Below are 57,671 nucleotides of genomic sequence, written 5' to 3' on the forward strand. Positions count from 1 at the left end.
TCAATCTCATGCTCTTCTAATATGGTATTGGTTAAGTTGAAGTAGTTCTCAATAGCGGATTTCATGCTAGTAACGGATTTATTTAGGTTATCTATTTCTAATATTTTCGTTGGTGATTGCTTGAGCTGAGAAAAATCGAATTTTGATATTAATTGAGCTTGTTCTGTTGCTTGTTTGATAGGTTTGGAAATACGCTGCGATACAAAATAAACACAAGGAATGGAAAGACACAGTACTAAAAAAGACCATAAGATAGCTTGATTGCGAATAACGGATGCACTTGATAAAAGTTCTGATGCTTTTACTGCCACTAATAAATTCAGCGTTCGTTCTTGATTTATAGGAACAGAAAAAATTTTTCCATACCAATCCTCATTGTTATGTTGATATCGTTGTATTTCTTGGTCTAAATGAAGTTGTTTTAATGCCGCAATTGCACTTTGATTGAATATGTCTTTTAACATAACGGCTTGGTTTTTTAGTTTAGTATTAGCACTGTAATTGCTGGCATAAACAATATTTTCTTCATCATAAAGTACTCTTACCGATGAGGTGTGATTTGAGGTGCTTTTTAGGACTTCATCCACCTTGCTCATAAGTAGGTCTGCACTAATAACAACATCATTATCTGCTTTTTGATGAATGGTTAAGCCAAATTGGTTAATAGCGCTGAAGTAACGAGGCTTAGATAAAATAGTTTGGTTTATTGTTGATTTTTTAAACCAATCTTCATTTCTAGGATCATTATTGGGGATCTCAAATACCTGAGAATCAATGAGCTTATTGGTTTTATCATAAAAGTATATGGTACTTGTCGTTTTTGTTTCTAAGAGTGTATTTATAAAGTAATAACGTGCAGCATGAGGGGCATTTAATTCCTTTTTTAAAGAGTGATTCTCAATAATACCGACCCCAAACCAGTCTCCATTAGGGTAAGTGATACGATAGGTTGATACATGGTTATTCAATTTTAAAAGCATTAATAATTCAGAAAAGTAAGCTTTACGCTCTTCTAACGTATTGGTTTTTATTATTTCTTTTTTGGATAACTCTCCAACGGCATTAAAGGCTGGCCGATACTCATCACGCATTGAAAAGCGAGTTTCATTGGCTATTCGGTCAAAAATAGTTGAGTTAGCTTCAAGTAGAATATCATTCATGCTCTTATTGGCTAACAGGATTTGTGCGGTACAGATGATGGCGATCATCAATATAAATAATGTTGATATATGAACGTGTAGTGGGAAGACGAGTTTAGCTCTTATTGTTTTTATTATACGTTTCATAATGCACCATTTATCATTTACCTATAACTAAACGTAGTTGATAAATAGAAAAAGATCCGAGAATATTATTCACGGATCTTTAGGTGGTGCTAAGTATATTAATTATTGTTGAACGGCTGCTTTTGATTCCTCAATTAACTGTTCTTTAGTTAGCGATTTTTCATATTGGCTGTATTTCCACCATGCGAACCCAAGGAAGATTACGATGCCACCAACGTTGTAGAAAATGATAGTCATAATGTCAGCACCTGTTGGGAAGGTTGAAGCAAAGAAACCAACCGTAAAGATACTAATAAGAATCGAAACAATAACAAGGCCAGTAAAACGAGAACCCATTCTGAAATCACGTTCTAAGTGATCCAGTTTTAAACGTAGATTTAAGTAAGCAATCATGATGAACAGTGGTGGAAGCATAGATGCTGCCGCTGTCATGTTGATGATGGTGCTCATTAAGTCTTGTACTGTATCTGAGGCTAATGTTGGGATAAACATCAGTGGAATTACGATTAAGAATTGAATCCATGCTGCACGTTCAGGAACGCCTTGTTTATTTAGAGCTACCGTTTTTTCACCAAAAATGCCTTTTGGAATTTCTGAGAAGAAGATTTTAACTGGTGTTGCTGTCCACATTAATAGTGAGCCAAGCATTGCAGTAAATGAAACGACCCCCACAAAACGGTTCATTAAGATTTCAGATAAACCAAAGTGTCTTGCTAAACCTTCAAATACTTGAACTGAACCACCAGTAAACTTGAGAACTTCACGAGGTACAAACACGTTCGCTAAGATAGAGCCAACAGAGTAAAGTGCACCGATAAAGATACCTGCAATGATGATAACTTTAACGAATGATTTGTGACCACCTTTAATGTCGTTAACGTAAACCGCTACCGATTCAGCACCGCCAGCTGCCATGAAGATCCATGTGATTACACCAAGGAATGCCCAGTTAAATGATGGAGTCATTGCTTCAATGGTAATCGGATCTGCAGGTTCAATACCGCCAATTAATGCTCCACCTGATAATAGAATGTAAGACAGAGTAAGCAGAAGCATTAATGATGAGGTTAAAGAAGTAATTGGACCTAATAATTTTGCACCGTTATTGGATACATGAGTCGCTACAGCAAATAATAAGGTACTTAATACTGCGGTAGTAAATGGTGTAAATATGTATTCAAACCCTAAGAATGCATAAGAGGCATAAGCGATGATTCTTGGTAGAAGTGAGGTGAAGAAAAATAGGTTAACAAACCAATAAGTATAAGCGGTAATGAAAGCCCAACGACCGCCTAATGAACTTTTTACCCAAGCGTATACGCCGGCTTCTGAGTTTTTATTTAAAGATACAAATTCGGCAACAATCAAACAAAAAGGAACGAAATAGAAGAGGGTAGCCAAAAAGAACATGGGTGCAGAAGATAGCCCGATTTCAATATTGTTGTTAATGATATTATTGAAGCTATAAACTGCAGCAAAAGTCATAGACAGTAAGGCGAATTTGCCTATCGTGCCACGAGTTGATGTAGACATAAGGTACTCCGATGAATCACATATTGTAGGGATACCAATCCATTTATTATATAAGTAATGGTATTGGTATGGAGGGATTTGGTCATGCTTATAAACCAATCCCTCCTTATTTTTTGGCTCTGAATGTAGTTTCAGATACCGTTTTATTATTGTTTTATTGCGGTGTTGCTTAGTTTACTTATTCAGGAAATAGCCATCTTCGATTGTGACTTTTAAAACCACTTTACGAACACGATTATCACCGTGGAATTTATAGGCTTTGCTGTTATCAAATACCGCGACTTGACCTTCACAAAATTGGTGTATTTGACCATTACCGTTTAGGTGTTCACGATCCGTTTCATCGGAATATGCTTGCACGCTTTCTAGTTCAGACTTATCTGCGACCTCAACCGTTTCACGGCCTTCTAGGTAGTAATGAATATCAAAGTATCGGCGGTTACCAACAAAGGTTTCTGTATTTTTAGCAATGCCATCTTCAATCATGTAGACCAGAGAATCGCCAATGGAATACATGATCCCATCACGTAGATTGCCAATGTTTTCAATTGCTTCTACACAACGATTCCATTTACGGCCGTCGCGATATACCACTTTAAATTGTTCTAAGTTGTCTAAAATGATCATTACTTTTCTCCGCCTTCAATTGTTGTTTTTGAAGTGAATGCTGTGTTTGAGATGAATGTGTGATTCGCCAATGCTTTAGGTGAACAGCCACCTTGTTGAAATGGAACCAAAGTCAGTGCGTATTGGAATTTATCCATGTAAACACGGTATGAATCTAACACCTCAGAGCCCCAAGAGTTTGAGCCTAATCCCATTAACTTATGGTCAAGGTTTAGGGTGATGTAACCACTCTTCTCAAGTTCAATGGTGTGCTGCGCTTCATGAATGTTTTGGTTAGTGTAGAACCAAGCACTGAAGTTGATTTCTTGCTCAGGTTTAACAAACAGACCACTACCATGACGGTTAGCAAGCGATGCCCAACGAACGTGCTGACGGTTACCGTTGTTTTGTGGGAACGGGTAGTTTTCAAACATATTCGCTACCGTTGTTTGGTATACATCAATCATGTTTGCTTGTTGGCTGTCTTGGTAGTTTTCTTCTGGGCCACGACCATAGTATTGAACTTGGTCAAAGTCATTATTGATACCAAGATCCAAACCAATCACAGGGATCACATGAGGGTAATCACCGTAACGTTCACCAGAGAGTTGAATGTTTAGCTGACCTTCTTTGTTGATTTCATACACGTAAGTACAACGCATGCCAAAATCAAACACAGGTGGGGCAATAATGCTGGTTACTGTGAAAGTCGCTTTACCGTTTGAGGCATCAAGTTCAATAGAGCGGAAATGCTCTTGCATGATTTGAAGATGCGCAGGCTCCCACAGACCTTCATGTTCCTGCTTATGGTTATCCACCATTGGCTTGAAGAAATTCAATTTAGGTGCGCTTGCAATTAACTCATCACCATTCACAACCCATGAGGTTAATTTACCGTTCACTTTCGAGAAAGTAAGTGCGAAGTTCAGCCCTTTTACTACATAATCCAAACGAGACGCTGTGATATCAAGTGCGATTGCATTGCTGTTTGTGAAGACAGGCAGTTGTTCTGTTTTCTCTTTCAATTGAACTTGGTAAACCGCAATATCGTGATTCGCTTCGCTATACAGAGTGCGAGAATCTTTACGTACTGTGAAATTAACGAATGTTTCGCGTCCATCCAGTTCAGGTAGTGTGATTTCAATATCTCGGCTTGAGTTTTCAGTTAAGCCTTCCATTTTGAATGTGGTGCTTTGTAGCGTTTCGCCTTCAGCACGGATCTCAGCGGTAATGGTGTAGTCATCAAGGTTTGAGAACCACAACTTGTTATCGACAGTGAAAACACCGTTTGCTGCATCTTTAGCGCGAATTTTAACTGGTGCGATAACTTGCTTATATTCTTTTAAGCCAGGACCCGGAGTTTGGTCTGAATAAACTAAGCCATCCATACAGAAGTTGTAGTTGTTTGGATAATCGCCGTAATCGCCACCGTATTTTAAGAACTCAGTGCCATTTTCATCTTTAGCAAGAATACCGTGATCACACCATTCCCATACGTAATGACCTTGAATAGAATCATGTTTGTAGAACACGTTTTGGTATTCAGTTAATCCACCAGGACCGTTACCCATTGCGTGTGCGTATTCACAAATGATGCGTGGTTTATTGTGAGGGTGTTCACCAAAGGCATTCATTAGTTGAGCACGAGAGTACATAGTACTGATGATATCAACCACTTCAGCATCACGGTCTTCTTCGTAATGAACCAGACGCGTGTCATCAATTGCTTTTGCTGCATCGTACATTGATTTGATATTACAACCGTAGCCAGATTCGTTACCCAGTGACCACATGATGATAGAAGCGTGGTTTTTCTGAGCATGAATATGACGTTCAATACGCTCTACAAATACGTGCTCCCATGCAGGATCATTGGTAATGCGGCTTAAATCACCTACGTTTGCAAAGCCGTGTGTTTCTACATCGGTTTCACCCATTACAAACAGACCGTATACATCGCACAGTTCATAGAAACGAGGGTCGTTAGGGTAGTGAGCAGTACGTACCGAGTTGATGTTGTGTTGCTTCATTAAAATAATGTCTTTCTCAACACGATCCATACCGACAGCACGACCTTTTAGGTGATCGTTATCGTGACGGTTCACACCATGAAGCATGACGTATTTGTTATTGATGTAGAACAGGCCATCGCGCACTTTAATATCACGGAAGCCAACTCGGTTCGGGATGATTTCTAGTGTTTTTCCGTTTTCATCTTTAAGAGTCAGGATTAATTGGTATAGGTAAGGGTTTTCTGCTGTCCAATGCGTTGGGTTTTCCATATCGATATTGATATCAACGCTATGGTTCGTATCAAAAGAAAGCGAATTGACTGTGCCTTCAGAAACGACAGTCTGACCATCAAACAGTGTGTAACCTAGTGAATAATCAGATACAGAGTTGTTTGTTAGATTTTCTAGCTGGGCTTTACAAGACAATGTTGCACTTTGGTAGTTTTCATCAAAATCAGTGCGGATAGTAATGTCTTGAACGTGTACTTGCTCTTTACCTACTAAGTAAACATCACGGAAGATACCGCCTGTCCACCACATGTCTTGGTCTTCAATGTAAGTGGAGTCAGCCCATTGCATAACACGAACAGAAAGCAGGTTTTCACCTTGTTGTGCAAATTCAGAGATATCAAATTCAGCAGTTAAACGACTGCCTTTACTAAAACCAACGTAATTACCGTTTACGTAGACTTCAAAGTAGGTTTCTACACCATCAAACTTGATGATGGTTTGTTTGTCGTTCCATGTTTCACCCAGAGTGAACGTGCGTTGGTAAGCACCTGTTGGATTATCGCTTGGTACAAATGGAACATCAATTGGGAAAGGAAAGCCTTCATCAGTGTATTGAAGATCGCCATGACCTTCCATTTGCCACATGTTAGGAACCGTAATATTGCCCCAATCGCTCATGTGTTGAGAATAAAACTCTTCAGGAACAAGTAAAGGATTAGTAAAGAAATTGAATGTCCATTGACCACTTAATAATTGGTAATGGCTGCTTAATTCACGTTGGAATGTACGAGCAGCTTGAACTGAGTCATATGAGAAGAAGTAAGCGCGTGGAGCCATGCGATTCTCATTTAAGCGGAAGAAGTTTTCCCAATTGTTCACGTGTAGCCTCCCGGTCAGTGCCGATAGTTCTTATAAATAGGTAAATATAAATCGTAGTAAATAACTCTCTGGTAAAAGATATTAACTAAAGTTTTAGTAAAACAAATCGGTAAATTCTTTTACTTTTAACTTGGTCACATAATGAACTGAGCTTTGTGAGCGTGGTAACGTTAATCAAGTGTATTGATACAATTCATTAACTTAAATGGCTGCTTTTGGATGATATAAGAGCAAAGTGGTGAAGATGTGTTCGAAAAGGGTAGAGGGTGTATAAAGGGGGCTAGTTATTAATATAAAAAAAGCAACGCCATAAACGTTGCTTAATGTTGGTAGTAAATTTATTGGAAAATTTTACTTTTTAGTCGTATCACGTAAGCGTAATTTACTTGGAATATAAACACGTACTGGAATCGCACGTTCATCACGACGGCGCTCAAGTAATAAGTTAATGCCTTGGCTTCCCATTAGTTCAGAGTGAATTCGAACCGTTGATAAAGAAGGGAAAGTAAATTTAGCTGTTGGAATATCATTAACACTGATTAAAGCAATGTCTTCAGGGATACGTAATCCTTTTTCATGGATAGCCCGTAAAACGCCAATAGCAATCGAATCTGAGGCAATAAACCACGCATTTGGGTAATCCGTTTCTAGCATCTCTTTTGCAAGCTTGTAACCCGATGAACTTGAGAAATCACCACGATAGAGATCCGATTCGGATACCACACCTTTTAGTTGACCATATTCAGCGAATACTTCTTCACGAATGTCTGAACAGTTTTCATCATCTTGACCACCAATAAAGCCAATACGTTGATAACCTTGATTCATGAAGTAGTTGATGACTTCTTTACTGATACGAGCAAGATCAATATCAACAGAATCAAAGTTTTGCTCATGATCGGTATAATCAATATAAACAATGTTTTTGCTGATTTTTTGAATTGCTTTTAATTGTTCTTTAGTTTGACGACCGACCAGTAAAATACCATCAACTTTTGAATTCTTAATGTCTAAGCTGCTTTCATAGCTGTTAGTTAATGTGATATCAAACTTATCACATTGGGTTTCAATACCGTGGCGAATAGCAAGGTAATATGGGTCGTTTACTTCGGTTTCTTGCTTGTAATTGTATAAAGCTAGAAAGTGTAGTTGTTCTTTTGCTAATTTTGGCAATGCACTGGCTAACTTACGAGTAGAGCTTGTTTTGTATTCGAGCTTTTCTGCTATTTCAAAAATACGTCGCTTTGTTTCTTCTTTTACGCTTAGCGTCGGGTCTTCATTTAAGACACGAGAAACCGTTGCCAATGAAACTTCAGCTTCGTTGGCTATTTCCTTTAACGTTGCCATTCATCCTCCAGCCTTTAATTTTATAATATTGGCTTTATGTTACTTAATAAATGATGATTTTGATACTTAAATCTGGTTTTTACTAAAGTTTTACTCTAGTTGTTATTGGGATTTTTGATATAGGAAGCCTATTGGGGCAATCGCTTGATTAAATAGACGTTTTTTTTGGGCTAAAAAAAGCTCAGCAGTTGAAATAGCATCGACTAAAGCGTGATGAGCGGGGTAGTCTGGTAACTTGTATTGACGTCTGAGAGAAAATAAACGGAAATCTCTTTGATAACGGTTTTGTTGAATCGTATTTTGTTCAATTCTAAGGGTATCTAACCAAATTATAGGCAAATTTGGCAATTGCAGTGAAAGGAAAAATTGCTCTAAAAACCGCTGCTCAATGGTTGCTCCATGAACAACAAGAATATTGCTGGGTAAATTCGAAAAGAAACACTCCATTGCCTCTTCGAGTGAAATACCCATTTTTTGTTGCTCAGGTAAAATGTGATGCAATGAGCGGGCAGTATGATCTCTTTCTTCACGTTCATTTTCTGCATTTATTGAGATTGGCTCATTAATGATATGGTGCTGGGCACTATTGAGTTTTATTACGCCATTAATAATATGAACCCAACCAATGCTCACGATATGATCGGTTTTCGGATTTAGCCCTGAGGTTTCAAAATCCACTACAGTGAACGCCATATCATTACTGTTTTCTTTAGGACTTGGGTAAGGTGCTTTAAGAAAACGGGCTAAATAATTAGGTAACTCTAAGTTTTGTTCGATTAATGCTTGTCTCTGCTCTTCTAGGCGATGCAATGGATGACGATTAGAGAATAGTTCCATCATATGAGCGATGATATTTTTGTTCGTTAATGATTTATCAGGCATGTGTTAGACACCAAATTTCATTTTCATTAATTCTTGAAAGTTTGAAACGATACGAAACGCATCTTTTAAATGCTGACGTTCAAAACTACCAAACAAATCAGGCTGTAGTTGACTATCAATGGGTGTGTCATTTTGAATTGCTTGTAATTGGTGTTGGAAACGCAAGCGATTTGCATAATGATAAGTTTCATTGAGATCTTGATATGTTGAATCGTTAAGAACACCAACTTGGTGTAAGAACTCCATGCGCTCTGTGGTATTTAATGCAGTACCTTCTTGCAGTAGTGAATAAATACGGATGAAATCAACCATACAAGAAATGGCGGCTTTTTTGATATTTAACACCTTATTGTTATTACCATCTTTCTCTAATACCAAATGCTTAAAGATGCCAAGAGGTGGGCGGGTTCTTAATGCATTACGTACCAGAGCTACGGTTAACTGCATATTATTGCTTACCAGTTCATGGCGGCAGGAATCAACCGATTCAAAGAGTGCTTCATCACCATAAATTGGACGAATTTCTAAAAATACATTGAGATTGAGTAATAACTCGTATTCAGGGTTATTACTCCATTTGCGGTAGTATTCTTGCCAGATCTCTGCTTTTTGGCACCATTTCGGTGTAGCTGCCATAAAGCGACCTTTACACAATGTGTAATCTAATTCTGAGAGCGCTTTACATACGTACATCGAGAAATGATTAAAATAGATTCTGTCTGATTCTGTCGCATCGTCAGCAAGGATAATAGCATTGTCTTGATCTGATGCTAAATGAACTTCATTTCGAGCATGAGAGCCCGCGACGATCCATGTAAATTTACAAGGTGGCTGACCGAATTGTTCAATGGCAAGTTCGATTAATCGATACGTAAATGCATCATAAATCATACTTAATACTTGCCCAATAATACTTGGCGATGAATTGCTCTCCATCATTCCTTGAAACACAGCACTTCGTTGTTTGGATAAATCAATTAACGTCGAGATGGAATCAGCGTGACGGATTTTATCCAGTAAGAAAATAGATTGAACACTGTCATTTTGAATTAAATGTTGTGGGGTGATGAAGCCTGTAACTTGCTTTTGATGATTAAGTACCGGAATATTTTGAATATTATGCTTCATCATCAATTGAACAGCTGACATCACCAAGTCATCTTCATATACGGTATGAATTTCTTGGGTCATGATAGAGGATATAGGATCATGAACATTTTTTGCTTGAGCAACCACACGTTTCGTCATGTCCTTATCGGTGATCATTCCAATTAGATGTTTATTTTCATCGACAATAAAAGCACACGAAACGCCAACGACATTACGCATTTGATGAGCAACTGCTTGAATCGTATCGGTAGGGGATGCGATCGCTATGGTTGAGTCCGCAATATTACTGTTAGGACGAAGGTAGTTTTGATGTGCCTGTTGTTGGCTGTCTTGTTTACTATCCTGTGCACGCAAACGCGTTTTTAAACTTAAAGCAAGAGATGAAGCAACTTGAGGATAAGCCTCTACAGTTGCCATTAATGAGGTGTAATCAAAGCGATAAAGAAGCGTATTCTCTATAGCAAAAATGGAATAGCCAAACTCTGAGTCATTTTGCTGTAGGTTAAAACCAAAGATATCTTCAGAGCCTAGTTTGGCACGCAATGTTCCATCAAGATTATTCTGTTGTACTACACCTGTACGAATAATATAGAGATGGGTGGCGTTATCTTCATGAGAGATGGTTTCTTCAGGACCAAGTAATAAGATATCGACAGTTTGAGCAATATCATTGAGTGCTGTTTGTGGCAGTAAATCAAAAGGAGGTATTGTTTGTAAGAAGGAAACAATATTCGGGAGGAGTTCATTATTCATATTGTTCATACCTTCTTATTACGGTCTATTTTGATTGATAATGAGGTTATGCCTAATAAACATTGCAGGCTATTCATATTAATTGCAACCAACTGATAATTAATATGAATAGCCCCATCATTGGATGAGGCTAGAGAAGATTACCAGAATACTGAGTACAGCACTGCAAGAATAATCACAACAACGTAAGCGGCAATATTAAAATTACGTTCTGTCGCAAACATGGAAGAGTCTAATGCGATAGCTTTAGGATCATCATCATGATCTGAGTAACTTAGACTCGTGAATGCAATCACTGCCATAGTAAACAGAAGTGTGTATAGCATTTGATCCATAAACGGCATGTTTAATGGCATAAATTTTAAGAATAGTGCAAATGGGATTGATACTATTACACCAATAACGGCACCTTTACTGTTGGTTTTTTTCCAGAATAGACCTAGTAAGAATACCGCCAAGATACCTGGGCTTACTAAACCTGTGTATTCTTGAATATATTGGAATGCTTGACCAAGATTACTTAGCATTGGAGCGATTAAACAAGCGACAACTAAAGCCACGATAGCTGAAATACGACCCACATTTACAAGCTTGTGATCGCCTGCTTTTTTACCAACAAATTCTTTGTAGATATCCATTGTGAATATGGTAGCTGTTGAGTTCAGCATTGAAGCTAATGACGACACAATTGCTGCGGCTAATGCGGCAAATACAATACCTTTAAATCCAACGGGTAAGAATTGTGTTAGCCATGGATAAGCTTTATCTGCATGAGCAAGCGTAGGAACGTTGGACGTTGCAATACTTCCAAGTTGCGACATTAGCTCTGGAGAAGTGGTAATTACGTAAGCGGCGATCCCCGGAACGACGACTAGGAATGGCACGAGTAATTTTAAGAAAGCAGCGAAAATAATCCCTTTTTGAGCTTCAGCAATAGATTTAGCCGCTAATGTTCGTTGGATAATGTATTGGTTAAAGCCCCAGTAATATAGGTTTGCAACCCATAGACCACCAATTAGAACGGCAATACCCGGTAAGTTCATATATTGAGGATTACTTTGATCTAAAATCATTTCAAAGTGGCCTGGTGCGGCAGTCGCCATTTTTGATAAACCACTAAACCAACCGTCAGTACCGCCGATGAAATCAACAGCCATGTAAGTGGTTAATAGGCCACCAAGGATCAAGAAGAATACTTGAATTACGTCTGTCCAAACAACCGCTGATAACCCACCGTAAATAGAGTAGGCCAATGCAAATAATGCTAAGCCAATAATAGAATACATGAGTGGAATACCAAGAATCGTTTGCAGTGCAAGGCCGCCTAAGTATAGAACTGAGGTTAGGTTTACAAAGACATACAAGCAAATCCAAAATACCGCCAAAATGGTTTTTAAGTTTTTGTTAAAGCGTTTTTCTACAAATTCTGGAATCGTGTAGATGCCTTTATCGATAAAAATAGGTAAGAAATACTTACCAACAATGATTAAGGTTAGTGCTGCCATCCATTCATAAGAAGCAATCGCTAAACCGATAGAAAAGCCAGAGCCTGACATTCCAATAAATTGTTCCGCTGAAATATTAGCAGCGATTAACGATGAACCAACCGCCCACCAAGGTAGAGATTTTCCTGCTAGGAAATAATCTTCTGTACTTTTTTGAGAGCCTTTTTTATCTCTGGATACCCAGAGGCCAACGCCGATAATGATTGCTACATAGAGAGCAAAAACGATGATGTCGACAATACCTAATCCATTTTCTACATGAGACATTGTATTAACCTACCACTTACTGTTTTGATTTGAGGTTGGATTGTAAACGTTTACAATTTTCACGGTGGTGATAGCTGTCACAAAATGTTACAAATGGTATTATTTTCTTTGTCGTTTTCTTAAGTTGCTGTTTTTACTTGGTTATGTTGTGATTTAAGTATTTTGTTAGTTGTATTTATGTGATTTTTTTTGCTCTTGTGTAAACGTTTACATTTTTTGAAACTGATCACGATATTATTTTAAAGGCACTGGTAAACTTTACTAAAATCTAGCAGGAAGAGTTAATCATGAAAGTATTAGTAACAGGCGGAATGGGTTATATCGGTAGCCACACATGTATTCAAATGATTGAAGCAGGTATTGAACCAATCATTTTAGATAACTTGGAAAACAGCAAAGTCGCAGTGCTTGATCGTATTGAAGCGTTAACTCAAATTCGTCCTGTCTTTTATCAGGGAGACATTCGTGATGAAGCCTTTCTAGATAGTATTTTTGCTGAGCATTCTATTTCATCGGTTATTCACTTTGCGGGATTAAAAGCGGTGGGTGAGTCTGTTGCAAAACCTCTGGAGTATTACGATAACAATGTGAATGGCTCATTGGTTTTAGCTCGCTCAATGCGAAAAGCAAATGTAAAGAGCATCGTATTTAGTTCTTCTGCAACCGTATATGGTGATCCTGCTATTGTTCCTATTACTGAAAACTCACCAACAGGGGCGACAACCAATCCTTATGGTCGCAGTAAATACATGGTTGAAGAGTGTTTCTCTGATCTGTTTGATGCTGAGAACGATTGGAGTATCACTTTACTTCGCTATTTCAATCCAGTCGGTGCACACCCATCAGGCACTATGGGTGAAGATCCTCAAGGTATTCCAAATAATCTAATGCCATTTATTGCTCAAGTTGCGGTAGGCCGTCGTGAATCATTATCTGTATTTGGGAATGATTACCCAACCCCTGATGGCACCGGCGTTCGTGATTACATTCATGTGATGGATTTAGCGGATGGGCACATTGCAGCACTAAAAGCGGTGGGTGAAAAAGCTGGTCTTCATATTTACAACTTAGGTACAGGTAAAGGCTCAAGTGTTTTAGAAATGATTGAGGCATTTGCACAAGCTTCGGGCAAACCCGTTCCTTATACCTTATGTCCTCGTCGTGCTGGTGACATTGCTGAATGCTGGGCAAGTACTGAAAAAGCAGAAAAAGAATTGGGCTGGAAAGCGACTCGTAATGTGATGGAAATGAGCGCTGATACATGGCGTTGGCAGTCGAATAATCCTGAAGGTTATTAAAAGATCTAAGGTTTCAGGGAGAGATTTATAAGATAGCCCTTCCTTGAATTAGCTAATCACTTTTAAAGAGTTGAGTATAAAAATTATGTCAAATGTTGAGTTTAACCCTGTCGATCATCCGCATCGTCGTTATAACCCATTAACGGGTCAGTGGATTTTAGTATCACCACATCGTGCGAAACGTCCATGGAGTGGTCAAGATGAAAAGCCATCAACGGCTGAGTTACCACAATACGACAAAGGCTGTTTCTTGTGCCCAACCAATGATCGTATCTCAGGTGATACTAACCCAGATTATAAAGGCACTTACGTATTTGGTAATGACTTTGCTGCACTGATGACAGATTCACCAGAAGCACCGCAATCGTCTAATCCGCTATTTAAAACACAAGGGGTTCGTGGGTTAAGTCGTGTTATCTGTTTTTCGCCTGATCACAGCAAAACCTTGCCTGAATTACCTGTAGGTCAAATTCGTAATGTGATTGATACATGGAATGATCAAATTGAAGAGCTAGGAAAAGAGTACGTTTGGGTTCAAGCATTTGAGAACAAAGGCGAGGCAATGGGATGTTCTCAACCGCATCCTCACGGTCAAATCTGGGCAAACAGCTTCTTACCTAATGAAATTGAACGTAAAGAAAAACATCTTAAAGAGTATTACCAAGAACACGATTCAAACTTGTTAGTTGATTATGTTGAATCAGAACTAAAAGATGGCGAGCGCACGGTAGTAGAAACGGAACATTGGATTGCAGTTGTTCCTTATTGGGCTGCATGGCCATTTGAAACCATGCTATTGCCAAAAACACACATTCGTCGCATGAATGAACTAACAGACGAGCAACGTGATGATTTGGCGTTAGCCATTAAAAAATTAACCAGTCGTTATGACAATTTGTTTCAATGCTCATTCCCATATTCAATGGGTTGGCATTATGCGCCTTTCTTTGAAGAGGGCACTGACATTGAACATTGGCAATTACACGCACTGTTTTATCCGCCACTGCTTCGCTCAGCATCGGTTCGTAAGTTTATGGTGGGTTACGAAATGTTAGCGGAAAGCCAACGAGATTTAACCGCAGAGCAAGCCGCACAAAAACTGCGCGATGTGAGTGATGTGCATTATAAGGATTAGGGACGAGGACGCTTCGCTAAAGGATTCAGGGGTATTTGTTGTGACTATGGTATCTAACGAAGGTCACCCTGAAACCTGTAAGAGAGCTTGCGACCGACCTAAAACCTAAAAATAGAATTCCCTACAAAATTTTGAGAACAAGACTATGACAAACCTAATTAAAAACGTAAAAGATGCATTCAACTCAGTACTTTCTTATGCTCCAACGCACATCGTTCAAGCGCCGGGTCGTGTAAACTTAATTGGTGAGCACACCGATTATAACGATGGCTTTGTATTACCTTGTGCAATTAACTACCAAACCGTAGTGGCAGCGGCAAAGCGTGATGACAATATGGTTCGTGTGGTGTCGGTTGATTACGGTAATGAAACTGATGAGTTTGATATTACCCAAGAGATCACGTTCCAAGAAAACAAAATGTGGTCGAATTACATTCGTGGCGTGGTGAAATGTTTAATTGGCCGTGGTTATGAGTTTAAAGGTGCCGATATTTCGGTATCGGGTAATGTACCTCAAGGTGCTGGTCTTAGTTCATCGGCGGCGCTAGAAGTGGTTATTGGTCAGACGTTTAAAGAACTGTATAACCTAGACATCAGCCAAGCAGAAATCGCACTCAATGGTCAGCAAGCAGAGAACGAATTTGTTGGTTGTAACTGCGGCATTATGGACCAAATGATCTCAGCAGAAGGCAACGAAAACCACGCAATGTTATTAGATTGCCGTTCATTAGAAACCACAGCGGTATCAATGCCAGAAGATATGTCAGTGGTTATTATTAACTCAAATAAAAAACGTGGATTAGTGGATTCTGAATACAACACTCGCCGTGAACAGTGTGAAGAAGCGGCTCGTATCTTTGGGGTGAAAGCATTGCGTGATGTGACTATCGAAGAATTTAACGCAAAAGCACATGAATTAGATGAAATGGTAGCAAAACGTGCGCGCCACGTGATTACAGAAAATGATCGTACCGAAGAAGCGGCAAAAGTGTTAGCGTCAGGGGACATGAAACGCATGGCGGTTTTAATGGCCGAATCTCATGCCTCAATGCGTGATGATTTTGAAATCACGGTTAGCGAAGTTGACACCTTGGTTGATATCGTTAAAAACGTGATTGGCGCAGAAGGTGGCGTACGCATGACAGGTGGTGGTTTTGGTGGCTGTATTGTTGCCTTAGTTCCACCCATGTTAGTGGATGAAGTGAAAGCCGCCGTTGAAGAATTATATGAAGCGAAAACAGGCTTAAAAGAATCCATTTATGTTTGCCAAGCAACCAATGGTGCCGGTCTGGTTTTATAAGGAATAAAGATGATAGAACAATCAACATTGTTCGAAACCATGACTCAGGAGGCGGCCAGCGATGGTCGCCTTGCTCAGTTATTCGAACTGAAAAATCAACATGGAATGCGTGCCGTATTTATGGATATTGGCGCAACGTGGTTAAGTTGCAAAGTGCCGGTTAAAGGTCAATTACGTGAAGTGTTGTTAGGGCAGTCAACCATGGCTGATTTTTTAGAACAACAAAGTTATATGGGGGTCACTGTCGGCCGCTATGCAAATCGTATCGCAAATGGCCAATTTAAAATTGATGGTATTAAACATCAAGTTGAAACCAATCAAGCAGGAAACACCTTACACGGTGGGCCTGAAGGGTTTAATAAACGTCGTTGGAACGTGGTAGAAGCAACGGAAGGCAGTGTTGAATTTGGTTTGGTATCATCGGATGGAGATCAAGGTTTTCCCGGAGATCTCGATGTGACCGTAAAATATCAACTTACCAATGATAATGAAGTCACCATTAGCTACAAAGCGAAAACGAATAAGACAACGCCGATTAACTTAACTAGTCATGCTTATTTTAATTTACTCGGGGCGGACAGTGAGCATCTAGGGATAGATCATATCTTAAGTGTTAATTCGCAAGAGTTTGTACCCACGACAGAGTTGGGCATTCCTAAAGGGCAATGGAAACGAGTGAAAAATACGAATTTTGATTTCACTTCACCTAAAGTGATTTCGCAAGATTTCATGCTCGATAAAGACCAAGAAAAAGCCAAAGGGTACGATCACTCTTTTGTTCTTGATAAAGCGTGTTCTAAGGGAGAGAGCGCTGCGAGTTTAACCTCTCCAGACAGTTTAGTCACCATGCATGTATTTACCACTAAGCCTGCAATGCAGCTGTATACTGGAAATTGGTTAGCTGGCACACCAAATCGAGTGGGAGGGGAGTATCAGGATTATTCTGGTATTGCATTAGAGACCCAATTCCTACCTGATGCACTAAATCACCCAGAGTGGGATCACCCAAGTGCCATTTTGAAACCAGATGAAACGTATCAACATCAAACTTGCTATCAATTTATTGTTTAATTAGATAGAAAAAAGGAGCGATTATTCGCTCCTTTTGATTTAGTACTTTTGATTACTGGTATTACGCATCAATTGCTTTGATTCTGAAGAACATTGCATAGAACAATGGAATAACGATTAACGTCAGGATTGTTGCAAATAACAAACCAAACATAATGGTTACTGCCATACTCTTGAAGAATGGGTCAATCAGCAATGGTGCAACCCCTAAGATAGTGGTCAATGCGCCAAGTAATACTGGTCGAGCACGACTTAAAGAGGCGTCGATAATGGCATTATATGGCAGCTTACCTTCTCTAATTTCAGCATCGGCTTGGTCTACTAATACAATGGCATTTTTCACCATCATACCAATTAAGCTTAAGAAACCTAATATCGCCATAAACTCAAATGGGGTTTGGAATATGATTAATCCAACCGTAACTCCAATAATAGCAAGTGGTGCTGTTAGCCAAATGACTAATGGCTGACGTAGCGCATTAAACATGAAAATAACCGATAAGATCATTGCAGCAAAACCATAAGGTGCTGAAATCACTAATCCTTCATTCGCATCTTTAGACGCTTTATATTCACCATACCAAATTAACTCATAACCTGATGGCAGCTCGATCGCTTCGATTTTTTGACGAACTTGATTAAATGCATCAGCGGTTAATACGCCAGGAGCGGGGTCCGCTTGCACCAGAATCGTTGGCATTCTATCAATACGGCGCAAAATCGCATCTTCCCAAACCACATCAGTGGATTCAACTAATTGGCTAACAGAAATAAAACCGCCAACAGCATGGCTGTATACTTCTGTGTTTTCAATTGCACGTTGGTGACTTCGTTCTGTTTCTGGTGAACGTGCCACAATCGGGATAAGATCATTACCTTCACGGTAAACACCGACATTACGTCCAGATAAGGTTTGTGCAATGGCCTGATTAATTTCTTGTGTTGTTAAACCAAATTGTTGTGCTTTTTCTTCTGAATAACGAGGACGTAGCACGGGTACTTGTTGACGCCAATCATCTTGAACCGCAATCAATTGTGGATCATTTAGCATGATGGTTTTTGCTTGTTCCGCTAATTGACGAAGCACGGCACTGTCTGGACCTTTAAATCCAGCTTCAATTTTTTTACCGCCCCCACGACCCAGCATGAACTTCCATACTTTGATTGATGCATCTGTGTATTTTTCATCAAGCTCACTTTGTAATTCTCCCAATAATGGCGCAATGTTTTGGTAATCATCAATATCAATTAATAATTGACCGTAACTTGGATTACGCGCCTCTGGTGAATAAGTCAGCATAAAGCGTAGACCACCGCCACCAACAAAACTGGTGATGTTAGTAATGCCTGCTTTTTGTTTTATGTCGTGCTCAATACTGGCAATAGTTTGCTCTGTACGTTTTATGTCTGAGCCTTGAGGTAAATACACATCAACCACAAATTGTGCGCGTTGAGATTCAGGCATAAAACCTGGTGGAATGTATTTTGCCCCATAAATAGAAGTAAATAAGACCATTAATAATAGGCTAAGGCTAATTACCCGGTGTTTGATTACCCAAGTTAATAATTGACGATACCAACGGCTTATACGGCCAACGGGGGCTTGTGTGTCTACCGGTTTTACTTTCAAAAAGTCATAACACAGCATCGGCGTAATGGTAACGGCAAATACCCAGCTTAGTAGCATAGAGTAAAGAATTACCCAAAATAGCGAACCTGCGTATTCACCCATATCAGATGGTGATAAACCAATTGCACTGAATGCACAGATACCTACAACCGTACCGCCAAGTAGAGGCCATTTTGTCGCATTAACCACATCAGATACGATTTCATCTCGACTATCGTTTGGCGTTGTTTGTAAGCGAACTAAAATACCATCAGTTACTACAATGGCGTTATCCACTAACATCCCTAATGCGATGATTAAGGCACCTAATGAAATGCGTTGCATCGCAATGTCTTCAATTAGCATGATGCATAACGTACCAGCAACAGTTAATAGCAATACAAAGCCGATAATGATCCCTGAGCGAACGCCCATAAAGAGAAGAAGAACAATAAATACGATCACAACCGCAGCAATCAAGTTATCAATAAAGTTAGTAACCGAAGCTCGAACCGAATCTGATTGCATTGAAATAACATTTAGCTCAATACCTAAAGGACGCTGGTTTTCTAATTCAGCAATACGTGCTTTTACGGCATCACCCATATCAACCACGTTGCCACCTGCGACATTTGAGATACCAAATCCTACCGCTCGTTGACCATTATAGCGAACCATCATACTTTGCGGTTCTTGATACCCACGAGTTACCGTTGCAATATCACCTAAGCGAAGTACTGCATTGTTATCTCCAAGATTGATTTGCAGATTAATGAGATCATTAAACGAGTTCACATTTGAGCTTGGAATTACAGGGATACGCATTGAATCGGTTTCAATACTTCCTGCAACCGTTACCATGTTCTGCTTTTGCAATACTTGGTACACTTTTTCTGCTGACACGCCAAACTTAGCCATACGCTCGCCAGACATTTCAATAAAAATGGTCTCTTGGCGTTCACCTAACGTGGCTGTTTTTGCTACACCGGGAACCAATACCAGTTCTCGGCGGAGATCATCAACATAATCTTGCAGCTGTTTATCACTAAACCCATCACCAGTCACGGCGAAGAATAGGGCATAAACATCTGAGAAATCATCATTAACGATGGATGAGCCCGCTCCCGGAGGTAACATGCGTTGTGCATCACCCACTTTTCGGCGCAGCTTATCCCATACTTGTTGCAGTGCGGCTTGACTGCCTGCAAATTCAAGTTTGATCTCAACTGTTACTTCAGACATGCCTTGTTTCGATACAGATTTTATTTCTTTCACTTCTTGAAGAGATTGAACCGCACCTTCAATGATGTCAGTGACTTCATCTGAGACTTCTTGTGCTGTTGCACCTGAATAAGGAGTATTAATCACCGCTTGGCGAATAACAAATTCAGGATCTTCAAATCGTCCGAGTTTTAAGTAACTTAAATAGCCACCAAATAAAATTAATGCAATAAGCACCCATACGGAGGTACGCTTAGCAATAGTGTAACGTGCGATATCCATACGTTATTCCTCAACCTGTGAAGAAAGCGCGTCGGTATATGGTCTCACTTCCATGCCTTCTTTTAAGCTAGAAGCTCCTGCAGTAATAATACGTTCACCAGTATGCAAACCATCATTAATAACAATGCGGTTTGATACTAAGGTTCCTGCGTTAATAATACGTTTTTGAACTTTATTCTCTTGAGTCACAACCCATACAAATTGGCCGCCTTGGTTGTCCGGCACAACCGCTGTTAGTGGTACTGTGATAAGTAATGATGCTTGATCTTGTTCATCTGAATAAACAGGCACGACTTTAACTGTCATCCCTGGAAGTACATTGAAACCACGAAGATCTTCAAATGTAAGAACAACAGGATAAGTTTGTGTGATTGGATCCGCTTGTGTTCCATAGGTGCTTAGCACAAGAGGAAAGGTTTCATTACGAAGGGCACTGATTTGAGCTAGTGCTTTCGAGCCTTTTAAATTCCCTAACATTACGCTATCAGGGATATTGATAAGTACTTCTAAATCGTCAACATTATGAACCGTTAATACTGGATTATTCGCTTGAATTTGAACGTGATTATCAATCATTTTTTTGCCGATTATACCGTCAAATGGTGCATGTAGCTGTGTATACTCAAGCTGGCGTTGTGCTTCATCTAAACGGTTTTTAGCTAGTTGATAACGAGTGATTAAGGTATCTAAATCACTTTTTGCTATCGCTTGGCTTTTTTCATATATGGCTTTGCCACGAGTGTATTCAGCTTTGCTGTTTTTGTATTCCACACGAGCAGATTCTAGCGCTGTTTGTGCATCACGAGGATCAAGCTGAGCTAATAGTTGTCCTTTTTTAACTTGTTGACCTTCATCAACCAACACATTGATCACGCGACCGCTCATTCTAAACGCTAAATCTGCGCGTTGTGCAGAGCGAACTACGCCATTAAAACGCAGCTGTGCATTAGCACTAGGAGATATTATCTCAGTCAGTGCTGGTCTAATTGTTGGTTGTGAGATCTCTTTAGCTACTTCATTAGTGTCACAACCAGAAATTACCATGGAGCCAACAGCAAGACTTACTGCGATGGCCGTTTTTTTAATTAACATTAATGTAGAAGTGGTAGAACGCATTTACTCAGTCCTCATGAAAGAGCGATTAATCCAATAAATTGATTGATGGAGTTTTACAAAATAAAAGTAAACTCTGGAGTTTATTTTATACGTAAAAAGCATAAAGTAAACTCAAAAGTATACATTTGTTTTGGGAATGGTTAGACTAGTTCACATAGATTGGAGGGGACATGCAAAAGAAATTGACAAGATCGCAACAAAAACACTTAGATATCATTAATGCAGCAAAAGAAGAATTCATTGAATTCGGCTTTTTAGCCGCGAATATGGATAGGATCACATCGTCTGCCGAAGTGTCTAAAAGAACGCTTTATCGACATTTTGAAAGTAAAGAAGTGTTATTTGAATCAGTGCTTACCATTATTAATGATTCAGTGAATGAAAGTGTATCTTATCATTTTGACTTTAAAAAAAGCATGGAAGAACAGTTAACTGAGATAGCTTACAAAGAAATTGATGTTCTTTATAAAACCTATGGTATTGCTTTAGCCCGTACGATTGTGATGGAGTTTTTACGCCAACCAGAGATGGCGAAGCATCTTATTCAAAATATTTACAGTATTCGTGCTATCACTCAGTGGTTTAGAAGTGCCATTGAGGCGAAAAGACTGAAAGATATCGATCCAAAGCAAATGACGGATGTGTATGTGAGCTTGTTTCAAGGATTGTTTTTTTGGCCTCAAGTGATGCATTTGGATATTGAACCACAAGGGAAAGAGCTAAGACAAAAAATAGAAACACTAACCACAATTTTCTTACAGAGTTATGGGGTTGCTGAGTAGACCATTTGTATAAAGATGTAAATATGGACCATATTCTTTGAATAATTAATGAGGGTAAGATCAAACTTAGCTGAGTTATTTTACGACAAAGTACTTAAGACGATTATAGTTAATAATTATATCTACAAATAAAGTGCTAGGTTTTTTATGAATAATAATATGTCATTAAAGAAAAAGAGCATTCTCGCTTTAGCTTGTTATGTTTGTTTTTTAATTACGGTTATTGGCAGTATTACTTATTATGTTGTTGAACCTCCTATTCGTGAAAATCTTGAAAACAATCTTAATTTACGAACTCAACTTTTAGCTAGGGAAATAGAGGATCCACTTAATCATTCTCTTTCCACATTGCATGCACTTGTTGGGGTGGCGGCAAGCGGTTACTCTATCGATGTTCTTGAAGATATGACTTATTCTGTTTTCAAAGAGAGCGACGATATTATTATTAGTGGTGGTATTTGGCCAGAACCCAATACATTGGTATCATCCAAACAATTAGCTAGCATTTTTTATTCTCGTGATGAACGAGGGAAAACTACCTCTGTTAACGATTACAACATTCCTAGCAACACGCCTTATCAACAAGAGTCATGGTATACATCGGTTTCTCATGAAAATAGTAGCCATAATATTTCATGGTCTGAGGTTTACATTGATCCTTTTACCAAGCAGAAAATGATCACCGCTTCACAACCTTACTTTAAGAATAACCAATTTGTTGGTGTGGCAACCATTGATATTTCATTGAAAGGTTTAATCGGTGTTATTGAATCTCAAGCGGAGAAGCATCAATTAGGGATATCTGTCTACGATGGAAACACCACAATAGCAGAATACAAATTTTCTGTTAATAAAAGCATGTATGTTGTAGAGCACTTTATGGATGATCTTCGCTGGGAGCTCAAGGTGGTCAATTCAGTTCTTACTGTAGCTGATGAGACTTTCGCTCAGGTTGTTGATATTGAATTAGGGATTGTGCCTATTTTATTGGCTTGTGTGATTTTAGCTTATTATTTTATTAATCGTAGTTTAATCAATCCAATAGTCCTGATTTCACAACAAGTAAATGAGAGAGAATCGAGTGAAAAAATCGATATAAATTATGGTTATAAAGATGAAATTGCTGATTTGATCTACTCTTTTAATCAAGAGACAGAATACTTAGAAATTGAAAAGTCAAAAGCAGAAGCATTAGCTAAAGCAAAAAGTTCATTTTTAGCCAACATGTCTCATGAAATTCGAACACCTTTAAATGGCATTATTGGCATGTCAGACATCTTAACTGAAACCGATTTAACTCCGGTTCAATCAGAATATGTTGAAACTATTGATACTTCTTCGCAAACACTGCTTTTATTGATTAACGATATTCTTGATTTATCAAAAATAGAATCTGGGAATTTAGTTATCGTTCCTCAAGAATCGAATGTCGAAGAAGTTGCCTACGATACTCTGACGGTCATTTTGAGCAAAGCGACAGAAAAAGGCTTAGCGCTACAAATTGACCTTGCTAATGATTTACCTGAACTCGTAATGCTTGATGAGCATCGATTGCGCCAAATACTGATGAACTTAATGTCTAATGCCGTTAAATTTACTCAGGATGGTGCGGTCATTTTGTCCATTAATTATCAACAGAAAGAAAATGGAAGAGGGTTATTATTCTTCTCTGTAAAAGATACGGGTATTGGGATCAGTAAAGATAAGTGTGAACAGATTTTTGAACCGTTTACGCAAGAAGATAGCTCAATAACTCGTCAATTTGGTGGGACGGGTCTAGGGCTGGCAATATGTCGTCAATTAGTTGAAATGCTTGGCGGTGAATTGAAAGTGGATTCAGAAAAAGGATTTGGAAGTAAATTTCATTTTATATTAGATGTTGAGGTGGTTGAACCTACACATAAAGGATTAGAGCAATATGCTCAGTCCTCATGTGTCATTGTGAGTAATCATATGCTTTATGCGACCCAGCTTGAGATGGAATGTAAAAAGTTGGGAATTAATAGTCGAATTGTTCAAAATTTTGTGTCTCAGGATGATCTAATCAGTCAAAGTGATGTGGTTATTTATTGTCAAAAATCCTCTTCAGAAGCATTAAATCATGTGAGGCAAATGAATGAATATAAGCATCGACCAGCGATTATCATTTGTAAAAAGCATCAAGATGAAAAGGTGGATTTTGAACGTACAATTGAAGGTGTCATTACTTATCCATTATTTGGTAAACGTTTTTATAAGGTAATGAAACAAGCGTTTATTGCAAGTCAATCGCATCAAGGGATTGTTTCAGAAGTAAAAACAAACGGTGATTCTGAATATGGTGAGATGATAGATTCACCTCATAACCACAAGAATAATCTAGAGATAATAAAAACGGTTCTTGTAGTAGAAGATAACGCGATTAATCAAAAAGTTGCATCGTTGTTGCTTAAAAAAGCCGGTTTTTCTGTTGAAATAGCTAATAATGGACAAGAAGCATTAGATATGGTGATGAGTAAAACGTCACCCTATAGTTTAGTTTTAATGGACTGCATGATGCCGATAATGGATGGATTTGCGGCTACTGAAGCGATTAGGAAATGGGAAGAGAATCAAGAGAAGAAACGCTTACCTATTATTGCGTTAACAGCGAGTGTTTTCGTTGAAGATATTGATAAATGCTACCAATCGGGAATGGATGATTACGTAGCAAAACCATTTAGAAAAGAATTGATTTTAGAGAAATTAGAAGCGTATACATAATTAAATAATACGCTTCATTAATATTTATTGAGTATGTACTGAATTACGTTTGATGAGTGTCGGTGCATACACTTCTTTCTCTATTTCTGGTTTTTCGTCTTTTGCTAAAACTAAGGACAGCAGTGCCGCTTGTGTGGCCATTTCACTAATAGGGTAATCAATGGTCGTTAATTTCGGGTGTACGTATTTAGCAATCAGACCATTATCGAATCCAACAATGGAAACCTGATCTGGTACTGAAATTCCTGCTTTTTCAAGAGAGGCAATAGCTCCGGCAGCCATATAATCGTTATAACAAACAACACCACTGAATGGCTGCTTAGTTTCAATTAACTGTGTCATTGCTTTTTCACCTCCTTCATCAGTAGGCTCACCTTCGCTTATTAAAGAATTATCAATGGGTAATCGATGTTTATTTAAGGCTTGAGTAAATCCCAGTTTTCGATCAAAGCTGTCATCAATCTGTTGGTTTGAATTAATGTAAGCTAGTTGTTGGTGACCATTTTCAATGAGATGCTCTGTTGCAAGTGTTGACCCTAATTGATTATCAAGGGATATACATCGATGTGCAATTTGAGGAACGTGACGGTTAATGATGACTAAGCCGGGAACTTCTTTTGCAAATTGAATGAGTTCGTCATCACTTAACCCCTTCGAATGGATAATTAGGGATTCACAACGGCTATTAATTAATAGTTCAATGGCTTCTTTTTCGACTTGAGCATTATGATAACCATTGCCGATCAATAAGTGTTTATTGTTGGTTCTGGCAACGGCATCTACTGCTTTTATGAGAGATCCGAAAAATGGATCAGAGACATCTGCGACTAATACACCAATCGTATTGGTACTTTTACTCACTAAAGCACGAGCATTGGCATTGGGTCGATAACCAAGCTTGGTCATTGCTGCATTGACTGATTCTATTGCCGCTTTGCTTGCTTTAGGTGATTTATTTACTACACGAGAAACGGTGGCAACAGATACACCAGCTTCTTTTGCTACGTCTTTAATGGTTGCCATAATGATGCCTTAATTATTATTAATTTGATCTGGTTAAAGTTTTAGTAAACTTTTATTTTGTTTTCTATCTTAATGCAATAGGATTGATTTTGTAAACGTTATCATGAATTGATTGTAAGGATAAATTAAAATGGAAACAATAGCATACGGTGATTTTGCTAAATTAGATATTCGTGTAGGAAAGATCACGGAAGTAAAACGTCATGAAAATGCCGATAAATTATATATCGTTCAAATTGATGTAGGCGAGAGAAGTTTACAGACGGTAACGAGCCTTGTTCCTTATTACACAGAAGAAGAGCTTATGAATAAGCAAGTTGTAGTGCTTTGTAATTTAGCAAAAGCAAAAATGCGTGGCGAAATTTCAGAATGCATGTTGTTATGTGCTGAAACGGATGATGAATCTGAAAGCGTGTTACTGACTCCTGAACGCATGATGTCGACGGGAGTAAAAATCGTTTAATACCTTTAAAATTAAGTGCCATTACGAAAACATAATGGCGCTTTAAATAAAATCATCTTTTAATCCTCCTTTACAGCACAAAAATACAGTATTGAAATATGAAGTGAATTTTTCATTTGTTAAATCAATTTATTCTGTTATTTAGTGCTGCATTTCACACTTTTGTTCTATTTAAGCTCTTATTGTTAACCTATTGTTAATTTCCGGTGTATGGTTGGTTGTATTTTATACCAACGCTTACAATTAAAGGGATTTTTATGCAGGGTGTAGTTGATTTTTTAAATGGGATTATTTGGAGTCCATTTCTCATTTATTTATGTTTGGGTGCTGGTCTGTTTTATTCAATTCAGACTCGGTTTGTTCAAGTTCGACATTTTAAAGAAATGTGTCGCTTGTTAGTTTCAAATAAAGAATCAAGTAAAGGGATCAGTTCATTTCAAGCATTAGCGGTATCTCTGTCTGGACGAGTGGGTACAGGTAATATCGCAGGTGTTGCGGCAGCGATTGGCTTTGGTGGCCCCGGTGCAGTATTTTGGATGTGGGTTGTTGCCTTTCTAGGTGCTGCGACAGCTTATGCTGAATCCACTCTTGCTCAAATCTATAAAGAAGAAGATGAAGGGCAGTTCCGTGGTGGTCCTGCTTATTACATAGAGAAAGCAATGGGACAAAAATGGTATGCGTGGATTTTTGCTATCGCAACTATTTTTGCTTGTGGTGTGTTACTCCCGGGAGTTCAATCAAATAGTATTGGTAATGCAGTCGAAACCGCATTTGGCTCTGGTAGCATGATTGATACTGGGCTTGGCGTATTCAGTTTTGCTAAGATTTTCACCGGTGCAGTTATTTCGATCATTCTTGGCTTCATCATTTTTGGTGGAGTGAAACGTATCGCCAACTTCACGCAAATTGTCGTCCCGTTTATGGCTTTGGCTTATATTATCTTAGCGTTTGTCATTATTCTGCTGAACATTAATGAAGTTCCAGCGATTTTTGCAATGATCATTGGTGATGCATTTACACCAATGGCAGGATTTGGTGCAGCCATCGGTTGGGGGGTTAAGCGAGGTGTTTATTCAAACGAAGCGGGTCAAGGTACTGGTCCACATGCTGCTGCGGCGGCAAGTGTTGAGCATCCTGCACAACAAGGGTTAGTTCAGTCATTCTCTATTTACATTGATACATTGCTCGTTTGTTCTGCTACAGCATTTATGATTTTAATTACCGGCGCTTACAATGTACATGGTAGTGGAGAAGGTGTTTTCTTAGTTCAAAATATTTCAGAAACTATTGATGCAAATGGCCCTATGTTCACTCAAATGGCAATTGAAAGCACTTTACCTGGTATCGGTAAAATCTTTATTGCTTTTGCATTATTCTTTTTCGCATTCACGACAATTTTAGCTTATTACTATATTGCCGAAACGAACATTGCTTATATACGTCGAACATTAAAAATTGACGGAATGATGTTTGTTCTTAAAGTGGTGATTATGTCTGCAGTATTCTACGGAACGATTAAAACGGCGAATCTTGCTTGGGCTATGGGTGATGTCGGTGTTGGGGTAATGGCTTGGCTAAATATCATCGGTATTCTGATTATTTTCTTCTTGTCAAAACCTGCATTAAAAGCGCTAAAAGATTATGAAGAACAGCAAAAACAAGGTGTAAAGAGTTTTACGTTTGATCCTGTAAAATTAGGCATTAAAGGTGCAACGTATTGGGAACAAAAGTTAGAAAGAAACAAAAATAAAGCCAGAGAAAAATAAATATTGTTATCTAAACTAAGAAAAATGCCGTTAATGTAACGGCATTTTTTATTGCAATTTGCATGGAGAACAAGATGTCGGGGATTTTTGAATTAGATGAACTGCTTAGAACAATGAAGCCAGAACTATTAACTCAAGAGTATGTGTTTTGTAGTGTGGAAGGGGAGCTGAAAGAATATATTAGCTTAAATCCTATCGGGACTTTTGTTGAGCAAGAAGGATTAACGTTAGTTTTAGAGAAAGACGTTGCTCTTAAGGAAAACATTCCATTTGATGGGGTATTTCGTCAAATAACGTTAACGGTTCATTCAAGTTTAGATGCTGTAAGCCTCACTGCCGCTGTTTCAACTAAATTAGCATCAAAAGGGATAAGTGCGAATGTCGTGGCTGCGTTTTATCATGATCATATTTTTGTTCCATCTAGCAAGGCTGAGTTGGCATTATCAGCGTTAAAAGAGATTGAATAATCACTATACATTTTATATGGCATTGCTAATGCCTATGGTAAAATCAGGGCACATTTGTTTGTTAACCAAGAAGTATAAACATGGATATTCAACGTATTAACCCAAGCGAAAAATGGTCTGATGTAACAGTATTTAATAAAATGGCTCATTTTGTTGAAGTAGCAGAAGATGAAACGGCAGATATGCTAGGACAAACTGAGCAAGTATTCGCTCAAGCTGAAGCGATGCTAGCAAGTGTAAATAGTGATAAGTCTCGTTTGGTATCGGTTACTATTTATGTGACTGATTTTGCTAATTTAGCCGTATTTAATGAAGCATGGATAAAGTGGTTACCAGAAGGGTGTGCTCCAAGCCGTGCGTGTTTAAAAGTAGAGCTTGCTGATCCTAATTACCTAGTTGAAATCGCATTCGTTGCTGCAGTGAAGTAATGATTATGTCGCTAAATAGGAAGACTATTTAGTGGCATAAATACAGATTTATTCAGTTGTTGTTTGCTCCTGTTTATAATGAAATGCTTATTATCAATAAATATGCTTTACAATCTTCGGGCTTTGATTTAGTTTAACAACAATTATTTTATAGAGTGTATAACTTATGTTAACGAACATTAAAAACAATCTGGCTGCTTATCAAGCAGAATCGAGCAAGATTGCTTATACACTTGTCTCTGTCGTCGTTGTCATTCACTGATACTGGCGGCTTTTTTATTCGTCAGTTAGGCTGGCGGATAGAGCACTCCTTTTATATCTTCTAGCCCAACTGATACCAAGTAAACTTATAAGGTATGTTGTGTGAACAGAAGAGATCTCGCTGCTATTGGCTTTATGACCTTCGCCTTGTTTTTAGGTGCTGGCAATCTAATTTATCCACCATTAATGGCTCAACAAGCAGGTGAAAACTGGTTAATTGCTATTGTTGGCTTTCTACTTACTGCCGTTGGTCTACCTGCATTTACACTTGTCGTGTTAGGACGTTTATCTTCTGCTGATAAATTAACAGCGCTATTACCTAAATGGATGGATCGTTCATTTTGGTTTTTAGTTTTAACCACTTTAGGTCCTGCATTTGTATTACCTCGAGCTGTAACTGTTGCTTATGAAATGGGGGTGAAACCTTTCTATTCTGGTAATGGCTTAATGGTTTTTTCTGCTTTATTTTGTGCATTAACGCTGTGGTTAGCATTAAAACCGGGTAAGTTAGTCGATTATATTGGTAAAGTGATGACTCCTGCTTTAATCGCTATGCTAGCGGTATTGGTTATTGCAGCATTAGTAAACCCTTTAGGGGAACCAAGCCAAGCGATTGAAGTATATCAACAAGCTCCTGCTGTGAATGGTTTAATTCAGGGGTACATGACATTAGATGCTATCGCTGCTGTTGCGTTTGGTTGGGTGATTATTCAAACTATTCGTAGTAAAGGGATTGAAGATAAAAAAGCGATTTCTTATTACACTATTCGTATTGCGGTTATTTATTCTGTTTTAATGTCGTTATGCTATTTAGCGATGGGCTACTTGGGTTCTACCTCATCTGAAATTGCACCAAGTGCAACCAATGGTGGTGAGATCTTAACGCGTTATGCAGCAGGTGAATTTGGTATGTTAGGTCAAATTCTATTAGCTGCAATTACATTAATGGCTTGTTTAACGACAACTATCGGCCTAACAAATGCGAATTCAGAGTATTATAAAAATACTTACGGGGTTACATTCAAAGTTAGTGCTACTGTGATCATGGTGCTAACGGCGATCATTTCAAACTTTGGTTTAGAAACGATTATTGAAGTAAGTTTACCTGCTATTTTAATTTTGTGTCCTATTGCTATTTCATTGATTATTGCGATGGTGTTAATTCCTGAAAAATCGGCATCAAATACACCAACGATTTCAATGAGTCATACTGTAGTCGTATGTATTGCAGCATTGTTTGGTACGATTGATGCCTTACATATTTTAGGTAAGTTACCTGAGGGAATTACTGCGTTTTGTGAACAATGGCTACCGTTGTTCTCATCACATACATCTTGGTTATTGCCTGTATTTATAACTATTTTTGTTCATAAGCTGTTTAATAAAACAATGATAAAGAACGTTGCAGTAAATAATTAGTATTATTTTGTGTATTGATAAAGAGCAGCCATAATGGTTGCTCTTTTGGTTTTAGAATAGGAATCTTTTCGTACATGTTGGCGTTAATTTATCATCCGATATATTCTCAGTTGGCTCTGCCTGATGGACATCGATATCCTATCCAAAAATATCAGCGTTTGTATCAAGCCATTCAATCTCATTATTCTGATGAGGTTTATCGATGTTTTGAACCAATACCGTTATCTATTGAAGCACTTAAACAAGTACATGAAGAAAACTATGTAAATGCGTTAATTACAGGAACTTTACCTGCAGCAAAAATGCGACGTATTGGTTTTCCTTGGAGCGAATCATTAATAGAGAGAACACTGCTGTCAGCCTCTGGTACTTGTCTAACCGTTGATAAGGCAATTGAGAGTGGTAGTGCTATACATTTAAGCGGTGGCTACCATCATGCTCATTATGATTTTGGTAGCGGCTTTTGCTTAGTAAATGATTTAGTTATTGCAGCACAGCACGGATTAAAGCAAGACAGCATAGATAAAGTATTAATTATCGATAGTGATGTACATCATGGAGATGGAACCGCGACACTATGTGCTGATAGAAATGACATCATTACGCTTTCTTTTCATTGTGATAAAAACTTTCCTGCGCGAAAACCCATGTCTGATTATGATGTTCCTTTGTCCATTGGCACACAAGATAAGGCATTTTTAGAGGCCTTTAAGCAAGTTGTTGAAATGGCAATTAATCATCATCAACCTGACCTTATTATTTATGATGCAGGTGCAGATATTCATATTGATGACGAATTGGGTTATTTAAGTGTATCAACAGAAGGTCTATACCAACGAGATAGATTTATGAAAAGTATTGCAACACAAAAGGGGATCCCTATTGCTTGTGTTGTTGGTGGTGGTTATCGAAGTAATCATGATGATTTGGTTGAACCACACTTGCAATTGATACGAGCATTTATCAGCTAAGCTTCAATGAACCATGTGACACTGTCACTGTTTTTGTAGGAGATAAGTAGGCTGTTGTTGGTTGAAAAGAAATAAATTATATTATTCGTTAACCTTATGATTTAAATGGTTTATTTTCTTTTTAAGCGTCCGTTTTATCATATGGTTTTTTTCTTTATTTTTGTATTGTTATGGAAAAATAAAAGCGTATACTCCTTTCTTTTTTAAATACCTAAAAATGAAAAAATTAATTTTATTAATTGTTGGGATAATGATTGCTTCTATCGCGACTGTTTTCGTTGTGAATGAAACGCTTCATACACATCAAATTACTGATAAAAGTGTTGATTATAAACAGCAATTAATCGATTACTCTAAATCATGTACTCCTCAAGAGTGCCAAGTTATTACTGAGTTCACTCGTTTTGGTCAAAATGAATATCAACATAATATTGAAGATATAGCTGAGAGTATTCGACCTATTCTTAATTGCTCTAACGGTGCTAAAATTGGTACAGCAATCTTAAATATCGCATTACAAGATGGTGCTTTAAATGAAGACTCCCAATTATTAGTTTTAGATAAAATAGCGACATTACGATATAAAGATAATGATCTTTATGGAATGATCGACCCATCATTAAAATATATAGACATTGCTCATGAAAGTGGAGATGACTTTAAAGTTGCTACTGGGGAATTTAGCTTAGCATTAATTATTACTTATTTTAAAGGTTATGATTTTGCTAATAAAATAATTAACTCTATTCAATATAAAGATACCTCAGATGAGTGGAAAAAATTAAAAACTAGAGCAACATTAAGTTTAGCTGAAAATAAATTAGCAATAAATAAACCTAGAAAAGCATTGAGTCTTCTTGAGAATGTAGATCAATATCAAACTGCATACAACGAAGAAGATTGGCGTGATTATCATGTATATTTGCTATCTCTGAGAGCTGAAGCCTATGATGAGATAGGTTTGATCGAGAAAGCAAATCAGTGTTTAACGCTTGCTCAATCAGAGTTAGAGAAAGATAAAGTTAACTTATTACTAGATAAGCATATTTTAATAAAGGTAATTGAATTTAAATTAGCATTGAAAAATGAAAATTATTCATTGATTGAAAGTAATAAAGAAGAACTATTAAAAATAGCAGATAGAACAAATCAAATAAGATTTACAAAATTAGTCTATTCAACTCTTTTTGATTATTACCTCAAAATGAATAATACAACTGAATTTTATCATTTAAATAAAAGATATAGTGCGGTACGTGATGAAAGACAGAGTGCTAGTTATCATCTTTTAATTTCAAATAAATTAAAGCAAAGTGAAAATAGTCATTTGAATGACGAAAATCAACAATCGTTGTTATTTTTAAAAATTGCATTTGTAATATTGCTTTTTATCTCATCATTACTATTAATGATGATAGTTAAAATAAAGTATTTGAATATTGAGACGTATACGGATCCACTTACTCGTTCATTAAACCGAAGAAAGTTTATGATTGATTATGAGGGGATTGCACAGAAGGACCATGCGTTTTTAATCTTAGACATTGATGGATTTAAGGCAATTAATGACAGTTTTGGTCATGAAGTTGGGGATGAAGTATTAGAAAAAGTCGCAAGTGAAATCGCTCTAATACTTGGGAATCATCATAAATGTTACCGGATAGGCGGCGAAGAATTTGTTGTTCTTTTTACTTTGGTTGAGCCTCTAGATTGTATTGAGTTGGCTGAAGATATACGTAGAAGTGTTGAGAGCTTACTGTGGAATCATGATCTTAAAGTAACAATTAGCGGTGGGTTGAGTTTCTCAGGTAAAGAGAAAAATACCTATAAATTAGCGGATGAACTGCTTTATAACGCAAAGCGAACAAGCAAAAATGTTATTTTGAACGACAGTATTTATTAAATTATTATCAATTATTCCCACTGATTTAGCCGCTAATTTGAGTTAGCGGCTTTTTTATATGCGTAATTGTTACTGAACTCACACTTTGGATCTGAGGGTACAAAAGTCCAGTAAATGCTTGAAATATCAACTTACCAACCGCGTCATTTATTCATATTATTTCCTCATCGAATGAAACCCAATGCATTTAAAGTTGAACTGCTATCTAAGTTAACCTTTTGAAATGTAATGGTTTTATGTTTTTAAAATATTAGCTCAAACATGAGCGTAGGAAATAAAAATGATTACATCATTAGTTAATACCGACTTAATTACATTGGATTTAAAATCAACTACAAAAGATGGTGTTTTTTCTGAACTTGCTGAAACACTGCTTCAAAATGGTCGCATTAATAATAAAGAAAATTTCTTAACTGATATTTATACACGTGAATCACAATGTGTAACTAGTGACATGGGTATTGCTTATCCGCACGCCAAAAGCCCGTCAGTTATCACACCTGCAATTGCGGTTGGGGTATCTAAAGAGCCTATTGAATATCAAGCTGATGATGAACAGCCAAGCGTATTTTTTATGATTGCCTCACCGGAAAGCGGCGATCACCACATTTATGCACTACAAGCGTTATTTGAAAAGTTTGGTGATGACCTGATTGCAGATATGCAAAAAGCGACAACTAAGCAACAAATTTTAGATCTATTGACTAACTAACTTTTAGGATTACTTTTATGTCAACGATGACTGCAACGCATAATCAAAGTGATTGGAAACAAACACTATCAAAATTAAAAGGACACTTACTTTTTGGTACTTCTCACATGCTTCCATTCGTGGTTGCTGGTGGGGTTCTGTTAGCTTTAGCGGTAATGGCTACAGGTAAAGGTGCGGTTCCTGATACAGGTATCTTAGCGGATATTTCAACCATTGCGATTAAAGGGTTGGTTCTTTTTCCAATCATTCTTGGTGGTTTTATTGGTTACTCAATTGCAGATAAACCAGCATTAGCGCCTGCATTTATTGCATCAGGCATTATGGCTGATTTAGGTGGTGGTTTCCTTGGTTGTATCGTTGCCGGTTTCATTGCTGGTGGTGTGGTTCTTCAACTTAAGAAACTTCCTATTCCTGCTCATTTAAGTGCGTTAGGTGTGTACTTTATCTATCCTCTAGTTGGTACATTAGTATCTGCTGGTATCGTAATGTGGGGCTTAGGTGCTGCTATCTCTTCTTTCATGGTTGGCATGAATGAATTCCTAGCATCAATGGCAGGTTCTTCTAAAGCGGTTTTAGGTGCGATTCTTGGTGGTATGACGGCGTTCGATATGGGTGGCCCAATCAACAAAGTAGCAACACTATTTGCTCAAACACAAGTAAACACACAACCATGGTTAATGGGCGGCGTTGGTATCGCGATTTGTACTCCACCACTAGGTATGGCGCTTGCAACATTCTTATTTAAGAAGAAATTCTCTAAAGAAGAGCAAGAAGCAGGTAAAGCAGCAGCTATCATGGGCTCAATTGGTATCTCTGAAGGTGCAATTCCATTCGCAGCAAACGATCCAGTACGTGTTTTACCATCTATCGTAATTGGTGGTATGGTTGGTTGTGTGTTTGGTTTCTTAACTGACGTATTACTTCATGCTCCATGGGGTGGTTTAATTACAGCGCCTGTATCTAGCAACATTCCAATGTATGTTGTCGGTATTGCTCTAGGTTCATTAACAACAGCATTAATCGTAGGTTTCTGGAAACCAGTTGTTGAAGAAGAAGCGGAATTAACAACAGCTGCTCCAGTTCAAGCACCAACAGCTGCGCCTGTTGCAGGTGAAGGTGAATACGATGTGTTAGCTGTAACTTGTTGTCCTTCAGGTGTAGCACACACATTCATGGCAGCAAAAGCACTAGAAAAAGCAGGTGCGGCAGCTGGTATCAAGATTAAAGTTGAAACTCAAGGCTCTAACGGTTTAGTGAATAAACTGACAGCAAAAGATGTAGCAAACGCTAAGTTCATCATTCTTGCTCATGATATTCCAGTAAAAGAAGCTGACCGCTTCGCTAACATTCGCCAAGTTGAATGTTCAACGAAAGAAGCAATGAAGAATGCGTTAACTCTGATTCAGGGTTAATAGAAAAACAGAAGAGATTAACCATCTTCTCTGAATAAAATCTCCTAATTAAAAGCCTCTTATCCCCCAAGAGGCTTTTTTGTTATTTACAATAAAAAGCCCGTATTATAAGAATACAGGCTATATCTTTTAAGTTATGTAGTTCAAATGCTGATCAACAATCTGATTAGAACCGTATTTCTATGCTTTTAACGCTTTTCTGATTCGTAAACCGATAAAAAGAAAACTCATTCCTTCAAATATTAGTGATACACCAACAAAAGTGCCTAATAGTGATAACGAGAACTCAGGGTTATCTAAAAGGAAGAAGAAATACCCACCAATAGCAACAGAAAGTAATCCACTCAATATAACCATGCCGCTACCAGGTAGATTTTTATTGGTAAATCCGAAAATCATACGTGTTAAGCCATTAAATATCATAACTACAACCATGATAGTAGTAATGGTCATAAGGCCTTCTAGTGGCTTAAAGAGAATAAATAAAGCACCAACAATATAAAATAAAGCACTTAATACATACCATAACTTTTCTTTCCATGCGTGAATACGAAACGTATGGTATACCTGAACTAAACCTGTGATTAACAATACAATACCAATTAATGTCGAGATGGTTACACCAGCCATTACTGGTAGGCTCGTCGCTCCTAAACCTGCTAGCGTAACTATTAGGCCTACAGCAATAAAATATTTCCAACTTTTTGAAATTAAAGCCTGACTTGGTGTTTGATTTTTCATTTTAACCTCTGAGTTAAATAAATGAGACATCAGTAGTGTAGTTGATAAATGTGATATTGATCACGATACAAACTTAGTTTTCATATTTAGTCATAATGTATAAAATTTAGTCTGATTGAATAAGAATAGAACGTAAATGAAGTAAGGATGCAGACGATGTTTATTTTATGAACTAGACCTATACTAAAATAGTTCTTGTAGAAATAGATCAAGAGCTTAAACTCATTTTTTAGCAGACGTATGTAGTAAAGGTGATAATTTGTTAGAACATCATTTTCGTAATTATATTGCAGGTAAATTAAATGCGTTAGGTATCAATAGTGATCCTTATGGCATGGAACTGACGATCGTATTTGTTCTAGTTGTTATTGGGATTGCAGCGATAAGTCACCTTATTACTCATCATATTATTGTTCGTACTATTAAAAATGTACTTCATCGTACAAATGAGCCTTTATCTCAGAGTTTTTCTAAATATAAGGTATTAGAGAAATTGACACTCTTTGTACCAATGATGGTGTTGGATCTATTTATTCCCCTTGCTCTTGGACATTATGAATTACTTTCAGCTATCGCAGATAAACTACTGAGTATTTCAATTTTAGTTATCTTTATAAGGATGGTATTTGCTCTATTAGATGCACTTAATGATGTCGCTAATGTCAAAGGTATTACTCGACGAATGCCAATAAAGAGTTTTGTTCAATTAACTAAACTGTTTACCTTTTTAGTGGGTTTGGTTGTGTCGATGTCAATTCTTGCTAATGAGTCCCCTGTAATATTCCTTAGTGGGTTAGGGGTAGCAACTGGTTTTGTCATGTTGGTGTTTAAAGATACCATTTTAGGTTTTGTCGCAGGCATACAGCTCTCGGCTAATCGGATGATTACGCTAAACGATTGGATAGAAATGGATGCGTATAAAGCAAATGGTACCGTTGAGGAGATTTCATTAACAACGGTTAAAGTCCGTAATTTTGATAATACAGTTAGTATGCTGCCTGCTTATGCCTTGGTGCAAAATGCGTTTATTAACTGGCAAGGCATGTCAGATTCAGGTGGCAGACGCATTAAACGAGCGCTAAACATTGATGTAAATTCAATTCGTTTTATGACCGATGATGAAATTGAATCATTAAAAGATATTCGAATCCTTAGAGAGTATTTGTTTGAGAAATCAAAAGAAATTAAAACCTTTAATGATGAGTTAGATGATATCCCACATCTGGGTAATACGCGTCAGATGACCAATATCGGTATTTTCCGTGCATATTTAGCCGCTTATTTACGAACACATAAAGATATTCATCCATATATGCTATTTATGGTTCGTCAGTTAGAACCAACTGCTGAAGGTCTCCCACTGCAGATTTATGCATTTACCAATAACACGGATTGGGTGTTTTATGAAAGTGTTCAAGCCGATATTTTTGATCATATATATTCTATTATGCCGTTATTTGGTTTGCGTCCATATCAAGCGTTAAGTGGACATGATGCTTTAGCTCTTTCCTCTACAAACCTTCACAATTAATTATGAATAAATGCTAGTGACTAACTGGCATTTTATCTATCAAGTTGTTTTTTGATAATTCTCGTATTCATTATATCCATGCATCCAGCATAAATTGTTTCTAATTGGTTAATCTTTCATCGTTCGCATACGAAAGTTTCGTATTTAAAACTAAAAAAAGGTTAAAAAAATACTAAGAAAATATTTAGACACATTAGCTGTACTTCTTCTTTACCTTTAATTATCAATATGATCTATTGATGATTTACTTTTTATTGTGTTTTTGTTAACGTTTGATTCTGTTTGTTTTTAGTTATCGTTTATCTTGTTTTTGAATTGTTGCATAACTGTCTGGTTTAGCAATGAACCAAAAAATAGACATCATTAAATGGAAATTAGAATGAACAAAAAATTACTTGCCTTAGCTATTATCACTGCTTCTTCAAATGCGATTGCTGTTGAATTGTATAATGAAGATGGAACAACATTTGATATTGGCGGACATGTATCTGTTGCTCTTGAAGGATCTGATGAAGGGGATACAGGTTTAACTGCCGTTTCTCCACGTATCAACTTTAATGCTACACACGATTTAGGCAATGGTTTTGTTGCCGACGCAAAAGGTGAATGGGCGCTAAATTATTTAGATGGTGGTGAAAACGCATTCACCACACGTCTTGGTTACATTGGTGTTACTCATAATGATTTTGGTCGTATGGTTGCTGGTACACAATGGGCTCCTTACTACAGTGTTGCCGGCGTAGCGGATATGCCGATTGCTTTTGCGAATGATTTTATTTATGAAGATCATGGTAATTTAGGTACTGGCCGTGCTGAAGAGATGTTGAGCTATGGTAAAATGTTTGAGCTGGGTGATGCTGGCAAGTTAGGTTTAGCTGCAGGTTGGCAAGGTCGTAAATCTGATACAATCGACGGAACGCCTTCGGTAACTAATGATTATGGCAATCGTGGACAGGTTGCACTAAATTATCGTATTGCTGGTTTCTCTGCTAACTATGCATACAATACGGGTGATGTGAATTATGGACTTGGTAGCAAAGCGGTAACTTCTGAATCACACGTAATAAGTGGCACATATGGCACATATGGTTCAGGTTTATATGTAGCAGGTGTTTATGCGATGAATGAAAACATGAACAGTGATGCATCACCAATAAAATCTCTAATTGAAGACAGTTCAGCATACGAAGCGTTAATTGCTTATGCTCTAGATAACAGCTTAAACCTAAGCTTAAACTATGAATCAGTGGTGGATAATGATGCAAGTAAAACCGTTTATAGCACCTCTGCAATTCAAGCAGAATACAATTTCACTAAGAAGTTCGTTGGCTTTACCGGTTACCAAGTTGATCTAGGTAACGATTACAATAATAAAGAAGATAATAAATGGATGTTAGGTGCTCGTTATTACCTATAATCTTTATTGATTAAATCCATTACTTTCCTAATCAATCCAGTGTGCCTGCAAAGTACACTGGATTTTTTATGTTTAGAAAATAAATGCATAAATGATGGTGACTTACCGTAGGGTTAATATGAATGATTTGCTACAATCAGCCACCATTATTGTCTATGCATAGGTTCATCATGTCATTTGCGTCTCTAGGATTAACAGAACAAATCCTAACAACGGTTGCAGAATTAGGTTTTAAAGAAGCAACTCCCGTTCAGAAACAAGCTATTCCACTGGTATTACAAGGACATGATGTACTGGCTGGAGCACAAACAGGCACTGGTAAAACAGCAGCATTTGGTCTGCCACTGATCCAACGCTTGATTGAAAGTCCAATTGAACGTCATGAAGAATCCAAAGTGGTGCGAAGCTTAATTCTTACGCCTACTCGTGAATTAGCACAACAAGTTTTTGATAGTTTGGTAAGTTACACTCAAAATACCGAATTAAAGGTTGTAGTGGCATATGGCGGTACAAGTATTAATGTACAAAAAGAAAACTTGCTTGGTGGGGCAGATATATTAATCGCAACACCAGGGCGTTTGTTAGACCATCTGCATATAAAAACTATCACCTTAAATCAAGCTGAGTATTTAGTGTTAGATGAAGCTGACCGTATGTTAGATATGGGCTTTATTCCTGATATTAAAAAGATTCTGCGTAAAATGCCTGATGAACGTCAAACTCTGTTCTTCTCTGCAACTTTCAGTAAAAAAGTAAGAGAAATAGCTTATTACATGCTTAATAAGCCTAAAGAAGTACAGGTGACTCCAACGAACAGTACTGCTGATACGGTTGAGCAGATGGTTTATCCAGTAGATAAACATCGTAAGAGTGAACTATTGGCTTATTTAATTGGTTCTCGTAATTGGCAGCAAGTGTTGGTCTTTACTAAAACCAAACAAGGCTCTGACGAGTTAGTAAAAGAGCTAAAAAAAGATGGGATAAAAGCCGCTTCTATTAATGGAGATAAAAGCCAAGGAGCACGCCTGAGAGCTTTAGAAGAGTTTAAGACAGGTAAGGTTCGTGCATTAATAGCAACAGACGTTGCTGCTCGGGGTTTAGACATAGAACAACTTGAATGCGTAATTAACTATGAATTGCCATTTAAAGCAGAAGATTATGTACATCGTATAGGACGTACGGGTAGAGCTGGGCATACGGGTAAAGCTATCTCTTTAATGAGTATGGACGAAGAGTATTTATTAAAGGCAATCGAAACGTTATTAGATACACGTCTACCACAAGAGTGGTTACAAGGATATGAACCCGATCCGAATGCGCCATTAAAAGAAGATCGTCCAAGACAGAGTCGCGGCCGTTCTTCAGATAAACGAAAAATGAAAGCAAAATTAAAGATTCACGCAAATCGTGGAAAAAACAAACGATAAAGACAAATAAAAAAGGTGCGTATAGCGCCTTTTTTTAAATGTGAAATGTTGTGAGTGTGTGGGTATTTGTTAAAAATATTGCTAGTATCTATCGATTGCTTTGAAGTATTCTGTGATTTGATTCTAAAAAACGCAGTTGTTTCTCGTTTTTAATACAGATTCCATCTATTTGTAAATCAGTGTAAAAGAAGATTGATTATGAAAAGGTGGAGAGTATTATTCATCGAAAACTGAAGCCGCTTTTGGATTACTTTCCTTCAGTATTTGGAGTCTTTATGTCGCAAAGAGCACTTTCTGTACTTTGCTTGTTATTCTTATCTTATTCATCTTCATTGTTTGCAGAATCCTTTACGTTACCTATTTGGAAAGATGAAGCAGAAGCTCGTGGCTATGATTTACCAGAAGCATTTGGTTTAAACATCAGTTATATGAAACAAACTCAGGATATCTCAGTAGATAGCGTGGGTTTTGAAGGAACTATTCCTGCATTATTACCTTGGAATCCACCTCACCAAATTAGTGATTTAGTGGAAATTGAACCTATTGGAAACGGCAAACAAATGAGTGAAGTGTTGACATTACGAGGTGATGTTTGGCTTTTTCCTTTTTTGAATTTGTATGGAATCGTAGGTCAATTAAAAGGGTATTCGGAAACCACGATTAATGTTAAACCGTTTGGTAAAGAGGCGGGTATAAAAATGCCATTTCGCCTAGATTTAAATGGCACACTTTATGGCGCTGGTTTTGTATTAGCTGGTGGGTATAAAGATGTATTTGCTTTAGCAGATGCCAGTTATACGGAAACTGAGCTTAATGTTATTGATGGCACGATTAGCTCCATTGTTATTTCGCCACGTATTGGTTATGACTTTAATCGTTTAGGCGCACCACTTCGTCTGTGGGTGGGGGCTATGTATCAAGATGTAGAGCAATCATTATCAGGTAATTTAACTGATATTGGTTTAACTGGTAGTTTGGGTAGTCTTGTCGGTAAAGTGGATAACGGCCGTTTTAATGTTGAACAGCACCTAGTGACACCATGGAACCCTCTAATTGGTATGCAATATAAGCTACATGATCGATTGTATTTACTAGGTGAAGCAGGGCTTGGCGATCGTAAAAGTATTTTCTTTACCGTTGATATGCGATTTTAAACCATGACACTTTTAAAAATATCGACGGCAGTATTATTGAGCTGCTACGCATTGTCGATCTCGGCAAAAGAAGAACCACAAAGTTGGGTCGACACTTTTCTTGAAGAATTAGGTTCATCTGAAGATATTGATGTTAGCCAAGGTGTTGATTGGGCAGTGTTACCTGGCCCTTTTGCTAACCCTGAGCAAGGCTTTGGTCTCGGTATTGCCGCTGTTGGCTTATATTCGCCATTAGAAGATAAAGACAGCGCTCCATTATCTACGGTTAGTATTACGGGTTATGGTTCGAGCTCTGGTTCATATGGAATAGGGATTAATAATCGCACTTATTTTGAGAATGATGAAATTCGATTTTTAGTTCAAGCAAAAGCAAGTCATACGCCCGAATACTATTGGGGGATTGGGAAAGAGCAAGCTGAGAATGAAGGAAATAAAACTTTAGTTGAAGCTGAAATCTTTGGGTTTACTCCGAAAATAGCGTATCAATTTTATCCTAATACCTATTTGCTAGCGGGTTTTGATTTGGAGAGCCACCGTAAGCAGACGACAGATTCGTTGCTTCTGAATTCAAAAGACTTAGAGGATACGCTCTTAACTGCAGCAACCATTAGCCTTGAATATGATAGCAGAGACTTTGAACTTAATGCATACAGCGGTACGTTACTTAGCATTAACTGGAATGAATACAGTAAGTCGCTAGGTTCGGATTATGAATTTAATAAAGCGACCTTTAACTATCGCCAATATTACAAAATAACCAGTGATACGGTACTTGCTTGGGAAGCATACAGTGAGACTGTACAAGGAGATGTTCCTTGGTTCGCTTTGTCTTCATTAGGCAGTGATAAGCGTATGCGAGGCTATTACAGCGGACAGTATAGAGATAATACACAAGCGTCAGCTCAAATCGAAGTGCGTCATCAGTTTAATCACCGACATGGCATGGTTGCATGGGTTGGTGGTGGTAATGTTGCTGATTCTTATCAACAGTTATTTGATAGTAAATGGTTACCTACGTATGGAGTAGGTTACCGCTTTGCTTTCAAGCCAAGAGTCAATGTCAGACTTGATTACGGTATAGGTAAAGATAGCCAAGCCGTATATTTTCAAATTAACGAAGCATTTTAAGGGCGGAAATATGAATAACAAAACTTTATTCATGATAGCGACCAGTCTTCTTTTCGGAAGCTCATTTTCAGTATATGCGGATGCTCCAGTTGGTGTGAGGCCATGCTGTGCATTTGGCACTAATTTACAAACAGAAGTAGGGGGGATTCCTGTCCCATTTGTCTCTGTAGAAAATGTATTAAATATTGATGATCTTGGTGATCATATATACAACGATGGTAGTCAAAGCGTAGCAAGCAGTTTGATGGGGCTTGGTGATGAGAGTAATGGTATTTTTTATTCTGAAAAAGGTGGATTTTTAGATTCCGCACACGTTCGTGATACCGCAGATTTTACTTACTATTTATATACTGAATTTAAAGCTCATTTAGGAACTGATTACTCGATTACCTTATCGCCTGAGTTAAAAGATAGAGTGATCCAATTAACTGAATCAAAAAGCAATTTTACACTTGAAGAGAAACAAAAGATCAGTGTGGAATTAGCGGCTTTAACTGCATATCGCCTTGCTCAATGGCATGAGATTGCTCAATGGTTTGGTATGGAATCGGTTGGAGGTTTCAAAGAATTGGCCTCTGCATTTTCGCCGGAAGATTTATATTCGAATATGCTTGGTGCAAAAATAGCGAGTTCTGTTATTGCTAAAAATCCCAATTTGTCTAAAGATGATTTCTCAAAAGCGATGACAAAAGCCATTGAAGCCAAATTTATTGAGCTTGGTGTAGTATCGAAAGAAGAGTCAAAAGCTCAAATCAAAAGCATGGATGGAGTATGGTGGGATAGCGATAAGCGCTTGCCAAACAAATGGGTTGTTATTCATCGTGAATATCATTTAGGGACAGATCTTCGACCAAATGGTTTTAAAAATGGGGTGGAAGAGAGCTTATCAACGGAATATGAAGCGTTAGCAACGTTTAAGTTAATGCATAATAAAAATGATAAAGCGTTTAATTCCTTACCTAAGGCTCTGAGAAATAAAGCTTATTGGACTCCAAATGATTTTCAAATGATAGCAGATTTTGCTAAAGCGCAAGACGAAAAAGAGCAAGCAAAAAATAAATAATATCACTTATTAATAATAAAAAGCCTTGATTCGATTTCTCGTATCAGGGCTTTTTTAATTATAACATTAAACAATTTATGCTTTTGCTTTATCCATATTTGGTGTCGTACCAAACTTTTCAGTGCTAAAGCCTTTAATTAGGCTGACACACATCATAAGTAGAATAAACGTAAATGGTAGTGCAGTAGATACCGTACCTGCCTGCAGCGCTTGCATTGCTTCAGTACCACCAACCCATAATAATACAGCAGCAATAGAACCTTGAACCGTAGCCCAGAAAATACGCTGAGGAACTGGAGCATCCACTTTACCACCAGCAGTAATACTGTCGATAACTAAAGAGCCAGAATCTGATGATGTTACAAAGAACACCATAATCAGTACGATAGAAATAACCGAAAGGGCAGTGCTCATAGGAATCGCATCATACATATTAAACAGTGCCATAGTGATGTCTTGTAGACCATTCTCACCTAATTCACCGACTTTATTTACGACTTGTTCAATTGCAATTCCACCAAACGCAGACATCCATAATGCTGTTGCCAGCGTTGGAATGATCATTACTGATATCAAGAATTGACGAACCGTACGACCTTTAGATACACGAGCAATGAACATACCTACGAATGGAGACCATGAAATCCACCAAGCCCAATAGAATACTGTCCAACCGTGCATCCAACCTTCATCTTCACGACCATGAGGGTTACTTAGTGGGATGATGTTTTCAATATACCCTGTCACTGTTAACGGTAATGCACTCATTACATCAGAGAAACCAATGAAAATAATGAAGAATAATAAAGCAACAGCCACAAGCATGTTGAGGTTACTTAATAGTTTTACACCGCCATCAATACCTCGTATTACCGAGATCATAGCAAGCATGGTCACGAAAATGATCACGCCAATTTGCATATTAACGCCACCATCAGTACCAAACACGTGATTGATACCACCTGCTGCTTGTTGAGCCCCAAGACCAAGAGAGGTAGCAAGACCAAATAGCGTTGCAAGTACCGTCATTATATCAATGATATGACCAAACCAACCCCATGTTCTATCACCTAAAATAGGATAGAAAACAGAACGCATTGATAGCGGCAACCCTTTGTTAAAGGTAAAGAATGCTAAAGATAGTGCCACTAAACCATATATTGCCCAAGGGTGAATACCCCAGTGGTACATCGTTCCGCCTAATGCCAGCTTTTTAGCTTCTTCGGTAAATGGTTCAACATCTAAAGGAGTGCCATACCAATCCGTGAAGTAAGCAAGAGGCTCGGCAACACCATAAAACATTAAACCAATACCCATGCCAGCGGCAAATAGCATTGCCATCCATGAGATAGTAGAGTGCTCAGGTTTTGCCTTATCGCCACCAATACGAATCTTTCCAAAAGGAGAAATGATCAGTGCTAAACAGAATATCAGGAAGATATTACTAGACCACATAAATAGGCCATCAAAATTGTTGATGATTTGCCACTTAACACCGTCGAGAAGAGATTTTGCTTCAGTTGGGTCCATAACTAGAAGCACTGTAAGAAAAAGAATAATGGAACCAGCACTAATGCCAAAAACCTGATTATGAATATCAAAACCCCATTTTTGGATATTGTCCTGTCCAACCTCGTAGTCAGTACTGTCTATACTGTACTTATCCGTAGTACTCATGCGTCCTCACATTAAAATATAATGGCTCCCATTGGAGACCATCAAACGACTGCAACATTAATGTAACAGCTTTTTTCATGAGGATAATATCAGAGTTAAGAATCCAATAACATATATAATTTTTTTATTGATATAAATAAAAGCGCCTTAAAACAGTGCTTTAAGGCGTTTTGATGCAGATTGAAGGTGATTAGTGGTCAAGGTATAGATAGTTTTGCCAAGACTTCATACGAATTAATACTTTACGCATAATTGAAACATGTTCGAAGCTATCAGAGTAAACGGAAATCTCAGCGTTTGAACCAGCTGGAAGGTGAAATTCTGATACATCATCAGTCAGTTTCAGTTTTACTAATGCTCGACCATTTGTACGGATTGCATTTGTTCCTAAAAGGGCTCCAGATGCTTGGATTTGACCTTCTCCAATTGCAGGAATAACTTCGACGACTTCTCCTTTAAATACACGTCCAGGAATCGCTCTGAAAAGAAACTCAGCTTCAAAGCCTGCCTGTAATCGTTGTAATGAGTTTTGTCTGAAAGCACCAACAAAGTATTGATCTTCTGTGTGTACAAACGTCATTACAGGACGAAGTGGGATAGGGACGGCCATCATACCTGGGCGAAGTGCCATCTGAGTTACATAACCATCTGTTGGCGCTCTAACAACGGTTTCATCTAGATTAAATTGTGCCTGCTCTAACTCTGCACGCATACGAGCTACTGTGGTGTTTTCACCGTTTATTTCAGATTCTAGTGCCAGTTTTGCTTGTTGCTCTTGAGCTTGAACAGATTCTAACGTTGCTTCAGATGCTTTGTAGGTTTGTTTACGAGTATCAAGTTGTTGAGCAGTGAAAGCGCCTTTTTTATAGCCTTTTTCATAACGTTTAAATTCACGATAGGCTTTATCTTTATCCGCTGTTGCTTTTATTGTGTTTGATTGTGCTGATTTATATACGGATTCTAATTGAAGAGCAGCTTGCTCGGCTTCACTTAAAGCAGCTTGTTTACGAACAACTTCAGCTTGAAAAGGAATTGGGTCAATTTTAAATAAAACATCGCCCGCAGCAACAGGCTGGTTAGGCGTTACATTAACCTCTATAACTTTCCCCTTAACACTTGGGACAATTGGCGTGGTTACATAAAATTGCCCACCAAACTGAGTAAATGGATGGTTGTAGTTCATCAATAGAACTAGAGTGCCAACTAATACAACACCACCTAAACCTGCGGTAGGAACTGTCCATTTGTTTAGTGGAATATTAAAGATTTTAAATACCGCGATACATAAAGCGGTGTACGTCAAAATAAGCAATAAATCCATTATGCTTGCTCCTCTTGAGATGGTTTTTGAGGCGCTTGTTTAACTTGATTGACTTCTATTTGAGAAAGCTTTTCAGTTAATAGCTCTACTTGGTCATTAAGATGATTAACGCGAGTTTGTAGCTCTAATTGATTGTTTTCGATTTTATGGAAGCCCCAACCACGGTCTTCACGCCATAGCGTTGCCCAGATCCAAAGAAATGGCCATAAAACATGGAGTGTAAATAGACTTACCCAGCCAGCGACATGAATAGCATCAGAATGTGGGTGATTGCGTTTGTGAGCTATTTCATAAGGGATATCATGAATGACAATGATGCCATAGAAAATGACAAGGGCAACGAAGACCAATAAACCAAGTGCAAAATAATCTAAAAACATAAACGTATCCTTGTTTATCTTTATTGTTAACAAAAACTATATTTTTTAATAACTTGAGTTTGGCATTTGTAAGAACAATACGCAAGGTTAATAAGTTTTTAGAATAAAAAAAACCGACTGCAGTCAAAATGAGTCGGTTTTTCGAGTGTTTTTAAGCAAAGGTTAAGTTATTCACTTACACAGTTACGTCCACCTTCTTTAGCTCTATATAAAGCTTCGTCGGCTGCTTTAATAACGAGTTGTGGCTTTCTTAAATCTTCACTATCAGCAACACCAATACTGATGGTTACGTTTACGACTTTTGTTTTATTCGCTTTACCACGCTTAGCTTGTCCTTCTTTGTTATCTTTAGGACGAGTAGAAGTATCACGAATAATTAAATCATAATCAGCGATGTCTTCTCGTAACTCTTCAAGATATTCTAAACTTTGCTTTGCTGTTTTACCTTTAAATAAAACCGTAAATTCTTCACCACCATAACGATAAACTTTTGCGTTACCACCAGTTTGAGCCATGATGCTTGCAACTAACTTAAGCACGTCATCACCAGTATCGTGCCCATAGGTATCATTGAATTTCTTGAAATGGTCAACGTCAAGCATTGCAATGGTATAGGTGCGACCAAGGTGTTTCATTTCAGATTCTAGAGCTCGTCGGCCCGGAATTCCCGTCAACTGATCAATAAACGCTAATTCATGACTTGCTGTAATGATATAGAGTAGAAGCAGTAACCCTGCAATTGAAAACATGGTGCTTGAAATATAATCAACACTAAATAATGAAAAAGTAAGTGATGAATACAGCAGACACGTATAAGACGCTAAATCCGTATTATTGCTTCGAGTTAAAACGAAAATAGCGGATAAACCACACATCACTATACTATAAAGAACAACGATAACAGGTAAAGGCGAAATTTCTGGAATATTGAGCAAGTAGGTTTGCCATATTTCAGTCATGTCATTATCGGCAAAGTGTACTGTGATTATCCAACACCAGAAAAACATGAAGAGTAATATACATAAATAGCCAGCGCCAAACTTAGAGAAAATTCGACGCTCAGGGAAAATGAATGTAGCCATCATACAGATCGGCAATAAAAAGGCGGTTAATGTAAATTCAATTCGTGTCGTACCGTATGATAATGGTACTTGCAACCTTTCTTGAATTATCCAATAAGCGATAGCCATGCTTATCGCTATCATACCAATACGCCCTTGGTTAAAAGGCTGACTTAGTAATAAAACAATAGATAATACAATATAGGGCAGTATATAGGAGAACCCTTGATTCTCTGATGAGAGTTGGATTATGCCATCCATTCCAGTAATCACAGATACAACTATGATAATAGGCAGCAATAATTTGAATAAAGGATGGCTGAGAAGGTTAAAAGACATTATTTTTTTAACTAATCCTATAAAACTAAAAAAGAAAGAGTGTGTCACTGAACTGATAAGACAATTTGTTATTCTATCAATAACGTGACTCTATTCATATGCTTACGATACACTTAATGCATTAAACAACAACAAGGTGCCTCTATGGAATCAAACATTCATAATTATATGGAAGTACTCGTCAATAAACGATTTTTGCATTGGAATTCCACCAGATTTATACGCTTGATCAAATCACAGATATGAAGTGTATTGCTTTAAATCAGCTTCCTACACTCTATATTCGTTATAGCCTGGATATGTTAGCGGCAACATCCCAGAAAAAATTAATGCAATATAACGAAATGGTTGCAGCTGCGGTTGAAAATGCAGAAAAAATGATCGCGAATGATAGAAGAGAAAGAAAAGACGATTTTGAAGATATCGTTGTTTATCGGTCAAAAGATCGTTTTCAATTGGAAGATGAAGAGGAGTCATTTTCAGGAAAACTGAATTTAGATTAGTATTTAGTAATAAAAAGAAAACCCATACCGATAAGTATGGGTTTTTGTTTTGTACGAAAATAAAGATTATTTATGCGTTTGCATTTGTTGTTTTATCTTCACTTTCAACAACTGGTGCTTCCTCTGATTCAGGAGCAGGAAAAGCCTGAAGTGGTTTAGCAACCATATTACGAGTGTCTTCTTTTACTTCAGCTAATACGACAGGAAGTTGATCGCCAAGTTTAAACGTCTCATGTTTATCAATGGAGATAATACCTTGGTCAGCATTACATTCGATACGTTCTTTATTATCAACGATTAATGAACCAGGAATAAATGCTGCTGCGCCGTTTTCAATTAAACGCACACGCATACCTGCACGGTTGATATCAAAGATTTCCGCTGTGAACTTAGTTTCTTTTTCAACTTCTGATGCTAATGTTCGACAATATAACCAATCACTTACATTTCGTTCTGCCATACGATGGAAGCGGCGGCTAAGTGCTAGTTCTTCTCCAACGATATCATCAGGACGTTGAACAGGCTCTTTTCCTAAAATATGAGCTTTAAGCATACGATGGTTGATCATATCGCTGTATTTACGGATTGGAGAAGTCCATGTTGCGTAAATATCTAATCCCATAGCATAGTGAGGTAGTGGTTCATTACCTGTTTCGCTGTAGGTTTGGAATTTGCGAATACGAGCATCTAAATAAGACGTAGGTTGCTTTCCTAATAGGCGACGTAATTCACTAAAGCCTTCAAGAGTAGCAATTTGTTCTTCCGTAAATTCGACACCGTCTAATTGATTAACAATTTCAACAACGTCTTTTAATTTGTCAGATTTGATACCAGCATGAGAGTTAAATACGCCCATATTAAATGCGGCACGTAATGTTTTACCTGCACAAATGTTTGCCGTTACCATTGCTTCTTCAACAAGCTTGTTCGCTGTACGGCGCATATCAGCATGGATAGCGATAACATCGTTGTCTTCGCTTAATTCAAAACGGTAATCAGGACGATCTGGGAAAATAACCGCGTGAGTTTCTCTCCAAGTTGTACGTACTTGAGCAAACTCATACAGTTCAGTAACGACTTGTGCGATGGTGTCATTTGGTTGCCATTTATCACAAGAGCCCGTTTCTAAGAAATCAGAAACATGGTCATAAGCTAAACGAGCATGTGATTTGATCGTTGCTGCAAAAAAGTTGATGCTTTCTTCTTGGATATTGCCGTCAGCATCAACCAGTACTGTACAGCAAAGAGCAGGGCGTTCTTGGCCTTCAATTAAAGAACATAACTCATCACTTAAATCACGAGGTAACATAGGAATATTACGACCCGGTAGGTAGATCGTATAACCACGTTCACGTGCCACTTTATCCATACTGTCATCTGGTGTGATATAAGCTGTAGGATCTGCAATAGCAATAGTTAGTTCAAATGAACCATTTTCAAGCTTTTTGATATATAACGCATCATCCATATCTTTGGTTGATTCGCCATCAATAGTTACGAATGGGGTTGCTGTCATATCGACACGAACTAAATCAGCGTCGTCTTTAATTTCCCAATGCTCAATACCCTCAGGCTCTGAGTTAGGTAAATCGTTTTGAGCTAGAGTTACCCACCAAGGTGCAATTTTGTCATCACTGTCAGTGATTTTATGGGTAATATCACATTGAAAGCCTTGATCCCCTTTTAATGGGTGTTGAGTTAACTCTGCAACAACCCAGTCACCTTCTTTAAGTGTCTCAGGGTTTACGCCTTTGCGAGTCTTTGCCTTAATAGCATTTTTTAAACTAGGGTGATCAGGCATAACTTGTAGACGTTTTTTAAACATCTGAATACGGCCAATGAATCGTGTAATTGATTGTTCGATTAATTGATCCGGTTCTGCTTGCTCTTTTTCATTCTCTGTACGAATAAGAGCCACTACTTTGTCACCATGCATAACTTTTTTCATTTGTGCTGGTGGGATAAAGATGCTTTTTTTCTTATCATCTGATTCTAAGAAGCCAAAGCCACGTTCAGTTGCTTTGATGGTGCCTTCTTTTTTTGGGAGTTTTTCTTGTATTTGCTGCTTCAATTGCGCAAGTAGTGGGTTATCTTGAAACATGAGCCTTCATTATAATAGAGAAATAACGAAGTAATTTTACTATTGCACCTAATTGATTACTAGAAAACTTGGACGAAATGTACAAAAAAGAACATTTAAAGTACAAAAAACTACCAAATCTAAGAAAATGAAGCTAAATTTGTGAACTCGCTCAATTTTTTCTGGTAATTCTTGCCGTATTAGGGCATTATGCGCGCCCTGAGTTAATCCACTTTCTATAATTTAAGTTGAATTAACCTGTCCTGTCCCGAGAGCTTGTGTGTGTGTATGGAACTTGCTGAGCAAATGGGACCTTTTTTATATGATTAATTATTGGGATCCCAATGTCAGAATCTATTACTGAATTTCGCCAACTGGCTTTAGACGAATCAATCTTATCTGCACTTGATGATATGGGCTTTGTAGCTCCAACTCCTATTCAAGCAGCTTCGATTCCTCTACTTCTAGAAGGCCGTGATGCTCTTGGTAAAGCGCAAACAGGTACTGGTAAAACAGCTGCATTCTCTTTACCACTATTAAACAAAATCAATCTTAAGCAACATAACCCACAAGCAATTATCATGGCTCCAACGCGTGAACTTGCTATTCAGGTTGCTGCTGAAGTTAAAAACCTTGGTCGTAACATCAAGGGTCTTAAAGTTTTAGAGATCTACGGTGGTGCATCTATCGTTGATCAAATGCGTGCTCTAAGCCGCGGTGCTCATATCATCGTTGGTACTCCTGGCCGTGTTAAAGATTTATTAAACCGTGACCGTCTAAACCTAGGCGAAGTTCATACGTTCATCCTAGATGAAGCTGATGAAATGCTTAAAATGGGTTTTGTTGACGATGTAACTTGGATTCTTGAAAAAGCACCAGATACAGCTCAACGTATCCTATTCTCTGCAACTATGCCTCCAATGGTTAAAACAATTGTTGACCGTTACCTACGTGATCCTGCTCGTGTTGACGTTGCTGGTACTAACCACACTGTTGATAAAGTAGAGCAAAACTTCTGGGTTGTTAAAGGCGTAGAAAAAGACGAAGCAATGTCTCGTCTACTTGAAACTGAAGAAACTGATGCATCAATCGTTTTCGTTCGTACTCGTCAAGATACTGAGCGTCTAGCTGATTGGTTATCTGCTCGTGGCTTTAAAGCTGCTGCACTGCACGGTGATATTCCTCAGTCTCAACGTGAACGTACTGTTGATAATATCAAAAATGGCGTTATCGATATTCTAGTTGCTACTGACGTAGTTGCTCGTGGTCTTGATGTTCCACGTATTACTCACGTATTCAACTACGACATCCCATTTGATGTTGAGTCTTACATCCACCGTATCGGTCGTACAGGTCGTGCTGGACGTAAAGGTAAAGCGATTCTTTTAGTTCGCACAAACCAAATGCGTATGCTTCGTACAATTGAGCGTGTAACTAAGTCAACTATGGAAGAAATTCAACTTCCACACCGTGACCAAGTTGCTGAATCTCGTCTAGCTGCATTAGCTGCTGAGCTTCAAGCTGATAAAGAATTCGTTGCTCTTGATGCGTTTACTGATTTAATCAATAAACTTCAAGAAACATTAGAAATTGATGCAACTACTATTGCTGCTATGCTTCTTAAGCGTCAACAAGGTAAGCGTCCTTTATTCTACAAAGGTCCAGACCCAATGATCGCAGCTATGGAGCGTGCGAAAAACCGTCGTTCTGATCGTGGCGAACGTGGTGAACGCGGCGGCCGTGGTGATCGTCCTGAGCGTGGTGAACGTCGTCAATACAATAACGATGACTTCGATACGTACCAATTAGAAGTTGGTCGTGAGCAAGGCGTACAAGTTAAAGACATCGTAGGTGCTCTAGCTAACGAACTTGGTTTCACTAAAGGTTCTATCGGTGCAATCAAACTTGCTCCTGGTCACACATATGTACAACTTCCTAAGAAAATGTCTGCAGATGTTGCTGGCAAACTTAAGAAACTACGTATTCGTCAAAACGAAACAAAAGCGGTTGTTGTTGAAGGTGTTGACCTAACAATCGAACGTCGTCCACGTACTGGTGGTGGCCGTGATGAAAACCGTGGCGGTAACAGCCGTGGTGGTTACCGTGGTAATCGTGAAGGCGGAAACCGTGAAGGTGGCCGTGGTGGCGAACGTCGTTTTGATCGCAACAAAGGTGGTGATCACCGTGGTAGTCACCGTGGCGAGCGTGCACCAGGCGGTCGTGGCCGTGGTCGCAGCAGCGAGCGCAGCGAAGGTTAATCCTTAGCAAAGAATTAAAATAAAAACCGAGCTCATGTAGCTCGGTTTTTTGTGTTTGTAAAAAAGCCTCAATGAAGAGGCTTAGTATCGGGATTTAATTAAATGGAACGTGCGATTTCATAGCCATCCCAAATTGCAGCCATGATGGTTCTTGCTTGTTGAGAATCTCCGATATTATAGACATGTTCTACATCTAACTCGGTTACAAGTTCATCATAAAGACTTTTTTCTGCGCGATAGCCCATTGCAATTACAACGTGTTCTGCGTCGATTTGTTGAAGTTGTTTTCTATCGTTAGCTGGTTGAATGACAATGCCGTTATCATTAATTGAATATAAGTAAGTTGACGTTTTTAATGATACCTTTTCAAAATCTAGCAATTCTTTAAGCATTTGATAATTAGCAAAGCAGGTACCATGTGGGCCACCAATAATATCATCACTACCTTCGACTAAAGTGACGTTTTTACCACGTTGAGCCATCCATAATGCCGCTTCAGCGCCGACTAATCCTGCACCGATAACAATTAAATTATCGCCTGTAATCAACTCGGGGTTCATTAGCATTTTTTCTGCACTCATTACATGAGGTAAATTAACACCTTCAATCCAAGATGGTACAGAAGGGCGAGATCCTGTAGCAAAGATCACTGCATCAGGCATTTCTGCTTCAATACGCTCTTTAGTTGCTGCTGTATTCATTCTTACATCAACGGACTTTCTCTCTAATTCACCAGAAAACCATGCGATAAGTGTTTTATCATCATGCTTGAATGGGGGTTGGCTGCCAGGAATGACGTTACCACCAAGATTACCTGATTGCTCAAAGAGAACGACATTATGACCACGTTCAGAAGCTACACGCGCTGCTTCCATACCACCAACGCCGCCACCAATAACGACAATCTTCTTCTTTTTAGTTAATGGTAATAAGCCATATTCTTCTTCTCGTCCACAGCGTGGGTTCACGGCACATGAAATATTACCAATTTCAGCCATACGACCAAGGCAGCCTAAATGGCAAGAAAGACATGGACGAACCTCATTAAATCGACCACGACGAATTTTATTTACAACATCTGGATCAGCTAGAAGAGGACGTCCCATTGAGATCCCATCCGCTATTCCTGCGGTTACAGCATGACTTGCGAGATCCGGGTTTTCCATACGCCCAGCCATTAATACAGGAATACTCACCACCTCAGATACAGCCTTACAATAGGGTTGATACATACCCGGTTCAAAATAGTTTGCAGGATGGTTCCAGTACCAAGCATCATATGTACCGGCATCAACATTTAAAGCATCATAACCTGCATCTTGAAGGTATTTCGCTGCTTTTAGACCTTCATCCATATCTCTACCAACTTCTTCGGCTATTTCATTTGGTAGGATCCCTTGGCCAAAGCCTTTGGTATTTCCTTTGACAGAGTAGCGCAAAGAAACAGGGAAGTTGCGACCACAAGCGGCTTTGATGCCTTCGACAATCTCTACAGCGAAGCGATAACGGTTTTCAAAGCTTCCACCATATTGGTCAGTTCGCTGATTAAAAAATTCCATGGTAAATTGGTCAAGTAAATAGCCTTCATGCACGGCATGAATTTCTACACCATCATATCCTGCCTTTTTAGCGATCATGGCAGACTCAACAAATTTTTGAATAAAGTATTGAACCTCATTAGTGGTTAATTCACGGTGTTCAATGGAAGGGTCAAAACGGTTAGGAGCTTTAGAAGGGGCAATGCTTTTATCGGCAGGTGTGAAGCCTGGTATGCATGAGCGTCCCCAACCAGCTGTAAGTTGTGCAAAAATCTTAGTTCCATAACTATGAATACGTTCATTCATTTCTTTAGCGCTGCGGATGTAGGCTGTTGGGTTGTAACTAGGGCAAGGAAGCGATGGCATAGGGAACTGCTCTAGTTCATTTTCAACCATTTGTACGCCAGTGATAATAAGACCGACGCCACCTTTAGCACGAGCAATATAATAGTCTTGTCCGCGTTTATTGTAGGCACCATCACTATCAACACAGCCTAATGTCCCCATAGGAGCCATAGAATATCGATTTTTTAAGGTTAAACTTCCAATTTTCATCGGTTCAAATAAGACTTTATGTTTATCGTTTAGCATTAATAGGACTCCATAAATAAATAGAAATTTGATTACTTAATCATTGGCCTTAATCCAAAAATTAAGTAATCAAACTTGGTGTTATTTAAGCAGACTATCTTAAGTTTGATTTGGCATTTTAAGACAGGGTATTTGCTTATTAAGACAAGCGTAATCTCTGTTGATGTAGATCAATCACTAAAAAACAGTAATACTTAGAGATTATTTATCTGATTGTATGTTGAGTTAAAGAGAGCGTTATGTCATGAACCCAAATCTTGTTATACATAAAGGCTGGTTAGAGTTATTAAGCTCTTTGACTAAAGATGAATTAAAATTCGATAATGATTATATTGAAACTGAGATAGTAAAAGCTGTGTTGTATCAGGGGTATCAAGAAGGAAATAGTATAGAACTGATAAAAAAAGCAATAACAAATGTTTCACCTTTAACGTTTGGTTCTTATTCTTTATTAGCTTTTAGTGCTAATGATATTAATGAGTTAGTTTATATTTTAACTACATACTCAGTGTGCTTTGGCTCACCTATGCGATTGATTAATAATAAAACCTTCAATGCTAAGTATTTAGAAGTTCTTGTTAGAAATACAGAGTCAAGACAGGTTGAAATTACTTATTTGGGGCAAATTTATTATGTAGCTATTGTCATCAGATTAATGCTCAATATTCACCCAAACTTGAAAGGTAAAATTAAACTTCAAATTGGCTATTTTCCTTTTGATCAAGCAACAAAAAATCAATTTGAAGAACTCTTAGGATGTGTAATTGAAGTGCGTCAAGGCTTAATGAAAATCTGTATTGAAAGAACGGCTCTAAATTATCAAATTAAGACAAGAGATTTGGAGGTTTATGATGCTTTATTGCCTGTCGTTATTCGGAAATCTCAGAGAATGAGTTCTGTCGATATCATTCAAAAATGCTACGACTTTTTGGATGAACAAGAAACATTGTTGATGATAGATAACGATAGTTTAGCTAAATCTTTGAGTATCACATCAAGAACATTGAATCGAAGACTCAATCAAATTCATACTAATTATCGTGAATTAATTGATAAATACCGCTATGAAAGAGCTCAGCATTTATTAGAAAGTAATCATAAGAATATAACTTCAATTGCTTATGAGTTAGGGTACGTAGATGTAAGTAGCTTTACGCGTGCATTTAAGCGTTGGAGTGGAGGTGTAACGCCGTCAATGATTAACTAATACACACATTATTGTATTCAAATTAAATATTTGTTCTCGTTTTTAGATATTAGTGATATTTTCTGAAAAATCAGCAGTGCTTGCGATATTGACTGCTGTGAATACTCTTTTTATTCATAAATGGAAAATAGCATGGATAATGAAATCCGACTACGTGCTCTTGAGCAAACCGATCTTCGTTTTATTCACCAATTGAACAACAATAGATCAATCATGTCATATTGGTTTGAAGAACCGTATGAATCATATTACGAACTAGAAGATCTATTTCGTAAGCATATTCATGATAGTAATGAGCGTCGTTTTATCGCTGAAAATGCACAACAGCAATCAATTGGTTTAGTGGAATTAGTCGAAATTAACTCCATTCACCGTAATGCTGAATTTCAAATTATCATAGCACCTGATTTTCAAGGCTGTGGCTATGCGCGTGGATTAATCAATAAAGCATTAAATTACGCAT

General features: G+C 38.0%; 43 protein-coding genes (2 of these 43 cut by a window edge). 25 read left to right on the top strand and 18 right to left on the bottom strand.

The window, feature by feature from the left end; all coding sequences use genetic code 11:
* From HC728_RS11840 to HC728_RS11875, 8 genes are all read right to left on the bottom strand, one after another.
* On the bottom strand, nt 1-1,286 hold the beginning of the coding sequence (locus tag HC728_RS11840; protein ID WP_238933811.1) for an HD domain-containing phosphohydrolase. 1,615 nt of this gene lie to the left of the window's left edge; 1,286 of the gene's 2,901 nt are visible here — the first part of the coding sequence; its start codon is at nt 1,284-1,286; its stop codon lies beyond the left edge, outside the window.
* 102 nt (nt 1,287-1,388) lie between these two features.
* A complete protein-coding gene (locus HC728_RS11845) occupies nt 1,389-2,819 on the bottom strand; it encodes an amino acid permease (RefSeq protein WP_012535169.1) in 1,431 nt (476 codons plus the stop codon).
* Nucleotides 2,820-2,993: 174 nt separating this feature from the next.
* A complete protein-coding gene (locus HC728_RS11850; protein ID WP_054775510.1) occupies nt 2,994-3,446 on the bottom strand; it encodes a beta-galactosidase subunit beta in 453 nt (150 codons plus the stop codon).
* Nucleotides 3,446-6,547, bottom strand: coding sequence for a beta-galactosidase subunit alpha (ebgA, locus tag HC728_RS11855; RefSeq protein ID WP_081302340.1), 3,102 nt, complete (start codon nt 6,545-6,547; stop codon nt 3,446-3,448). Before ebgA ends, HC728_RS11850 begins: the two co-directional genes overlap by 1 nt.
* 351 nt (nt 6,548-6,898) lie before the next feature.
* Nucleotides 6,899-7,894, bottom strand: coding sequence for a transcriptional regulator EbgR (ebgR, locus tag HC728_RS11860; protein WP_005422344.1), 996 nt, complete (start codon nt 7,892-7,894; stop codon nt 6,899-6,901).
* 102 nt (nt 7,895-7,996) lie between these two features.
* Entirely contained in the window at nt 7,997-8,776 is a 780-nt protein-coding gene (locus tag HC728_RS11865) for a 3'-5' exonuclease (protein WP_054775512.1), read from the bottom strand.
* Between the two features lie 3 nt (nt 8,777-8,779).
* Nucleotides 8,780-10,639: a DUF294 nucleotidyltransferase-like domain-containing protein gene (locus tag HC728_RS11870; protein WP_065640174.1), complete on the bottom strand. Its 1,860-nt coding sequence runs from the start codon at nt 10,637-10,639 to the stop codon at nt 8,780-8,782.
* Nucleotides 10,640-10,779: 140 nt separating this feature from the next.
* Nucleotides 10,780-12,411, bottom strand: coding sequence for a sodium/sugar symporter (locus tag HC728_RS11875; RefSeq protein WP_005422351.1), 1,632 nt, complete (start codon nt 12,409-12,411; stop codon nt 10,780-10,782).
* A 287-nt stretch (nt 12,412-12,698) separates the two neighbouring features.
* Between HC728_RS11875 and galE the strand changes: the two genes are divergently transcribed.
* The 4 genes from galE to galM all read left to right on the top strand — a co-directional run bounded on the left by galE (nt 12,699) and on the right by galM (nt 17,215).
* Nucleotides 12,699-13,709 carry a UDP-glucose 4-epimerase GalE gene (galE, locus tag HC728_RS11880; protein ID WP_012535567.1) on the top strand — a complete coding sequence of 337 codons (1,011 nt, stop codon included), beginning with the start codon at nt 12,699-12,701 and terminating at the stop codon, nt 13,707-13,709.
* 85 nt (nt 13,710-13,794) lie between these two features.
* Complete coding sequence (locus HC728_RS11885) at nt 13,795-14,844, top strand: UDP-glucose--hexose-1-phosphate uridylyltransferase (protein WP_190395529.1); 1,050 nt, start codon at nt 13,795-13,797, stop codon at nt 14,842-14,844.
* 145 nt (nt 14,845-14,989) lie between these two features.
* A complete protein-coding gene (gene galK / locus HC728_RS11890; protein WP_065640175.1) occupies nt 14,990-16,144 on the top strand; it encodes a galactokinase in 1,155 nt (384 codons plus the stop codon).
* Nucleotides 16,145-16,153: 9 nt separating this feature from the next.
* Nucleotides 16,154-17,215, top strand: coding sequence for a galactose-1-epimerase (gene galM, locus HC728_RS11895; RefSeq protein ID WP_065640176.1), 1,062 nt, complete (start codon nt 16,154-16,156; stop codon nt 17,213-17,215).
* 61 nt (nt 17,216-17,276) lie between these two features.
* Here galM and HC728_RS11900 read toward each other — a convergent pair whose 3' ends face one another.
* Together HC728_RS11900 and HC728_RS11905 are read right to left on the bottom strand one after the other, a co-directional pair.
* Nucleotides 17,277-20,327 (bottom strand): efflux RND transporter permease subunit, encoded by a 3,051-nt coding sequence (locus tag HC728_RS11900; RefSeq protein WP_054775516.1) that lies wholly within the window; start codon nt 20,325-20,327, stop codon nt 17,277-17,279.
* A gap of 3 nt (nt 20,328-20,330) precedes the next feature.
* Nucleotides 20,331-21,443 (bottom strand): efflux RND transporter periplasmic adaptor subunit, encoded by a 1,113-nt coding sequence (locus HC728_RS11905; RefSeq protein WP_065640177.1) that lies wholly within the window; start codon nt 21,441-21,443, stop codon nt 20,331-20,333.
* 170 nt (nt 21,444-21,613) lie between these two features.
* Between HC728_RS11905 and HC728_RS11910 the strand changes: the two genes are divergently transcribed.
* A complete protein-coding gene (locus HC728_RS11910; protein WP_012534740.1) occupies nt 21,614-22,225 on the top strand; it encodes a TetR/AcrR family transcriptional regulator in 612 nt (203 codons plus the stop codon).
* 147 nt (nt 22,226-22,372) lie between these two features.
* Nucleotides 22,373-24,967: an ATP-binding protein gene (locus HC728_RS11915; protein WP_065597379.1), complete on the top strand. Its 2,595-nt coding sequence runs from the start codon at nt 22,373-22,375 to the stop codon at nt 24,965-24,967.
* A 24-nt stretch (nt 24,968-24,991) separates the two neighbouring features.
* Here the strand turns inward: HC728_RS11915 and HC728_RS11920 are convergent, their stop codons facing one another.
* Nucleotides 24,992-25,990: a substrate-binding domain-containing protein gene (locus HC728_RS11920; protein WP_065597378.1), complete on the bottom strand. Its 999-nt coding sequence runs from the start codon at nt 25,988-25,990 to the stop codon at nt 24,992-24,994.
* 130 nt (nt 25,991-26,120) lie between these two features.
* Between HC728_RS11920 and HC728_RS11925 the strand changes: the two genes are divergently transcribed.
* From HC728_RS11925 to HC728_RS11965, 9 genes are all read left to right on the top strand, one after another.
* Nucleotides 26,121-26,453 carry a tRNA-binding protein gene (locus HC728_RS11925; RefSeq protein ID WP_065597377.1) on the top strand — a complete coding sequence of 111 codons (333 nt, stop codon included), beginning with the start codon at nt 26,121-26,123 and terminating at the stop codon, nt 26,451-26,453.
* 257 nt (nt 26,454-26,710) lie between these two features.
* Nucleotides 26,711-28,219 carry a sodium:alanine symporter family protein gene (locus HC728_RS11930; RefSeq protein ID WP_065597376.1) on the top strand — a complete coding sequence of 503 codons (1,509 nt, stop codon included), beginning with the start codon at nt 26,711-26,713 and terminating at the stop codon, nt 28,217-28,219.
* 74 nt (nt 28,220-28,293) lie between these two features.
* Nucleotides 28,294-28,686: an ACT domain-containing protein gene (locus HC728_RS11935; protein ID WP_065597375.1), complete on the top strand. Its 393-nt coding sequence runs from the start codon at nt 28,294-28,296 to the stop codon at nt 28,684-28,686.
* Between the two features lie 80 nt (nt 28,687-28,766).
* Nucleotides 28,767-29,114, top strand: coding sequence for a RidA family protein (locus tag HC728_RS11940; RefSeq protein ID WP_011263244.1), 348 nt, complete (start codon nt 28,767-28,769; stop codon nt 29,112-29,114).
* A 363-nt stretch (nt 29,115-29,477) separates the two neighbouring features.
* The gene (brnQ, locus tag HC728_RS11945; RefSeq protein WP_190395530.1) at nt 29,478-30,794 is read left to right on the top strand and encodes a branched-chain amino acid transport system II carrier protein; all 1,317 of its coding nucleotides are present in this window, start codon (nt 29,478-29,480) and stop codon (nt 30,792-30,794) included.
* Between the two features lie 74 nt (nt 30,795-30,868).
* On the top strand, nt 30,869-31,765 hold the full coding sequence (locus HC728_RS11950) for a histone deacetylase (protein WP_065622627.1): 897 nt from the start codon (nt 30,869-30,871) through the stop codon (nt 31,763-31,765).
* A gap of 217 nt (nt 31,766-31,982) precedes the next feature.
* On the top strand, nt 31,983-33,668 hold the full coding sequence (locus HC728_RS11955) for a GGDEF domain-containing protein (protein ID WP_190395531.1): 1,686 nt from the start codon (nt 31,983-31,985) through the stop codon (nt 33,666-33,668).
* A gap of 280 nt (nt 33,669-33,948) precedes the next feature.
* Nucleotides 33,949-34,380, top strand: a complete 432-nt coding sequence (locus HC728_RS11960) for a PTS sugar transporter subunit IIA (protein ID WP_005422382.1) — start codon at nt 33,949-33,951, stop codon at nt 34,378-34,380.
* Nucleotides 34,381-34,397: 17 nt separating this feature from the next.
* Nucleotides 34,398-35,792, top strand: coding sequence for a fructose-specific PTS transporter subunit EIIC (locus tag HC728_RS11965; RefSeq protein ID WP_054775521.1), 1,395 nt, complete (start codon nt 34,398-34,400; stop codon nt 35,790-35,792).
* Between the two features lie 180 nt (nt 35,793-35,972).
* Here HC728_RS11965 and HC728_RS11970 read toward each other — a convergent pair whose 3' ends face one another.
* A complete protein-coding gene (locus HC728_RS11970) occupies nt 35,973-36,533 on the bottom strand; it encodes an HdeD family acid-resistance protein (RefSeq protein ID WP_065597372.1) in 561 nt (186 codons plus the stop codon).
* A 259-nt stretch (nt 36,534-36,792) separates the two neighbouring features.
* On the opposite strand from HC728_RS11970, the gene HC728_RS11975 reads away from it, so the two are divergent.
* The 6 genes from HC728_RS11975 (at nt 36,793) to HC728_RS12000 (ending at nt 44,253) form a co-directional block, all read left to right on the top strand.
* Complete coding sequence (locus HC728_RS11975) at nt 36,793-38,064, top strand: mechanosensitive ion channel family protein (protein ID WP_054775793.1); 1,272 nt, start codon at nt 36,793-36,795, stop codon at nt 38,062-38,064.
* Nucleotides 38,065-38,443: 379 nt separating this feature from the next.
* Nucleotides 38,444-39,481: a porin gene (locus HC728_RS11980; protein ID WP_065604761.1), complete on the top strand. Its 1,038-nt coding sequence runs from the start codon at nt 38,444-38,446 to the stop codon at nt 39,479-39,481.
* 170 nt (nt 39,482-39,651) lie between these two features.
* Nucleotides 39,652-40,908, top strand: a complete 1,257-nt coding sequence (locus HC728_RS11985; RefSeq protein ID WP_065604760.1) for a DEAD/DEAH box helicase — start codon at nt 39,652-39,654, stop codon at nt 40,906-40,908.
* Between the two features lie 275 nt (nt 40,909-41,183).
* Complete coding sequence (locus tag HC728_RS11990) at nt 41,184-42,062, top strand: hypothetical protein (protein ID WP_005422407.1); 879 nt, start codon at nt 41,184-41,186, stop codon at nt 42,060-42,062.
* A 3-nt stretch (nt 42,063-42,065) separates the two neighbouring features.
* Nucleotides 42,066-43,190: a BamA/TamA family outer membrane protein gene (locus HC728_RS11995; RefSeq protein WP_065640884.1), complete on the top strand. Its 1,125-nt coding sequence runs from the start codon at nt 42,066-42,068 to the stop codon at nt 43,188-43,190.
* Between the two features lie 10 nt (nt 43,191-43,200).
* Complete coding sequence (locus HC728_RS12000; RefSeq protein ID WP_065604758.1) at nt 43,201-44,253, top strand: DUF4056 domain-containing protein; 1,053 nt, start codon at nt 43,201-43,203, stop codon at nt 44,251-44,253.
* Nucleotides 44,254-44,328: 75 nt separating this feature from the next.
* On the opposite strand, the gene HC728_RS12005 is transcribed toward HC728_RS12000, so the two are convergent.
* The 4 genes from HC728_RS12005 to HC728_RS12020 all read right to left on the bottom strand — a co-directional run bounded on the left by HC728_RS12005 (nt 44,329) and on the right by HC728_RS12020 (nt 49,031).
* Nucleotides 44,329-45,930 carry a BCCT family transporter gene (locus HC728_RS12005; protein WP_190395532.1) on the bottom strand — a complete coding sequence of 534 codons (1,602 nt, stop codon included), beginning with the start codon at nt 45,928-45,930 and terminating at the stop codon, nt 44,329-44,331.
* A gap of 190 nt (nt 45,931-46,120) precedes the next feature.
* Nucleotides 46,121-47,251, bottom strand: coding sequence for an HlyD family secretion protein (locus HC728_RS12010; protein ID WP_065604757.1), 1,131 nt, complete (start codon nt 47,249-47,251; stop codon nt 46,121-46,123).
* On the bottom strand, nt 47,251-47,631 hold the full coding sequence (locus HC728_RS12015) for a DUF3302 domain-containing protein (RefSeq protein WP_005422416.1): 381 nt from the start codon (nt 47,629-47,631) through the stop codon (nt 47,251-47,253). Before HC728_RS12015 ends, HC728_RS12010 begins: the two co-directional genes overlap by 1 nt.
* Nucleotides 47,632-47,798: 167 nt before the next feature.
* On the bottom strand, nt 47,799-49,031 hold the full coding sequence (locus HC728_RS12020) for a GGDEF domain-containing protein (protein ID WP_017020244.1): 1,233 nt from the start codon (nt 49,029-49,031) through the stop codon (nt 47,799-47,801).
* A 200-nt stretch (nt 49,032-49,231) separates the two neighbouring features.
* On the opposite strand from HC728_RS12020, the gene HC728_RS12025 reads away from it, so the two are divergent.
* Nucleotides 49,232-49,534, top strand: a complete 303-nt coding sequence (locus HC728_RS12025; protein ID WP_238933812.1) for a late competence development ComFB family protein — start codon at nt 49,232-49,234, stop codon at nt 49,532-49,534.
* Between the two features lie 70 nt (nt 49,535-49,604).
* On the opposite strand, the gene HC728_RS12030 is transcribed toward HC728_RS12025, so the two are convergent.
* Complete coding sequence (locus HC728_RS12030) at nt 49,605-51,635, bottom strand: exoribonuclease II (protein WP_065640881.1); 2,031 nt, start codon at nt 51,633-51,635, stop codon at nt 49,605-49,607.
* A 323-nt stretch (nt 51,636-51,958) separates the two neighbouring features.
* On the opposite strand from HC728_RS12030, the gene HC728_RS12035 reads away from it, so the two are divergent.
* Nucleotides 51,959-53,872, top strand: coding sequence for a DEAD/DEAH box helicase (locus HC728_RS12035; protein ID WP_017020242.1), 1,914 nt, complete (start codon nt 51,959-51,961; stop codon nt 53,870-53,872).
* A gap of 98 nt (nt 53,873-53,970) precedes the next feature.
* Here HC728_RS12035 and HC728_RS12040 read toward each other — a convergent pair whose 3' ends face one another.
* Nucleotides 53,971-56,001 (bottom strand): FAD-dependent oxidoreductase, encoded by a 2,031-nt coding sequence (locus HC728_RS12040; RefSeq protein WP_065622358.1) that lies wholly within the window; start codon nt 55,999-56,001, stop codon nt 53,971-53,973.
* A gap of 244 nt (nt 56,002-56,245) precedes the next feature.
* Between HC728_RS12040 and HC728_RS12045 the strand changes: the two genes are divergently transcribed.
* A complete protein-coding gene (locus tag HC728_RS12045; RefSeq protein ID WP_065640188.1) occupies nt 56,246-57,208 on the top strand; it encodes an AraC family transcriptional regulator in 963 nt (320 codons plus the stop codon).
* Nucleotides 57,209-57,340: 132 nt separating this feature from the next.
* On the top strand, nt 57,341-57,671 hold the 5' portion of the coding sequence (gene speG, locus HC728_RS12050) for a spermidine N1-acetyltransferase (protein WP_005422431.1). The gene runs 194 nt beyond the window's last position; 331 of the gene's 525 nt are visible here — the first part of the coding sequence; the start codon lies at nt 57,341-57,343; the stop codon falls past the right edge of the window.

Source organism: Aliivibrio sp. S10_S31 (assembly GCF_014694495.1).
Lineage (GTDB): Bacteria > Pseudomonadota > Gammaproteobacteria > Enterobacterales > Vibrionaceae > Aliivibrio > Aliivibrio fischeri.

What these genes read in the sequence shown, in the direction of transcription:
- HC728_RS11865 (WP_054775512.1), bottom strand. Translation starts at nt 8,776, where the DNA reads ATGCCTGATAAATCATTAACGAACAAAAATATCATCGCTCATATGATG.
- ebgR (WP_005422344.1), bottom strand. Translation starts at nt 7,894, where the DNA reads ATGGCAACGTTAAAGGAAATAGCCAACGAAGCTGAAGTTTCATTGGCA.
- HC728_RS11930 (WP_065597376.1), top strand. Translation starts at nt 26,711, where the DNA reads ATGCAGGGTGTAGTTGATTTTTTAAATGGGATTATTTGGAGTCCATTT.
- HC728_RS11950 (WP_065622627.1), top strand. Translation starts at nt 30,869, where the DNA reads ATGTTGGCGTTAATTTATCATCCGATATATTCTCAGTTGGCTCTGCCT.
- galE (WP_012535567.1), top strand. Translation starts at nt 12,699, where the DNA reads ATGAAAGTATTAGTAACAGGCGGAATGGGTTATATCGGTAGCCACACA.
- HC728_RS11935 (WP_065597375.1), top strand. Translation starts at nt 28,294, where the DNA reads ATGTCGGGGATTTTTGAATTAGATGAACTGCTTAGAACAATGAAGCCA.
- HC728_RS12015 (WP_005422416.1), bottom strand. Translation starts at nt 47,631, where the DNA reads ATGTTTTTAGATTATTTTGCACTTGGTTTATTGGTCTTCGTTGCCCTT.
- HC728_RS11995 (WP_065640884.1), top strand. Translation starts at nt 42,066, where the DNA reads ATGACACTTTTAAAAATATCGACGGCAGTATTATTGAGCTGCTACGCA.
- HC728_RS12030 (WP_065640881.1), bottom strand. Translation starts at nt 51,635, where the DNA reads ATGTTTCAAGATAACCCACTACTTGCGCAATTGAAGCAGCAAATACAA.
- HC728_RS11885 (WP_190395529.1), top strand. Translation starts at nt 13,795, where the DNA reads ATGTCAAATGTTGAGTTTAACCCTGTCGATCATCCGCATCGTCGTTAT.
- HC728_RS11955 (WP_190395531.1), top strand. Translation starts at nt 31,983, where the DNA reads ATGAAAAAATTAATTTTATTAATTGTTGGGATAATGATTGCTTCTATC.
- HC728_RS11915 (WP_065597379.1), top strand. Translation starts at nt 22,373, where the DNA reads ATGAATAATAATATGTCATTAAAGAAAAAGAGCATTCTCGCTTTAGCT.
- HC728_RS11905 (WP_065640177.1), bottom strand. Translation starts at nt 21,443, where the DNA reads ATGCGTTCTACCACTTCTACATTAATGTTAATTAAAAAAACGGCCATC.
- HC728_RS11980 (WP_065604761.1), top strand. Translation starts at nt 38,444, where the DNA reads ATGAACAAAAAATTACTTGCCTTAGCTATTATCACTGCTTCTTCAAAT.
- HC728_RS12005 (WP_190395532.1), bottom strand. Translation starts at nt 45,930, where the DNA reads ATGAGTACTACGGATAAGTACAGTATAGACAGTACTGACTACGAGGTT.
- HC728_RS11960 (WP_005422382.1), top strand. Translation starts at nt 33,949, where the DNA reads ATGATTACATCATTAGTTAATACCGACTTAATTACATTGGATTTAAAA.
- galK (WP_065640175.1), top strand. Translation starts at nt 14,990, where the DNA reads ATGACAAACCTAATTAAAAACGTAAAAGATGCATTCAACTCAGTACTT.
- HC728_RS12020 (WP_017020244.1), bottom strand. Translation starts at nt 49,031, where the DNA reads ATGTCTTTTAACCTTCTCAGCCATCCTTTATTCAAATTATTGCTGCCT.
- HC728_RS11870 (WP_065640174.1), bottom strand. Translation starts at nt 10,639, where the DNA reads ATGAATAATGAACTCCTCCCGAATATTGTTTCCTTCTTACAAACAATA.
- HC728_RS11910 (WP_012534740.1), top strand. Translation starts at nt 21,614, where the DNA reads ATGCAAAAGAAATTGACAAGATCGCAACAAAAACACTTAGATATCATT.
- HC728_RS11850 (WP_054775510.1), bottom strand. Translation starts at nt 3,446, where the DNA reads ATGATCATTTTAGACAACTTAGAACAATTTAAAGTGGTATATCGCGAC.
- HC728_RS11875 (WP_005422351.1), bottom strand. Translation starts at nt 12,411, where the DNA reads ATGTCTCATGTAGAAAATGGATTAGGTATTGTCGACATCATCGTTTTT.
- HC728_RS12040 (WP_065622358.1), bottom strand. Translation starts at nt 56,001, where the DNA reads ATGCTAAACGATAAACATAAAGTCTTATTTGAACCGATGAAAATTGGA.
- HC728_RS12010 (WP_065604757.1), bottom strand. Translation starts at nt 47,251, where the DNA reads ATGGATTTATTGCTTATTTTGACGTACACCGCTTTATGTATCGCGGTA.
- HC728_RS12045 (WP_065640188.1), top strand. Translation starts at nt 56,246, where the DNA reads ATGAACCCAAATCTTGTTATACATAAAGGCTGGTTAGAGTTATTAAGC.
- HC728_RS11990 (WP_005422407.1), top strand. Translation starts at nt 41,184, where the DNA reads ATGTCGCAAAGAGCACTTTCTGTACTTTGCTTGTTATTCTTATCTTAT.
- HC728_RS11965 (WP_054775521.1), top strand. Translation starts at nt 34,398, where the DNA reads ATGTCAACGATGACTGCAACGCATAATCAAAGTGATTGGAAACAAACA.
- galM (WP_065640176.1), top strand. Translation starts at nt 16,154, where the DNA reads ATGATAGAACAATCAACATTGTTCGAAACCATGACTCAGGAGGCGGCC.
- HC728_RS11925 (WP_065597377.1), top strand. Translation starts at nt 26,121, where the DNA reads ATGGAAACAATAGCATACGGTGATTTTGCTAAATTAGATATTCGTGTA.
- HC728_RS11970 (WP_065597372.1), bottom strand. Translation starts at nt 36,533, where the DNA reads ATGAAAAATCAAACACCAAGTCAGGCTTTAATTTCAAAAAGTTGGAAA.
- HC728_RS11900 (WP_054775516.1), bottom strand. Translation starts at nt 20,327, where the DNA reads ATGGATATCGCACGTTACACTATTGCTAAGCGTACCTCCGTATGGGTG.
- HC728_RS12035 (WP_017020242.1), top strand. Translation starts at nt 51,959, where the DNA reads ATGTCAGAATCTATTACTGAATTTCGCCAACTGGCTTTAGACGAATCA.
- HC728_RS11845 (WP_012535169.1), bottom strand. Translation starts at nt 2,819, where the DNA reads ATGTCTACATCAACTCGTGGCACGATAGGCAAATTCGCCTTACTGTCT.
- HC728_RS11920 (WP_065597378.1), bottom strand. Translation starts at nt 25,990, where the DNA reads ATGGCAACCATTAAAGACGTAGCAAAAGAAGCTGGTGTATCTGTTGCC.
- HC728_RS11940 (WP_011263244.1), top strand. Translation starts at nt 28,767, where the DNA reads ATGGATATTCAACGTATTAACCCAAGCGAAAAATGGTCTGATGTAACA.
- HC728_RS11985 (WP_065604760.1), top strand. Translation starts at nt 39,652, where the DNA reads ATGTCATTTGCGTCTCTAGGATTAACAGAACAAATCCTAACAACGGTT.
- HC728_RS12000 (WP_065604758.1), top strand. Translation starts at nt 43,201, where the DNA reads ATGAATAACAAAACTTTATTCATGATAGCGACCAGTCTTCTTTTCGGA.